This is a genomic window from Paraburkholderia sp., from assembly GCF_036488795.1.
Taxonomy (GTDB): domain Bacteria; phylum Pseudomonadota; class Gammaproteobacteria; order Burkholderiales; family Burkholderiaceae; genus Paraburkholderia.
Genome location: NZ_DASXHA010000129.1, coordinates 1 through 57,671, shown reverse-complemented (window position 1 = coordinate 57,671; position 57,671 = coordinate 1). Strand labels below are relative to the sequence as shown.

The window sequence follows — 57,671 nt, the reverse complement described above, 5'->3', positions numbered from 1 at the left end:
CGTGCCGCACCCAGCCGGGCAGATGCACCGACAACGGCACGCGCGTCGCCGCGCTGGCCCGCGCCGCGGCCCGCAGCGATTTCTCTTCGTTGGCCGTGAAGGCCGCAGATACACCAATCTCGCCGATCAATCCCGCCATGACATCGGGCTTTTGATCCGCGCCACCCACTTCGTAAATCAGCTGCTCGGCCAGATCGTCGATGGACCGTTCGCTGACATAGCGCGGATGGGTCGGCTCCAGATAGAAGCCCGTCGACATCACGATGTTCAGGCCGGTGCGCCTGGCGATGACCTGCAGTGCGGCAGGATCGCGGCCAATGCCGAGATTGGTTGGGTCCACCACGGTCTCACCGCCCAGCTCGCGAAACCGCATCAGCTCGTCAATCGCGGTTTCGACATCGAATAACTGGCAGTTGTCGCGGTTCATCAAGGGATTCATTCGCAGCGCGCCGAGAATGCCGATATGCACTTTCTGTTCACCGATAGCACGCTCGCCGCAGCATGAGGGCGGCACCCATTTGCCGGAGGCATCGAGCAGGATGTGCTCGTGCATCAGGGTCACGCCCATTTTCTCGACGGGCAGGGGACCGAGCACGGTCATCACATGGCCGCTGTCTATGCCGATGGGCAGCGGCGAATCATGACGGAAGATCGACGTCATCGCTTAAGCCTTTTTGCCGCGTCGCTGTGAAAAGATCCGCGTGTTCATCCAGATGGCGAGCAGCATGATCGCGCCTTGAATGATCTGCGTGTAGAACGGCGATACGTGGATCAGGATCAGCCCATTGCCGAGCACGGCAATCGTCAGCGCGCCAAGCAGCGTACCGAGAATCGTGCCGCGTCCGCCGAACAGATTCGTGCTGCCGAGCACGACGGCGGCGATTACCGCGAGTTCGAAGCCGACGCCCTGATTCGACGAACCACTGCCGAGCCGCGCAGTCGTAATGAGACCCGCGAGGGCCGCGGCCGCACCGCTCAGAATGTAGACCTTCAACGTCACGATGCGCACGTTGACGCCCGCGCGGCGCACGCCTTCCGCGTTCGTGCCGATCCCGACCACGTAACGCCCGAAGCGCATATGGCGCAGCGTGAACCAGCCGGCGAACAGAACCACGACGGAGATGATGGCGGGCATCGGCACGCCGAGAATGTGACCGCGTCCGAGTTGCACGAACCAGCCGTCGTTTTCGATCGGCACCGAATAGCCTTGCGTGATCAGCAGTGCAAGACCGCGCACGACCGACAAGGTGCCGAGCGTCACGATAAACGCGGGCATGCCGGCCCACGCGATGAAATAGCCGTTGATTGCGCCAATCAGCGCGCCGAGCAGGAGGCCGCCGATCAGCACGACGCTGTCCGGCACACCCGCATGCAGTGCTATGGCGGCGAGCGCGCCCACCAGCGCAAGCGTCGAGCCGATCGAAAGATCGATGCCGGCGGTGGTGATCACGAGCGTCATGGCGGTTGCGACAATCAGGAGCGGTGCGCTCTGGCGCAACACGTTCAGCAGGTTGCCGGCGGTGAGGAAGGTATCGGTGGCGAAGCTGAAAGCGAGCGCGCAGCAGACGAAGAACACCGCAATGCTGGCTACGCCGGCATTGCCGCCCAACAGATGCTGCAACGAGCGGCGCGGCGCCTTCTGGTCCTTTTCCTTGTGCATGGCGATTTCCACGATCAGTCCTCCGAGAGCGCGCGCGCCGAGCGCGCCTTGAATTTACGTCCGACGATCAGATCGACGACCTCTTCCAGATTCGTTTCGCCAATCTTGCGATCGGCCACGTTTTGTCCTTCGTACATCACGCTGATCCGGTCGCAGACGAGGAACAGGTCCTGCAACCGGTGGCTGATCAGAATGACGCTGACGCCGCGCTGGCTGATGGTCTGAACCAGCTCGAGCACGGCTTCGACTTCGGCCACCGCGAGCGCCGCGGTCGGTTCGTCCATGATCAGCACCTTCGGATCGAACGAGACCGCGCGTGAGATCGCAATCGCCTGGCGCTGGCCGCCGGACAGATTTTCGACGTCCAGATGGGTGTTCGGAATACGGATGCCGAGGCCATCCAGCATCTCACGGGCGTCGTGATGCATCTTTGCGTGGTCGAGCATGGGAATGCCGAGCACGCGGCGCAACGGTTCGCGGCCGAAGAACAGGTTGCCGGCCACATCCACCGTATCGCACAGCGACAGGTCTTGATAGACCATTTCGATGTGATGCGCACGGGCGTCGCCCGGGTCGGTGAAGTGCACGGGCTTGCCGTCGATTTCGATGCGCCCGCCGTCGGGAATCACCGCCCCCGCCAGCACCTTCGACACTGTGGATTTGCCCGCGCCGTTATCGCCGACGAGGCCCAGCACTTCGCCGGGCGCCACTTCCAGGTTCACGCCGCGCAACGATTGCACCGCGCCGTAACTCTTGATGATGTTCTCCATGCGTACGCGTGGAGGGATGGCAACGCTATTCATCTGCATGTCCTCGTCCGGCGAAGCTGCTGCTCGATTGAACCCGCTTGCACTTACTTGAAGATACCCCGGTATTTGTCCACGTTCGCCTTCGTCACGATGGTAACCGGCACCGAGATATTCTTTTCGACCGGCTGTCTGGCGATCAGTTTGAGCGCCGCGCCAACCGCTGCCTTGCCTTCACCTTCGGGGTCCTGTTGCACGACGGCGGTGACGAAGCCGGCGTCGATGCCCTTGATGGCCTGCGCGCTCAGATCCCAGCCGACAATCTTCAGGTGATCCGTCGTGCCCTGCGACAAAGCCGCTGCAACGAGACCGATCAGCGCAGGCTCGCCGGTCGCATAGACGATCTGCAGATTCGGGTTGCCCGAGATCAGGTTTTCGGCTGCAGTCTGCGCCTGATCCTGCACGTTCTGGCCATCGACTGTAGAGACGATTTTCGCGCCCGGCGCCGTTGCGACACCTTCCTTGAAGCCGTCCAGCCGCACGTTCTGGATAAACGAATTCAGCGCGCCCACCACGCCGATCTGCGCCTTGCCGCCCAGATTCCTGTTGATATAGTTCGCCGTGTACTTGCCGATATCCACGCCGACCTTCTTGTTGTCCACGCCCACCTGTACCGCGTTGTCACCGTTCACGATGGCGTCGATGGTAACGACCGGAATACCGGCTTTCTTCGCTTCGCTAATGGCGGGCTTGATGCCGTTGACGTCGATTGCGACCACGAGAATCGCATCCACCTTCTGCTGGATATATGTCTCGATGGCGTTGTTCTGCGCATTCGGATCGTTGTTCGAGTTATAGATCTCAAGGTTGACGCCGGCTGCTTTCGCGGCAGCCTGCGCGCCCTGGTCCATCTGGGTGAAGAAGAGCGCTTCCTGGTTGATCTGCACCAGTGCGATTTTCTTGTCCGCGGCGAACGCGCTGCCCGTGGCGCCGAGCAGCGACAGCGCGAAGAGGGTGACGGCGAGCCGGCGCAAAGGATGTGGTGCGTTCATCGAAATCCCTTTTCTGAGTGAGCGGAGCGGCGCGTGGAATGGCACCGTCCCGGGAGTGGAAAAGACTTTCAAAGGACGCAACCGACATTGCGCCCGCCTTCTTGTAAACCGGTTTATTAAAGTTAAGTGGCGAGTATTGAGATGTCAACCGTTTCAATAAAGACCAGGGAAAATACGGAAAGGGTTCAACTCTTGCGCGGCGGCGCAACCGAGGCGCGTTCGATCAGCCGCACCGGCAGGCGATGCACCGGTTTACCGGGTGCCGCGCCAGGCGCGAGGGCGGCCGCTGTGCCCGGGGACTCGTCGTGATCGGCGGCGAGCATGGCGAGCAGAATCGCCACGCCCGCGCGGCCAAGTTCGCGCGCGGATTGCCGGAGCGTGGTGATGGGTGGCATCAGCAAGCTGGCGAATTCCATGTCGTCGAAGCCGACGATCGACATATCGCGCGGCACGTCGAGTCCGCGGTCACGCAGCGTTTCCAGCATGCCGACCGCAAGGTAGTCGCTACCGGCGAAGACGGCGGTGGGCGCGGGTTTGCGCGCGATCAGTTCGGCGGCGGCCAACTGGCCGAAACGGCGGTCGTAGGCGCCGAATAGCACGAGCGACGCGTCGAACGGCAGGCCGGCTTCGTCGAGGGCACGCCGGTAGCCTGCCAGACGTTCACGCACGGTGAAGAGCGTTTCCGGCCCGGTGACGTGCGCAATCCGTGTGTGCCCGGCGTCAATCAGATGTTGGGTGGCCAGATAGCCGCCTTCCGCGTTATCGACGAACACCTTTGGTACATCGACGCCCGGCACGTCCTCGTCGATCAGCACGATATTGCTGCGCTCGCCAATCAGCTTCTGCAGCGAGCCGTCGTCGGGTCGATTGGTGGCGAAGATCAGGCCGTCCAGATGCTGGGTGTCGAGCCAGCTCAGGTAGAGCGCTTCGCGCTCGAGCTGGTTGCGCGTGATGCACAGCGACAGTCCGAAGCCGCCTTCGGAGGCGGCTTCCTCGACCGCGTCGGCGAGTTCGGCGAAGAACGGGTTCGCAACGTCCGGCATCGCGAGGCCGATGGTTTCGCTGCTGCCGATGCTCAGTCGCCGGGCAAGACTGTTCTGCCGATAGTTGAGGGCGATCACGGCGTCGTCGACGCGCTTCCTGGTTTCCGCCGGCAGCGTCAATGTACCGTTGAGATAGCGCGAGACCGTCGCCTTGGACACGTTGGCCAATTCGGCGACATCGCGGATCGTGGAGACTTTTGCCAAGTGAGGTTCCCGGAATTTTCGCGGCTAGTGTAACGTGCGGCGAAAATAAATGGCCTCGCTGAAAAGCGCAGGCCTGCTGACGGAATTGCTGTGTTCGGTATGTTTGGGGCGTGGGCCGTGCACGCGCCTGCGTCCGGCCCCCCGTTTAGGGTGCCGGCGCCGCTCCGTCCGCCGCGTCGGGTTCCTCTTTACGAAAGCGTCCCTGTACCGCAGCGAGCTGATCGTCCGAAGTGGCGACCAGCCACAGGCGGGCGCGTTCCACCATCAAGCGGTTATGGTCCTTCAGCGAACCCATCGAGGTCGCGGCCTGCCACGCCACGGGAGCGACCCGACTGGTGCGTCCCGAAGGCGTGCCGACCAGCAGGCTGTACGGTCCAAGCGGCAACGAGACGAGCGGCAAAGCGGGCTTGATGCGCACGCGCCAGTCGACAAACGGCATGTCGCCGAACAGCAACGGCGCAGGCAAGCCGTGCAGCACCGTAAAGTCGTACAGCGCGAGGTGTTCACGCATGGCGGCATACACCCGCCGGATATCCGCAACGACGGCCGCGCGAATTTCATCGTCGAACATGGCCTCTTGCGAATAGCGGTCGATCGCGTCCCGCGCGTCCTGCTGATAGGCGCTGAACACGGCCAGCTCCATGCAGTCCTGCACGGCGCGCTGCATGTCGGCCGGCGCACCGGCTTCCTCCGGTTTGCCCAACTGGGCCGCGCGCAGAAAGCGTGCGAGCGCGGCTTCCTGGATGGGGGGGCCGGGCACGTCGGGAGCGTCGACAGCGTCTTTGCCGAGCGGCACATAGATGTATTTTTCCGCGGCGAAGCGTGATTTTTTGCCGTCGTCGAACCTGATTTCGCCGTCGGTGCAGTCGAGATAGCGCGTGCCGATATGGCCGTGTTCCCACACGTAATTCTTCAGGAAGGGGCGCAACGGATGCAGCGTCTCGCGGTCGGTCATGGGCAACTCCGGTGCGTCAGTGGGGAGGTGTCATAGTCTCACATTGGTCGCTCGAGTCGACCTTGCTGTGACCTGCGGCGTCCCGCGGATACTGCCTGCCTCAACGCACGACCTTTGCTGCGAGCAGGTCGCCCATGCCGATCCGCTTCGCGAATTCGATGCGAACGCGTTCCGAGACATCGAGCACTTCGCGCGCACCATCGCCGACAAAGTCGATTACCGAACGCATCGGCCGCGTGCCGGCGGGCAAGCCGACGATCCGCACGATTTCATCAGCGACGGCTTGCGGATCGGCGTCAGCGGGCGTGAGCGACGTCAGGCGCGCGCCGATCTGATCCATCACGCCGTCATAGCGGCGGTACGCTGCGGCGGTGGCGGCATCAGCGGGTTTGCCGGCGCTCGGGAAATGCGCGGTGCCTTGCGTGAATGCGCCCGGCACGACAATCGATGTCTCAATACCGAAGCGGGCAATCTCGTACGCGAGCGTCACCGCGAGCGAATCCATGGCCGCCTTCGCTGCGCCGTACGGACCCATGAACGGCGGGAAGCCACCCTTGGTCGTGGTGCTGCTGATCCACAGCATCAGCCCGGCTTCCTGCTGGCGCAGCCAGGGCAACACCGCCCGGTTGACGCGCTGCGCGCCGAACAGGTTGGTGTCGAACACCTTCATCATCTCTTCCGGCGTGAAGGCTTCAGACGGCCCGACCACCAGATGCCCGGCGTTTTGCATCACCACATCAAGACGCCCCTGTTCGCGCACGATGGTGGCCGCCGCGGCATCCGCCGACGCTTGCGAGAGGACGTCCAGTTCGAGCGGATACAAGGCGAGATCCCTCGCCGCGGCGAGCGCCCGCAACTCGTCGGCGCGCGGCTGATTGCGACCGGCGAGATCACGCATCGTCGCGTAGACGATGTGTCCCGCTTCGGCCAGCGCCTGCGCCGTCAGTTTGCCGATGCCGGTGCCGGCGCCCGTGACCAGGATGACGTTTTTCATGATTTTTCTCCGTGCTATGGGTTCGTTTTCAGGCGGTTTTCACCTTGTGCAGTGAGGACGCTCAGGCGATCCCGCCGTTGGCGCGCAGGATCTGGCCGTTGACCCAGGCTGCGTCGGGACCGGCGAGGAACGCCACGACCGAGGCGATGTCGTCCGGCTGGCCGAGGCGTTGCAGCGGCGGCATCTTCGCGAAGGTCTGGATCTGTTCTTCGGTCTTGCCGTCGAGGAACAGCGAGGTTGCAATCGGGCCAGGCGCCACGGCATTGACGGTGATGTTGCGGCCGCGCAGTTCCTTCGCAAACACGTGGGTGAAGGCTTCGACGGCCGCTTTGGTGCCGTTGTAGATCGCGTAGCCGGGCATGTTCAGCGCAAGCGTCGTGCTGGAGAAGTTGACGATGCGGCCGCCATCGTTCAGGCGCGCCGCCGCTTCGCGTAGCGTGTTGAAGGTACCGCGCACGTTGATATCGAAAGTCTGGTCGTAGAGCGCGTCGCTGGTGTCGGCGAGCGGCACCGTCTTCAGCACGCCCGCGTTGTTCACCAGCACGTCGACCTTGCCGAGCTGCGCTTCGGTGGCTTCGAACATCTGCCGCACCTGGTCGGCTTTTGCAATGTCCGCTTGCACGGCAATCGCCCGGCCGCCGGCTGCGTTGAGTTCGGCGACGAGTGCGTCGGCTTCCCGCGCGCTCGACGCGTAGTTGACGGCGACTGCGAAACCGTCGCGGGCGAGACGTCGGGCGATCGCGGCGCCGATGCCGCGCGACGCGCCGGTGACGATGGCAACCTGGTGGGTGTGGACGTGGTTCATGATCCGTTTCCTCAGAAGATGTGATGGGCTGGTTCAATTGACGTGCTGCTGGGATGAATCATGGATCATTCCAACCGATAGATCATCGCGCGCAACTTGGTATCATCGTTCCATTTGCTTTAACAATTGGCGGGAGTACAGCAGTCATGGATCGCTTTGAGGAAATGCGGGTGTTCGTGCGGATCGCGGAACGGCAAAGCTTCACCCAGGCGTCCGACGACCTGCAGATTCCGCGCGCCACCGTCACCAATCTGCTCAAACGCATGGAGCAACGGCTGGGCACGCGGCTGCTCGAGCGCACCACGCGCACGGTGCGTCTGACCCATGACGGCGAGGCGCACTACCGCCGCTGCGTGCGGCTGATCGCGGATCTGGAGGAAGCCGAGGAGTCGTTCCGGAATACCGCGCCTAAGGGCTTGTTGCGGGTCAATCTGCAAGGCACGCTGGCGCGCCATTTCGTCGTGCCGGTGCTGCCCGATTTTCTGGCGCAGTTTCCGCAGATCGAATTGCAGCTTGGCGAGGACGACCGGCTGGTCGATCTGGTCCGCGAAGGCGTCGACTGCGTGCTGCGGGCCGGCAGCTTGCAGGATTCGTCGATGGTCGGGCGGCGTGTCGCGCAGCTCGAACAGGTGACGGTCGCGAGCCCGGCGTATCTGGCGAAATACGGAGAGCCGGCGGATCTGGCGGCGCTGTCGACGCATCGCGCGGTGAACTTTGTGTCGAGCGCGACGGGCAAGGCGGTGCCGCTCGAATTCATGCTCGCCGGGCGGGTGAACGAGCTGTTGCTGGACGCGGTGGTTTCCGTGTCGGGCGCGGACCTTTACACCGGCGCGGCGGTGGCGGGACTGGGCATCGTGCAGGTGCCGCGCTACCGGATCGCGGAGGAACTGAAGGCCGGGCGTCTGAAGATCCTCCTGGCAGATTTTCCGCCGCCGTCCATGCCGGTCTCCGTGCTCTATCCGCAGAACCGCCAGCTGTCGTCGCGCGTGCGAGTGTTCGCGCACTGGCTGCGGGGCATATTCGAGGCGACCTCGAACGCCAGCGGCAGTCGCTGAGCACAGACGACGCGCGAAGCCATGACCCCATGGCCATGGTCGCTGCCGACGGCGGCGGCTTGCTGTAAATTGACACGAGCCTTGTCTTCGTTTCGCGCCCGGCGCGGCGACGCTTGAGCGCGGCTACTGATGCACTGACACTGACCCAAGGAGCGAGCATGGATCTGCAACTGAAAGGCAAGCTGGCGCTGGTGAGCGGCAGCACGGCGGGCATTGGCCTCGCTATCGCGACGGCGCTGGCGCAAGAGGGCGCGCGCGTGATCGTCAATGGACGCTCGCAAGAGTCCGTGGATAAAACGGTGGCGCAACTAGGCGCGGACAGCGGCGCCGAAGTGTTGGGCTTCGCCGGCGATCTCAGCAAGGCGGACGCGGCGAATCAACTGGCGCAGCGTTATCCGGATGTGGAGATTCTGGTCAACAACCTCGGCATCTTCGAACCCAAGCCGTTTGAAGAGATTCCGGATGAGGACTGGATGCGCTTTTTCGACGTCAACGTGCTAAGCGGCGTGCGGCTGGCGCGTCTCTTTCTGCCGTCGATGAAGCGCGCCAACTGGGGGCGCATCATCTTCATTTCCAGTGAAAGCGGATTGCAGATTCCCGCGGAAATGATCCATTACGGTACGACGAAAACCGCCCAGATTGCCGTGGCGCGCGGTATTGCCGAGTCCGTCGCGGGCACTGGCATTACCGTCAATAGCGTGCTGCCGGGGCCGACCCGCTCGCGCGGCGTGGGCGATTTCGTCGCCAGCCTCGCCAGGGCCGACGGCAAAACCGCCGAGCAGGTCGAGAAGGACTTCTTCGAGCATGTGCGGCCCACGTCGTTGATCAAACGCTTTGCCACGACCGAAGAGGTGGCATCACTGGTTGCCTACGTGGCGAGCCCGCTGGCGTCGGCAACGACTGGCGCAGCCCTGCGAGTGGACGGCGGCGTGACCAAGAGCGCGTTTTAAGGCATCGCTCCGCGCCGCGCGTGGGATCATACGGCTCGCGCGAGGTCACCACACCTCGCGCGCCGGCGTGGCCCAAAGTGAACAGGAGCGAAACGATGATCGATGGACTGGTAGGTGGGCGGCTGTATGGCGAGGCGCAGATCCGCACTGGACAGAATGGCCGGCGTTTTGTGACCTGCAAGGTCCGTGCGGCCACGAATGACGGCGATACGCTATTCGTCAACGTCATCGCCTTCGATGACGACGTGCAGACCGGTTTGCTCGCCTTGAGCGACGCGGACAGCGTGGCCCTGAGCGGTGCGCTCACGCCGAAGGTCTGGACCGACAAGAATGGCCTGGTGAAGCCCGCGCTGGATATGGTCGCGCATGGGTTGCTGACCGCTTATCAGGTACGCACGAAGCGCGCCCAGCTGGGCGGCGAAGAGGCCGGCGCGCCGGGCGACGAGGACCTGCTTTGAGTCAATAAGGGCGCTGGACTGCGGCTTGCTGCCCATCACGGGCACCCGAACCGCCGATGGAAAACTGTATAAATATACAGTATAGTGTCCCATTCAAATCCGCCCTGCGGCGTTTGATCCGTATGGTCGGGTGCAGTCAATCTGCACGGTCGCGACGCGGCCGTTAAGATGGGCCAACTCATTCGGACGGTCGGTTAAATTGTCATCTACAGGAAAAATCCGCATTCGCGGAGCGCGTCAGCATAACCTCAAGAACCTCGATCTCGACCTGCATACCGGCGAGATGACGGTCGTGACCGGCCCGTCCGGCTCGGGCAAGTCCAGTCTGGTGTTCGACACGCTGTACGCGGAAGGGCAGCGGCGCTACGTCGAAACCTTCAGCGCCTACGCGCGGCAGTTCCTCGACCGCATGGACCGGCCGCAAGTGGACCGGGTCGACGGCGTGCCGCCCGCCATCGCCATCGACCAGACCAATCCGGTGCGCAGTTCGCGCTCCACGGTCGGTACGATGACCGAACTCAACGACCACCTGAAGCTGCTCTACGCGCGCGCGGCCGAACTGTTCGACCGCAAGACGGCGCAGGCCGTGCGGCACGACTCGCCGGAAACCATTTACGCGGAGTTGATGGAACGCACGGCAGCGAACGACCCGCGCGTGGTGGTCACGTTTCCGGTCGAATTGCCTGAATCCGCTACGGAAGAAGAAGTCCAGCAGTGGCTGTCCGCAAGCGGCTACACGCGGGTGCAGGCGCAGCGCGAGGTGGAGTCGCCCACCGGGCCGCGCAAGTTGCTGGACGTGGTGGCAGACCGCTTCCGCCTGCGCCAGGTGGACAAGGCGCGCGTGGTGGAAGCCATCGAAGCGTCGCTGAAACGTGGCGCCGGGCGCGTGAACGTCTATGTGCTGCCGCAGGCGCCGGAAGAATCCGCGGAACCGCAAATCTGGCGCTTCTCGACCGGCTTGCACAATCCGGATAGCGACCTGCGCTACGCCGACCCGCAGCCCGCGCTGTTCTCGTTCAACTCGGCGTACGGCGCGTGCGAAACCTGCCGTGGCTTTGGCCGCGTGATCGGCGTCGACCTCGGCCTCGTGATCCCCGACGAGCGCAAGACCTTGCGTGGCGGCGCCATCAAGCCCATGCAGACGCCGGCGTGGAAGGAATGCCAGGACGACCTGATGCGCTACGCCGCGAAAGCGGGCATTCCGCGCGACACGGCCTGGTCGCAATTGACTCAGGCGCAGCGCGACTGGGTGATCAACGGTTCGCCGGACTGGAATGGCAAGTGGCAGAGCCACTGGTATGGGGTGAAGCGCTTCTTCGAATATCTCGAGTCGAAGGCGTACAAGATGCACATTCGCGTGCTGCTGTCGAAGTATCGCAGCTACACGCCGTGCGAAACCTGCGGCGGCGCGCGTCTGAAGACGGAATCGCTGTTGTGGCGTCTGGGCACCCGGGAGAATGCGGACGCCGTGCTGGAACCGGCCAGACGCTTCATGCCGCGCGGGGTCGACTGGAACCGCGCGCAGCTCGAAGCGCTGGCGGGTTTGACCGTGCACGATCTGATGCTGTTGCCCATCGAGCGCATTCGCCGTTTCTTCGACACGCTCAGCTTGCCCACCGCCTTGCTCGACGACGCGCTCAAGCTGCTGCTGGCGGAAGTGCGCACGCGCCTCAAATATCTGTGCGACGTCGGCCTCGGCTATCTGACGCTGGATCGCCAAAGCCGCACGCTGTCGGGCGGCGAAGTGCAGCGGATCAACCTGACCACGGCGCTCGGCACGTCGCTGACGAAGACGTTGTTCGTGCTGGATGAGCCGAGCATCGGCCTGCATCCGCGCGACCTGAATCGTATCGTCGAAGCCATGCATCGCTTGCGCGACGCGGGCAATACGCTGGTGGTGGTCGAGCATGACCCCTCGGTGATGCTGGCGGCGGACCGTTTGATCGACATGGGCCCCGGTCCGGGTGAGCGCGGCGGCACGATCATTTACGACGGCGTGCCGGATGAGATCCGTTCGTCGGGCACGCTTACCGGCGAATATCTCGGCGGCCATCGGCACGTGGCCGACGTGTCGCACTGGTCGGGCCGGCCGGTGACGAAGGAGACGCCGCGCATCGTGCTGGAAGGCGCGAGCGAACACAATCTGCAAGACGTGACCGTCGAGATTCCGCTGCAACGCCTCGTCTGCGTGACGGGCGTGTCGGGCTCCGGTAAATCCACCTTGATCCAGGACGTGTTGTATCCAGCACTCGCGCGGCAGTTGGGGGTCGCCACGGAATCGCCGGGTGCGTACCGGCGCCTCGCCGGCGCGGAGCAGGTCGACGAAGTGGTGTTCGTCGACCAGTCGCCCATCGGCAAGACCGCGCGCTCGAATCCGGCCAGCTACGTGGGCGCTTTCGACGAGATCCGCAAACTGTTTGCCAAAGTGCCGCTCGCGCAACAGCGCGGTTATGGGCCGGGCATGTTCAGCTTCAACTCCGGCGACGGGCGCTGCCCGACCTGCGGCGGCTCGGGTTTCGAGCACATCGAAATGCAGTTCCTGAGCGATGTCTATCTACGCTGCCCGGATTGCGACGGCCGCCGCTATCGCGCCGAGCTGCTCGAAGTGAAGATCGAGCGGGGTAATCCGGCGCGCGCCTTGAGCATTGCCGACGTGCTCGAACTGACGGTCAGCGAAGCCACCGCTTTCTTTGCCACGGACGCCGAAGTACTGCGCGTGCTGAAGCCGATCGTCGACGTGGGCCTTGAATATGTGAAGCTGGGTCAGCCGGTGCCCACCTTGTCGGGCGGCGAGGCACAGCGTCTCAAACTGGCGGGCTTTCTTGCGGAAACAGCTCAGGCCACTACCAGCCGCGCCAAGGCCGCTCGCGAGACCACGAAGCGCAGCGCCGCGCGACTTTTCATGTTCGACGAGCCGACCACGGGCCTGCATTTCGACGACATCGCCAAGCTGATGCAGGCGTTCGGCAAGCTGCTGGCGGGCGGCCATTCGCTGATCGTGATCGAGCACAATCTCGACGTGATCCGGGCGGCCGACTGGCTGATCGATCTGGGTCCCGAAGGGGGCGACGGCGGCGGCCGCGTGCTGTGCGCGGGTACGCCCGCGGACGTCAAGTCCTGCGCCGGCTCGCACACGGGCCAGGCGCTCCTGCAATACGACGCGGCCATGGGCGCGGCAGCCGCGCCGGCAGCCTCGCAAGGCATGCCGTTGCAAACGGCCCTGTCGGCAGCGCGCGCGCGGCGCGCGGTGGAAGGCGAAGACGTGGTCCGAATCGTCAATGCACGTGAGCACAATCTGAAGTCGCTCGACGTGGATATTCCGCACGGCAAATTCAACGTGATCACCGGCGTGTCCGGTTCGGGCAAGTCGACGCTCGCGTTCGACATCCTGTTCCACGAAGGGCAGCGGCGCTACCTCGAATCGCTGAATGCCTACGCGCGCTCCATCGTGCAGCCAGCCGGGCGACCGGAGGTCGACGCGGTCTACGGCATTCCGCCGACCGTCGCAATCGAGCAGCGGCTGTCGCGCGGCGGCCGCAAGAGCACCGTCGCGACCACTTCGGAGGTCTGGCATTTCCTGCGCTTGCTGTATGTGAAGCTCGGGCTGCAGCACTGCATCCATGACGGTACGCCGGTTACGGCGCAAAGCGTCGAATCCATCGCCGCGCAGTTGCTGCGCGATCACAAGGGCGAGCACGTCGGTTTTCTGGCGCCGCTGGTGGTCAACCGCAAGGGGGTCTATACGGATCTCGCCAAGTGGGCGAAGGCGCGTGGCAATACGCATCTGCGCGTGGACGGCGAATTCCTGCCGGTCGACCCCTGGCCCAAGCTCGACCGGTTCCGCGAACACACCATCGAATTGCCGGTGGCGGACCTCGTCGTCTCCGCGGACAACGAGACGGAGTTGCGGCGCCTGCTGGACGAAACGCTCGAGCTCGGCAAGGGCGTGATGCATCTGCTCGCGCCGCTCGACGGTCTGCAGGACGCCATCAAGGCCGGCCGTTCCACCACGCAGTCCGGCAAGGTCAAGGTGCTGTCCACGAGGCGCGCGTGTCCGGTCTGCGGCACGAGCTACCCGGAACTCGACCCGCGCATGTTCTCGTACAACAGCAAGCACGGTTGGTGCACCACCTGCGTGGGCACCGGCCTTGCATTGACGCGCGAACAGCGGGCGGCATACGACGACACGGTAATCGCCGAAGACGGACGAGGGCGCGAGCAAAGCTTGCCGTCGGAGGAGCAGGAGCCGGAAGGCGTCGTCGACGAGCCGTGTCCGGACTGCCATGGGACGCGTCTGAATCCGATCGCGAGCGCGGTCACCTTCGAAGGACAGCCCATTGTGGATGTCGCGCGCTGGACCGTCTCCGATACGCGCCGCTGGATCGACGCGCTGCAACTGGACGGCCGCGACGCGGAGATTGCGCGTGACGTGGTGAGCGAAATCGGCAGCCGCCTGCAGTTTCTCGAAGAAGTGGGGCTTGGCTATCTGAGTCTCGACCGCGCGGCGCCGAGCCTCTCGGGCGGCGAGGCGCAACGCATCCGGCTGGCGGCGCAACTGGGCAGCAACCTGCAAGGGGTCTGCTATGTGCTGGACGAACCCACCATCGGCCTGCACCCGCGCGACAACCAGATTCTGCTGAGCGCGCTGCGCAAGCTGGGCGAGAAGGGCAATACGCTGGTGGTCGTCGAGCATGACGAGGACACGATTCGCCGCGCCGACCACATCATCGATATCGGCCCAGGTGCCGGCAAACGCGGTGGCGCACTGGTCGCGCAGGGCAGTGTGGCCGACCTGTCGGCACAAGCCGATTCGCTGACCGGGCAGTTCCTCGCCAATCCGATCGTGCATCCGCTGCAACCGCGCCGCGCAGTCAAGCCGAAGTCCCGCAATGCCGCCGCGGTGCCCGAGCAATGGCTGACCGTGCACGGCGGCAAGCTGCACAACCTGCGCAATGTGACCGTCGCTCTGCCCCTGGCGCGGCTCGTGGCGGTGACGGGCGTGAGCGGGTCAGGCAAGTCCACGCTTGCGCGCGACGTGCTGATGGCCAATCTGCTCGACGCGGTGGGGCGTTCGGTGTTGTCTTCGCCGGCCACGCGGCGGGCCCGCAAAGCGGCGGCGCAAGAGGAGCCGGCCGCCAACCGCCGTTCGAGCGTGTTGGCGCGCAGCGCGCCGCGCGCACAGCTCAACGTCACCCATGCCTGGCAAGGCTGCGATGCGATCACCGGCTGGGAGAGCATCGACCGTGTGCTCGAGGTCGATCAGACGCCGATCGGCAAGACACCGCGCTCCTGTCCGGCTACCTATATCGGCGTGTGGGATGCGATTCGCAAACTGTTCGCCGGCACGCTTGAAGCGCGCGCCCGCGGCTATACGGCGTCGCGCTTCTCGTTCAATACCGGCGAGGGACGCTGTCCGGCCTGCGAAGGGCAAGGCGTGCGCACGATCGGCATGAGCTTCCTGCCGGATGTGAAGGTGCCGTGCGATGTCTGCCATGGCCAGCGCTTCAACCCGGAGACCCTGGCGGTGACGTGGCGAGGCAAGAATATCGGCGACGTGTTGACCATGGAGATCGACGAAGCCGTGGAGTTCTTCGCGCCCATCACGAACATCGCGCATCCGCTGCAACTCATGAAGGACGTCGGCCTCGGCTATCTGACGCTCGGGCAGCCCTCGCCGACGCTGTCGGGCGGCGAAGCGCAGCGCATCAAGCTGGTCACTGAATTGAGCAAGGTGCGCGACGACATCACGCGCCGCGGGCAAAAGCCGCCGCATACGCTGTACGTGCTCGACGAACCGACCGTCGGTTTGCATATGGCCGACGTCGCGAAGCTGATCCGTGTGCTGCATCGGCTGGCGGATGGGGGGCACAGCGTCGTCGTCATCGAACACGATCTCGACGTGATTGCCGAGGCGGACTGGATCATCGACCTTGGCCCGGAAGGCGGTGTCGGGGGTGGTTCGATTGTTGCCGCGACCGATCCGGAAGGGCTCGTACAGATCAGCGAAAGCCATACCGGCGCCGCGCTTGGACCTGTGCTCGCACGGGCTGCCAATCTGCCAGTCGTGCCGCTGCACGCAACGACTCAAGCAGCGGGTTAGGCAATGCGTAAGCAGCAAAGCTGAGCATTGCATCGGCGAGAAGGGGAGCCACGGATAAGGTCTGTGCGCTCCCCTTTGTCGCAATTTTGCGACGAGGGTTTTCCCTGCTTGCTGCGTAATCTGGTGTTCGTCCCGAAGCCGCTATTCCCCCGCTTCAGACGCCTAGAGTGCCTTTACTAATTGGAGTGATTGCTCTAAACACTGTCTGTTCCCATCAAAAAAAGTTTGACGGACGTTTTTGTCTTGATATTGTCCGTTCCACCAAGCGTATCAAAGCTTCTAGCGCTGGCCGGTGAGCAAAACTCGCCCGCTTCGTGCACCGCGATGTTCACTCAATTCAAAGATTACGCACTAGAAGGGAATGCATTCGCACTTTCGTTGTGCATTCAATCTTCCAGGAGTGCTGACTCAAATCGCACGTCGCCCTGGTAACCGGCCAACTCCGGTTTTCACCTCGGGCTGACACCAACCCAATTTCTCAACCGACTTTAGGCGCGGTGTCGCGCTTTCGATGAAACTAAATTTGCTTAGATCAAACAAATTTTGACTACTGGATTCTGTCTTGCTATGGTTCCGCCACTTGATAAGAAGGCATCAGCCGCACTCGCAATAGGCAGCAAGATTCGCGCATTACGACAACGGCTAAAGCGCACGCTGGATGAAACAGCAAAGGCGGCTGGTATTTCCAAGCCGTTCCTGTCGCAAGTGGAACGAGGGCAGGCAACGCCGTCGATCACGTCGCTAGTCGGTATAGCGCAGGCACTGGGAGTCACGGTGCAGTATTTCGTCGAGACGCCGACCGAAGCGAAGTCGGTCTGCCGAGGCGATGAATTGAAATATTTTGGGTTCGCCGATTCGGCGAACCTGTTCGGCAGGCTGACGAATCTGTCGGTCGACCGCAAGCTGGAAGCCATTCTGGTCCGGATGCCTGCGGGCCAGAAGCCGTCGGAAGTGACGACGCATGCAGGGGAAGAGTTTTTGTACGTGATGAGCGGGCAAATCGCTCTGACACTTGAGGGTACGACGTTCGTGTTGCAAGCCGGTGACACCGCTCACTACGAGTCAACGGTCCCACATGCATGGACGAACACAGCAGGCGAGGAGACCGTACTCGTCTGGGTGGGTACACCAAGATTGTTTTAGCTGCCGTACTTCGTGTTCGACATGAAGGGCTCTAAAGAGATCAATAAGCAGTACTACAGGTTAACCCGAAGTCTGGTGCGCAATATGAGTTGCATGGCGAGTGGCGCAGTAATAGGTGTCTACTTATTCAGCAACTGAAATGAAGTTGAAAGAATATCGTAGTGATTTGTAATGTTTTAGTAGTGCGAAATTAAATAAAGCTTGAGTGCCCCGTCTATCCGGCTGCGATTTTTCCAGACGCTGTTCGGCTTGTGGAGTTGTAAAAGTTTCGGGGCAACTTTAGTCAATCGCGGCGCAACGACGCTGCAAATCAAGTAGAGGGGTTCACAGAACCTCTCTTCGCACAACAGGTGTGGCCTTACTGACGAGTGAGAAGGGGAAAAATGAAACAAAGGGCATTGGCGATAGCCATCAGACGGATAGTCTGGGCCGAACTGGCGTTGTCGACTGTGATCGCCGCTCCGGCGTTCGCGCAAGCGCAACCGGGCGCAGCACCAGGTACCAGCACATCGGCTGCTGCGCCGGCAGCCGCTTCCGGCGCCGCCGCGGCAGCGCCGGGTGCGAGCGGGACAGCTGACGGAAACGTCAAGCAGATCAAGCGCTTCGAGGTGACGGGTTCTCTGATCCGGAGTTCCGACAAGGTCGGTTACAACCAGGTTCAGACGGTTACGGCGAAACAGATTCAGGACAGCGGCCAGACGACAGTCGCCGACTTCCTGCGTTCGACCTCGGCCAACTCGGCCAACAGCTGGAGTGAAGGCCAGGCCTCGAGCTTTGCCGCAGGCGCCTCGGGTATCGCCCTGCGCGGCCTCAGCGAGAAATACACGCTGGTGCTGGTCGACGGTCAGCGCGTCGCGCCCTATGCATTTTTCTCGAACAGCGTCGATTCGTTCTTCGACCTGAACACGCTTCCGCTGAACGACATCGACCGGATCGAAATCGTCAAGACCGGTGCCGTTTCCCAATACGGTTCGGACGCGGTCGGCGGTGTGGTCAACGTCATCACGAAGCACGACTATCAAGGCCTGCAGCTTGACGGCAGCCTGGGCAGCTCGGTGACCAACGGTGCCGGTAACGGTACGGCGAAGTTTGGCGTGCTCGGCGGTTTCGGCGATCTGAACTCGGATCGCTTCAACGTCACAGTGGCGGCAAGCTATTACAAGGACAACGGTTCCACGCTCGCGGATCGCGATTCGACGCGCAGCCAGGACTTCACCAATCAGCCGGGCGGATTCTCGCTGCTCGCGCCGTCGGCCTGGAACATGCCCGATGGCAGCTTCCAGGCATTGAACGGCTGCCCGTACGGTGGTTCGGTGCATCCGGCGGCCACCAATTCGCTGACTGGAGGCGCGCCGGGTACGGTTTGCTCGTTCAACACGGCAAACAGCACGTCCATCGCACCGCTGACGGAGCGACTGAACGCGAAGATCCACGCTGACTTCAAGATCAACGACACGACGACGGCGTACGCGGACCTCCTCGAGAGCAACAACACGTCCACCCAAAGCAACGGTGTCAATGTTGTCGGCAATCCGCAGACACCCACGCTGGTGTATAACCCGCAAACGAAACTGTTCACGCCGTTCAACACGACTGTGCCGGCGAGCAACCCGTTCAATCCGTTTGGCGTGGGCACTCCGCTCACGTATGCATTCCCGGAAACGGTAGCGGAAAAGACGTACGCCAACTATTACCGTGCGTCGACAGGTGTGAAGGGTTCGTTCAGCTTGCCGTACGGTGACTGGGATTGGTCGACTTCGGTAAGCCATTCGCAAAGCACGGTCTCGAACACGTTCACCAACCAGCTGAACGTGAATCAGCTGACCAACATCTACCAGAACGGCGCGCTTAATTTTGCGAATCCGGGTGCTACGCCGGGCGGCTTGAACGGCCTGTTCCAGGACGCGAACAACATGGGTATCTCGAAGCTCGACACGGTCGACGCGACGATTTCGACGCCCAATCTGTTCCACCTGCCGGCGGGTGATGTAGGTATCGGTTTCGGTGCACAGTTCACGCACCAGAGCGAAGACCTTGAGCCGGGTGGCGAGTACGCAGCAGGCACGGTGGTCAATCCGAATCTGCAAACGGTGAATGGCCAGCGCAACGTGGCGGCCGTGTACTACCAGATCGACATTCCAATCGTGCGCAACCTGACGTTCAGCCAGTCGGGTCGTTACGACCACTACAGCGATGTCGGCGGTGCGTTCTCGCCGCGTTTCGCCTTGCGCTACCAGCCGGTGCAGGCGTTGACGATGTACACGTCGTATAGCCGCGGCTTCCGTGCACCGACCTTCGTTGAGAACAGCGATTCTCAAACGCTGGGTATCCAGGTGAGCAGCAAGGGCAACTTTACGTCGATCACGCAAGGCAACCCGAATCTCGCGCCTGAGCATACGAAGAACCTGAACATCGGCTTCGAACTGTCGCCGACGCGTACGACCGACGTTGGCCTCGACTGGTACAAGATCCGCATCGACAACGTGATCGGTCAAGGCGCGCCTTCGAACACCTCGATCGATCCGGCAACGGGTCAGATCCTGTTCGAAGATATCCCTTACCAGAACCTGGGCTACCTCGACACGAACGGTTTCGAAGGCACGCTGCGTCAGGCATTGCCGACCAAGGCCGGTACCTTCACCTTGTCGGCTGACTGGGCTTACGTGAACAGCTTCAAGCTCGGTTCGCCGGGTGAAGCGCCGGTCAACGGCGCGGGCAACAACTTCACGATCACGCAGCCGTTCGGTGGCAGCTTCCCGCGCTGGAAGGGCAACACCACGCTGGACTGGGCGTACCACAAGTGGGACGCAGCGTTGACGTGGCAGTTCACGGGTCCGTACGCGCAGAATCTGTTGTCGGAGCCGACGCGCGTTGGGTCGTACAGCCAGTTCAACCTGATGGTGACGTACACGGGCTTCAAGCACTGGACGATTTACGGCGGCGTCGACAATATTTTCAACCGCACGCCTCCGTATGATCCGATCTTTGCGAACGGCACGCTGGATCAGACGGGTTACGACACCTCGGTGTACAACTATCTGGGCGCTTTTGCGCAGATCGGCGCAACGTATAAGTTCTAAAAAAAGCAGTAGAGCATGTTGACGATTGGTCGCTCCGGCATTCTTTGTGCCCGTCGGAGCGACTTTTTTTCGTAAGTAGCACACTGTGGTCTTCTCCGTACGTCGCCGCGGCCGTCATGCCTTACCGCCGGACCCGGTCAGCGCGAGAGCAGCAGTCTGATTTCCGTAGGCGGCACGGTCTTGAGGTTCATGACCGGGCCGAGATGACAACCCTTAACCCAAGGCGGCATGCGACGCCTTAAGTGACCTGAGTGATGGCGTGTTGCATCCTCCCGTCGATCCGACGAATCGCGCGTCGGCCGCAAGCCAGCGCGTGTCTTTACGCATACTGATGATGAGACTTGTGAAGTTTCGGTTGCCACGCGCCACGTGGATGATCCCTGGCGCATCGGCGACGCGGCGAGCCACCCTGCGCGCCGTGCCGGCGCTGGCTGCCGCGCTGTTTGGTGTACTTGGCCTCGCGGTGAGCCCGGCTGAGGCGAGCCCTTCGATCGCGCAGTACGACCAGCCCAAATACCCCGCCAATTTCACGCATTTCGACTACGCGGATCCGGATGCTTCGAACACGGGCGATCTGAACTTCGAGAATTACAGCGAACTTCAGAGTTACGACTCGCTCAATCCGTTTCTGGTCCGCGGTGCGCCTGCTCCGGACATCCAGAACCTGATGTTCGACACGCTGATGCAGCGCAGCTGGGACGAACTCGCCTCCGAATACGCCTTGATCGCGAACGATGTCGAAGTGGCGCCGGACCTGAGCTCCGCGACGTTTCACATCAATCCTGCCGCGCGCTTTTCGAATGGCGACCCGATTACGGCCGCCGACGTGAAATATTCACTGGATACGCTGCAAAGCCCGCAGGCGTCGCCGCTGTTCAACGCACAGTTCTCGGTGATCAAGAAGGCGACGGTCATCGACAGGTTGACGATCCGCTTCGATTTCATCCGTCCCGAACGCGACGCGCCGCTGATTGCCGGCGACATTCCGGTGTTCTCGCCGAAATGGGGTATGACGTCCGACGGCAAACGGCCGGCGTTCGATCAGATCGCCAACGTGCCGCCGATCGCGAGCGGGGCGTACCTGATCGAACAGCGCAAGAACGACAAACAGATTGTCTACGTTCGTAATCCGAACTATTGGGCTGCCAATCTGCCTTCACGGCGTGGCATGTTCCGATTTGCGCGCATCACGTTCCGCCTGTACCTCGACCAGTACACCGCGCTGGAGGCCTTCAAGGCCGGCAATGTCGACGCACGCATGGAGTACAGCTCGACGCAGTGGGCGCGCAAATATATCGGTAAGAACTTCGACAACGGCCTGCTGAAGAAGGGCGAGTTCCCTGACGGTCCTGCGCAGATGCAGGGCCTGATCATGAACATGCGCAAGCCGATGTTCCAGGACCCGCGAGTACGTCATGCCATGGCGCTGGCATTCGACTACGACTGGATGAACCGCATGATGTTCTACGGTCAATACCGGCGCACCAACAGCTTCTTCGATGCGAGCCCGTTTGCCGCCACCGGTATGCCGAGCCAGAAGGAGTTGGCGCTGCTCGAACCGTACCGCGCGAGTCTGCCTCCCGAAGTGTTCGGCCCGATGGTGAAGCAGCCCACCACCGTCGCGCCCAATTCCCTGCGCGGCAACCTGCGCATCGCGCGCGACCTGCTTGCGCAGGCCGGCTGGCACTATCGCGACGGCGCATTGCGCGACGCCAACGGCAACCCGATGACGATCGAGATCATCGACGACCAGCCGGGCATGGACCGCCTGTTGCTGCCGTACATGCAGGCGCTCGGCACGCTAGGCATTCAGGCGCATATGCGCGAAATCGACAGTGCGTTGTACGAGAAGCGACTCGATAACTTCGAGTACGACATGACGACCTACATCTACAACCCGGTGACGATTCCGGGCGCGGAACTGGAGCGCCGTTTCGGCAGCGCTGCGGCCTCGCAGGTGGGCTCGGAGAATTTCACGGGCCTGAAGTCGAAGGCCGTCGACGCGCTCGTTCGCGCGGCATTGAGCGCGAATACGCTGGACGATCTGGAAACGGCCACCCGTGCGCTCGACCGCGTGCTGATCAATACCTATCTGCTGGTCCCGGAGTATTACCTGCCTAACGCCCGCATCGGCTACAAGACGGCGCTCGGCTTTCCGAAGGTCGTGCCGACGACCTATCAGTACGAGGACTGGATCATCGACTACTGGTACAAGAAACAGCAGGCCGCACTTAGCGCCGCCACACCCGCTTCCTCGCCGTCCGCAGCAAACTGAGGTTCACCATGCTTGCTTATATTCTTAGACGTCTGTTGTTAATGGTGCCGACCCTGATCGGCGTGGTGACCCTTACCTTTGTCGTCACGCAGTTCGTGCCGGGTGGGCCGGTCGAACAGGTGATGATGCAACTCCGCCACGGCGCCAGCCGTGGCGGAGAGGCGGGGGCGGGCGGCGGCGGCTATCACGGCAGCCAGGGCGTCGACCCGCAGCAGCTCGAACAGATCAAGAAGCAGTTCGGCTTCGACAAGCCGCCGCTCACGCGCTACTTCCTGATGATGAAGAACTACGCGACCTTCAACCTCGGGCAATCCTACTATCAGCACGAAAGCGTCTGGGAAGTCATCAAGTCCAAGCTGCCGGTATCCATCACCCTCGGCTTATGGACGGTGATGCTCACCTACCTGATATCGGTGCCGCTGGGCATTGCGAAAGCAGTGCGCAACGGCTCCCGCTTCGACACGGTCACCAGCGTGCTGGTGCTGTCGGGTTACGCGATTCCGGGCTTCGTGCTGGGCGTGTTGCTGCTGATGCTGTTCGGCGGCGGCACCTTCTGGCAGGTCTTCCCGATGCGCGGCCTCACCTCGGATAACTTCCAGGACCTGAGCGCGTTCGGCAAGGTGCTCGATTACCTGTGGCACATCGTGTTGCCGGTGACGGCTTCGGTGGTGGGCAACTTTGCCATCGTGACCATCCTGACCAAGAACACCTTCCTCGAGGAGATTGGCCGGCAATATGTGCTGACCGCAAGAGCCAAAGGGGCGCCGGAGCGCGACGTGCTGTGGAAGCACGTGTTGCGCAATGCCGCGATTCCGCTGCTGACAGGTCTGCCCGCCGCCTTCGTGGGCGCATTCCTGAACGGCAACCTGCTGATCGAAACCCTGTTCTCGCTCGACGGTATGGGCCAGCTTTCGTACGACTCCGTGATCCGCCGCGATTACCCGGTCGTACTCGGTTCGCTCTTCCTGTTCACGCTGATCGGTCTTATCACCAAACTTATTGCTGACGTCTGCTATGTCCTCGTCGACCCCCGCATCCAATTCAACCGCCTGGGCCGCTGATCCCGCGGCGGTCACGCTTGTCGCGTCGGTGTCGCCGTGGCGCCGCACGTGGCTGCGTTTCAAGAGCCAGCGTCTAGGTTACTGGAGCCTGCTGATTTTCGCCGGGCTGTTCGTGATCAGCCTGTTCGGTGAAGTGCTGGCCAACGACCGCCCGCTCGTCGTGCGCTATGACGGCCACTATTACTTTCCGATCGTGAAGGACTATCCGGAGACGCTGTTCGGCGGCGACTTCCCGGCCAAGACCAACTACCTCGATCCGTATATCCGTTCGCGGCTGGAGGAGAACGGCAATTTCGCGGTGTATCCGCCGAATCACTACCACTACGACACGATCGACTACTTCGCGGCGCACCCGTATCCGGCGCCGCCGTCGTCGAGCAACTGGCTCGGCACTGATCAGTTCGGCCGCGATGTGCTGTCGCGTCTGCTGTACGGCTTCCGTCTGTCGGTGCTGATGGCGTTCGCGCTGACCATCTCGGGCGTGGCGATCGGCGTGCTGACGGGCGCCGTGCAGGGCTTCTTCGGCGGGCGCACCGACCTGATCGGGCAACGCCTGATCGAAATCTGGAGCTCGATGCCGGACCTCTATCTGCTGATCATCTTCGCGTCGATCTTCGAGCCGACGCTGTGGCTGCTCTTCATCCTGCTCTCGATGTTCGGCTGGCTGGTGCTGTCGGACTACGTGCGCGCCGAATTCCTGCGCAATCGCTCGCTCGATTACGTGAAGGCCGCGCGCACGATGGGCCTCTCGAGCTGGCAGATCATGTGGCGTCACGTGCTGCCGAACAGCCTCACGCCGGTGATCACGTTCCTGCCGTTCCGCATGAGCGCGGCGATTCTGTCGCTGACCAGTCTGGACTTCCTTGGCCTCGGCGTTCCGCCGCCGACGCCGAGCCTTGGCGAGCTGCTCGCCGAAGGCAAAAACAACCTCGATGCATGGTGGATTTCGATCTCGGCGTTCTCGGCGCTGGTGATCACACTGCTGTTGCTGACCTTCATGGGCGACGCATTGCGCAACGCGCTCGACACGCGCTCGCGCGGTTCCGCATTCGGAGGTGGCAAGTAATGAACAAGCCCGTGGAAAAACCTTTGCTGGAAATTGACCGCTTCTCGGTGCGCTTCGGCGAGAAGGTGGCGGTGCAGGAATTGAGCCTCTCCATTGCGCGCGGCGAGCGTGTCGCGCTGGTGGGCGAATCGGGTTCGGGCAAGAGCGTGACCGCCTTGTCGATCCTGCGCCTCGTGGATCAGGCGCAACTGAGCGGGCGCATGCTGCTGGACGGCGAAGACCTGCTGCAAAAGACCGAGCAGCAGATGCGCGGAATTCGCGGCGCGGACGTCGCAATGGTGTTCCAGGAGCCGATGACCGCGCTCAATCCGCTCTATACGGTCGGCAAGCAGATCGCCGAAAGCCTGCGTCTGCACGAAGGCATGCGTGCCAACGCGGCGCGCGAGCGCGGCATCGAACTGTTGCGACGCACGGGGATTCCCGAGCCGGAGCGTCGCATCGACAGCTTTCCGCACCAGTTGTCCGGCGGCCAGCGGCAGCGCGCGATGATCGCCATGGCGCTCGCCTGCCGCCCGCGTCTGTTGCTCGCCGACGAACCGACCACCGCGCTCGACGTCACGGTGCGCCAGCAGATCGTCGATCTGCTGATCGAATTGCAGGAACAGGAAGCCGCCGAGCGCGGCATGGCCGTGCTGTTGATCACCCACGACCTGAATCTGGTGAAGCGATTCGCGCAGCGCGTCGCCGTGATGGAAAAAGGCGTGCTGGTCGAAACCAACACGACCGAAGCGCTGTTTTCGAATCCGCAGCACCCGTACACCCAGCGCCTGCTCGACAGCGAACCGCAGCGCATGGTCGACGAGGTCGAAGAGGGCGCGCGCCGCATTCTCGAAGTGCAGGGTCTCGCGGTCGACTATCACACGGCGGGCAAGGGCTGGAAGTCGCTGTTCGGCAAGTCGACCTTCCGCGCCGTGCAAGACGTGGACCTGAGCTTGCGGCGCGGCGAGACGCTCGGGATTGTCGGCGAATCCGGCTCGGGCAAGTCGACGCTGGCCTCGACCGTGCTCGGCTTGCAAAGTCCGGCGGCGGGCCACATCCATATCGACGGCCTGCCGTTGTCGTCGCTGAAGACGGCACGTTCGAAGCGGGCGCTGTATTCGCGCATGCAGGTGGTGTTTCAGGACCCGTTCGGCTCGCTGTCGCCGCGCATGACGGTCGAGCAGATCATCGGCGAGGGTCTGGCCGTGCACCGTCCGGAAATCGATGCGAAGGCGCGTCGTGACCGCGTGGGCGCGCTGCTCGAAGAGGTGGGCATGCCGGTCGAGTCGATGCTGCGCTATCCGCACGAATTCTCCGGCGGCCAGCGTCAGCGGATTGCGATTGCCCGCGCGCTGGCGGTCGAGCCGGAACTGCTGGTGCTCGACGAGCCGACCAGTGCGCTCGACGTGTCGATCCAGAAACAGGTGCTGAACCTGCTGACGAATCTGCAGAAGAAGTACAAACTAAGCTACCTGTTCATCACTCACGATCTGGCGGTGATGAAGGCCATGGCGCACCGCGTGATCGTCATGAAGTCGGGTCGTATCGTCGAAGCGGGCGATACGCTCGACGTGCTGCACGCGCCGTCGCACCCTTATACGCAGTCGCTGCTGGCGTCGTCGATGATGACACCGGAGTCGGACATCCAAGAGAACCTCGCATGATTGACGAACGGTGGGCGCAGGCTGCCGGCACGCTGAAGAGCCGTGCGGATTTCTGGTCGTTGCGCATCGTCGACGAAACGATCGACGATCACGAAGTGCGTAACGACGTGGCACAGCCGCTGCGCACCGTCCGCGACCGCGGCGCCATGCTGATTGCATGGGTGGGCGCCGGCGCCGGCTATGCGGCCACCGCCAATCTGTCCGCAGCGGGCCTGCAGGCCGCGCTGGATATCGCCACCGCTCGCGCGCAGGCAAGCGGCGCACTGTCGCTGGTCGACCATCGCGAGCTGGCACGCCCGGCTGTGAGCGGCACGTATGTCTCGCCGAACGCAGCCCATGCGTTGCCCACGCGGCGCGAATGGCTCGAACGCCTCGCGCTCGAATGCGCGGCCGCCAGAATCGACCCGCGCATCGTGGAACGCTCGGCGAGCGTGCAGATCACGCACACCGATCAGCTTTACATTACCGGCGACGGCGTGCGGATCGACCAGCAGTTTCGCTTCCTGATGCCGCAACTGAGCGTCGCCGCGCACGCTGACGGCGATACGCAAATGCGTACGCTTGGCGGCAATTACGGCACCCTCGGGCAAGGCGGCATCGAAGTGCTGGCGCGCTACGGTTTCGACGGTGCGGGGGCGCGCGTCGCGCATGAAGCGCTGCAACTGCTGACCGCGCCGAATTGCCCGTCGGGCAAGCGCGATCTGCTGCTGATGCCGGACCAGATGATGTTGCAGATCCATGAGTCGATCGGGCATCCGCTGGAACTGGACCGCATACTCGGCGACGAACGCAATTTCGCGGGCTGGAGCTTCGTGAAACCGGAGATGTTCGGCACCTACCGCTACGGCTCGGAGCTGCTGAACGTCACGTTCGATCCGGAGTTGCGCGAAGAGGCCGCAGCCTACGCCTTCGACGATGACGGCACGGCTGCCACCCGCCATTATCTGATTCGTGACGGCGTGCTGGAGCGGCCGCTGGGCGGCGCGCTGTCGCAGCAGCGCGCGCAGTTGCCGGGCGTGGCGAATTCGCGCGCATCGAACTGGAACCGGCCGCCGATCGACCGGATGGCGAATCTGAATATCGAACCGGGCACGCATTCGCTCGATGAGATGATCGCCAATATCGAACACGGCATTCTGATGCGCACCAATACGTCGTGGTCCATCGACGACCACCGCAACAAGTTCCAGTTCGGTTGCGAGTTCGGTCAGCTGATCGAAAACGGCAAGCTCACCCAGGTCGTCAAGCAGCCGAACTATCGCGGCATCTCGGCGAACTTCTGGCGCAGCCTGTCGGCCGTCGGCGACGCCAGCACCCGCCAGGTGTTCGGCACGCCGATGTGCGGCAAGGGCGAACCGGCGCAGGTGATCCGCGTCGGCCATGCGTCGCCGGCGTGCGTGTTCAGCAACATCGACGTATTCGGAGGCGCATGATGAGCGATGCCATCCTGTTGCAAGGCGCTGCATCGATCGACTGGAACCGTCACTTCCTGTTGCTCGCTAATGCCGTGGATGCTTCGCTGCGCGGCGCGGAAGTCGCGCTGACGTCGTTTTCCGCCGAAGCGTCCGATTTCATCCGCTTCAACGCCGGCAAGGTGCGGCAGATCGGTCACGTGTCGCAAGGCAAGCTGACCCTGCGCCTGATCGACGGCGCGCGCCAGGCCTATTCGACCTTGACGGTCTGCGGCGAAGCGGAGCTCGATCTGCACGACGTGACGAGCGCGCTCGCCACGCTGCGCGACGGTCTGCGCGATTCACCGGACGACCCGCATCTGCTGTTCGAAACCTCGCAATGGGAACGTTCGACGCGCCGCGCCGGCAAGGTACCGCAGCCGCAGGCGCTGGTGCGCACCGTCGCCGAATGCGCAAAAGGTCTGGATTTCGTGGGGTTTTATGCGGGCGGCACGATCGTGCGCGGCTTTGCCTCGTCCCGCGGCAGCCGCGGCTGGTATGAAGTCAGCAATTTCAACTTCAGCTGGTCGCTGTACGACCCGAGCGGCCGCGCGATCAAGACGAGCTACGCGGGCGACCACTGGAGCGATGCCACGTTTGCACGCAAGGTCGAGCAGGCTGCGGCGCGTTTGCCGGTTTTAGGGCTGACGCCGCGCGCGCTGTCGCCGGGCCGCTACCGCTCGTATCTTGCGCCGGCCGCGCTCGAAGAACTGCTGGGCGTGATGGGCTGGAGCGGCTTTTCGGCGCGCGCGCAGGCCACCTCGCGCAGCGAACTGTTCAAGCTGCACACGGGTGAAGTCGCACTGGATTCCCGTGTCACGTTGACCGAAGACCTGAGCCTCGGCATCACGCCCGGTTTCAATGACGACGGCTATCTGCGTGCCAGCGTGCCGCTGATCCAGGGTGGGCGCAGCGTGGAGCGTCTGACCAATGCGCGCAGCGCGCGCGAGTATGGGCTCGAGCCGAACGGCGCACTGGAAAACGAAGCACCGGTGGCGCTGTCAATGGAGGGTGGCGAGCTGGCGGAAGACGACGTACTCGCGCAACTCGATACTGGCCTGTATATCGGCAATCTCTGGTACGTGAATTTTTCGGACCGGATGAATTGCCGCCTGACCGGCATGACGCGTTTTGCAACGTTCTGGGTCGAACACGGCCAGATCGTGGCGCCAATCGAAGCGATGCGTTTTGACGACAGCATGTACCGCCTGCTAGGCGATCAGCTGGAACAACTCGGTGCGCAGCCCGAACTGTTGCTGAGCGATTCCACCTGGGGTGAGCGGGGGACGGGCGGCATGCATCTGCCTGGCATCCTCGCTCGCTCGTTCGAACTGACGCTCTAGCGGATATCAGTGATACGGCGGCATCACGAAATTGCCACCTGAGGTATTCACGCTACGCGCATGGCGCGTAGCCGACGTATGAGATTTGCCATGTCCCGAGGTGGAATTGGCGGCGTGTGTCGGCGATATACTGGTCGACTTCTGCGGCTAATCGCCGGACAGGCAGCGCCGCGCGCTGCCCGCCGCGCAGACGGTTTCGAAGTGGCGGCGCTGCAACGCGACACCGCGTTGCGAGACGGAGTACTGATCGATTGCTATCTGATGGCACGGTTACGTGAGCCGGGGCCATTCGCAACGGACCAAAATAATGAATACGAACAGTCAAAGGTTTGAGAGAGACACAGTCATTACAGGGTGCAGCGTCGTGTTGAGAGACGGCGTGCTGGCCGGTGTCGTGCATATGGCGCGTCGCGAGGGCGCGCCGTCCTTCGTGCAGCACTGACAGGAAACCTGCGTGCCCTCATTTTTTATCGACCGCCCGGTCTTCGCCTGGATTGTCGCGCTTGCCATCATCGTGGCGGGCGCGTTAGCCATTCCGCAGTTGCCGGTTGCGCAATATCCGCGACTCGCGCCGCCGCGCATCGTGATCGTCGCGACCTATCCGGGCGCCGCCACCGAGGTGGTGGACGGCGACGTGGGCAGCATCATCGAGGAAAGCCTCGATGGCGCCGACGGCATGCTCTACTACGAGACCAGCAGCGACGGCCAGGGCAACCTCGAAATCGACGTCACGTTCTCGCCGGCCACCAATCCCGACATCGCCATGGTCGACGTCGAGAACCGCCTGAAGCAGGTCGAGCCGCGTCTGCCGCAACAGGTCGTGCAGAACGGCATCAGCGTGTTCAAGGCGGCGAATACCTTCCTGATGCTGGTGGCGCTGACCTCCACCGACGGCTCGCGCGATTCGTCCGAGCTCGGCAACTACATGAACCGCTACATCATCCGCGAGTTGAAACGCGCGCCGGGTGTCGGTTCCGCGCAATTGTGGGACTCCGATCAGGCGCTGCGCATCTGGCTGGATCCGATGAAGCTGCGCGAATATGGCCTCGCCGCCGGCGACGTCAATGCGGCGATCGCGGCACAGAATGCCTCGGTCACCGCCGGCACCCTGGGCAATGCGCCCTTCGTGCCGGGGCAGGAGTTGACCGCCTCGGTGACCGTCAAAGGGCAACTGGTTTCGCCGGAGGAGTTCGGGCAGATCGTGCTGAAGGCGAAGCCTGACGGTTCCGCGGTGCGTCTGCGCGACGTGGCGCGCGTCGAACTGGGCCGCGACGACTACTCGTTCTGGTCGCGTCTGAACGGACGTTCGGCGGCAACCGTCGGGATTCAGCTTGGACCGCGCGGCAATGCGCTCGAAACGTCGAATGCGATTCGCGCGCGCCTCGCGGAGCTGTCGAAGAGTTTGCCGCCCGGCGTGGCGATCGAAATTCCATTCGACAGCGCGCACTTCGTGCAGATCGCGATCCGGGAGGTCGTGATCACGCTGATTGAAGCCGTGGTGCTGGTGTTCTTCGTGATGTGGCTGTTCTTGCGCGATCTGCGCTACACGCTGGTGCCGACGGTGGTGATTCCGGTCACGCTGATGGGCGCGTTTCTGACGATGTGGGCGTTCGATCTGTCGATCAACGTGTTCACGATGTTCGGCCTCGTGCTGGCCATCGGCATTCTGGTCGACGATGCGATCGTGGTGGTGGAGAGCGTGCACCGCGTGATGGAAGAAGAGGGCTTGCCGCCGCGCGAAGCGACGCGCAAGGCGATGTCGCAGATCGGCAGCGCGATTGTCGGCGTGACCGCGGTGCTGACGGCCGTGTTCGTGCCGATGGCGTTCTTCCCGGGCAGCGTCGGCGGTATCTACCGGCAGTTTTCGGTGGCGATGATCGCGTCGATGCTGGTGTCGTCTTTCATGGCGCTTTCGTTGACGCCGGCACTGTGCGCGAATCTGCTGAAGCCGACCGGTACCACGCCGCAACAGCGCGAGGCGCGCCGCGGCCTGCGTGGCCTCGCGGCGCGCGGCGCAACGAAGTTCGCGGACGGCTTCACGGGCGCCTCGAACGGCTACCGCTGGCTCACTACGCGCACGGTGCGGCGAGTCGGGCGCACGCTGGCCGTGTACGCCGTGCTGGTTGGGCTGTGCGGGCTGCTCTACTGGCAGATGCCCGGCGGATTTCTTCCGACCGAGGATCAGGGACAGTTGCAGGTGATGATCCAGATGCCCGCCGGTTCGACGCAGGCGCGCACGGTGGCGGTCATCAAGCGCGCCGAGGCGATCCTGAAGCGTCATCCGGAAGTTGCGCACGTGACGAGCGTGATCGGCTGGAGCTTTCAGGGTTCGGGCCAGAACGTCGGCATGGCGTTCGTGGAACTGAAGGACTGGGACAAACGCAAGGTCGACGCGCTTGTGCTGCAGGACAAGCTCAACGAAGAGTTCAAGACGATTCTGGACGGCTCCGTGGATGCGCAATTGCCGCCGTCGGTGCCGGGCGTGGGCCACGCGGATGGCTTCGTGTTCCGTCTGGAGGATCGCGGCGGGGTGGGGCTCGACGCGCTGAAAGCGGCGCGCCAGGCACTCTTCGCGAAGGCTCAGGCCGACCCGCTGCTGACCGACGTGCACTCCGAAGACCTGCCGGACGCGCCGCGCGTCGAACTGACCATCGATCGCGCCAAGGCTTATGCATTGGGGGTGTCGTTCGACAAGATTTCCGACCTGCTGGGCAGCACGTTCGGTTCCACCTACGTGGACGATTTTCCGGCGGGTGGCCAGATGCGCCGCGTGGTGGTCGCGGGGGATGCGTCATCGCGCATGACCGACGACGATCTGATGGCGCTGGCGGTGGAGAACACCTCGGGGACCATGGTGCCGCTGTCGGCGATCGCCTCCAGCAAGTGGACCGTCGGTCCGGTGATGCTCACGCGTTACAACGGCTACCCGTCGCTCGACGTGAGCGGCCGGGCCGCGCGCAATGTCAGTTCGGGTGCGGCGATGGACGAGATGGAGCGGCTGGCGTCGACGCTGCCGGTGGGCGTCGCCTACGACTGGGTGGACGCCGCCCGCGAGGAGACCGTGGCCGCGAAGCAGACGCCGCTCCTGATCGGATTGTCGCTGCTGGCCGTGTTCATGGCGCTTGCCGCGCTATACGAAAGCTGGACGATTCCGTTTGCCGTGCTGATGGTGGTGCCGCTCGGGGTGATCGGCGCGGTGGCGGCGGTGTTGATGCGCGGCATGCCGAACGACGTGTACTTCAAGGTTGGGATGATCACGGTGATCGGCCTGTCGTCGAAAAACGCCATCCTGATCGTGCAGTTTGCGCGCGATCTGCACGCGCGTGGCGTGCCGCTCACGCGCGCGGTAATCGACGCTGCGGGCACGCGCTTCAGGCCGATCGTGATGACCTCGGCGGCATTCTTGCTGGGTGTGGCGCCGCTCGTGATCTCGAGCGGTGCGGGCGCCGAGAGCCGTCGTTCGATCGGCACGGGCGTGTTCGGCGGCGTGCTGGCGGCGACCCTGCTGGGGCTGGTGTTCGCGCCGGTGGCGTTTCACGCGGTGGCGTCGCTGACGCAACGGGGTCGGCGTGCTGACGCGCTGGAGCGCAAGCGCGACGTGAAGCAGCCAGAGGGGGCAGGGCCGGCGCTGTCGGATCGGGAGATGGAGTCGCAGTGAGGGTGGGGCGGTCAGGATCGCAGGAGAATGACCGCGCATCGAAGCGTGCGTGCGCGTCATACGTTACCGCACGCAGGGCTGGCGAGACGGCACTGCGAGAAGAACCGCGACAAGAGGTGCTAGAAGCGTTGCTGCCAGAAAAATCCAGAACGAGGCGGCGAACGCCGCCTCGCAAAGCCAACCATGCTACGGATTACTTCGAAGCCACCAGGATCCACAGGCGTGCAAGGTCGGCCGAACCATCGTCGCCCTTGACGGCCTTGAATGTCTGGATCGCCTTGGCCTTCTGGCCGGCAATCAGATATGCCTCGCCCAGATGCAGTTGCGCCTGGTCCGGATGATCGAGACCACCCTTCGCAATCGCCGCTTCCATCATCTCGAGACCTTGCTTTGCCTGACCTGCGAACACGAGGTTGTAGCCGGCGTCGATCGGCGGGATCGGCACGCCGTTGCTGTCGACCGTACTCTGGGCGCGCTTGGCGGCCAGCGCTTGCAGGCGCTTTTCGCGGTCCGCGCCGGCGTCGTGACCCAGCACGCCGGACGAGAAGCCCTGATCGATCACCTGCTTGCCTTCTGCCGTGCTGCCCGCAACGATGGCCAGCTGCGTCATCTGCATGTAGTCGTCAGCCGTCGTCAGCGAACCGGTAGCACGGCGCAGACGATAGGTGTCGATGTCCAGGCTCGACGAATAGCCGGGCTTGCTGCGGATGGATGCGAACAGGTCATCCCAGTACGACTGCTTCGGGTGATACGCCACCAGCTTTTCCAGCGCGCCGCGATAGGTTGCCCCATCGTTCGAGCGTTGTGCACAGGTGCCCAGCAATTGCAGGTTGGACTCATCCGGGGCATGGCCGGCGCGCGCCTGCGCGTCGACGACCGGCTTGAGCTGATTCACCACGTTCGAGCAATCGTTCGACAGGTAGTACGACTGGACCAGCAAGGTCCGCATGTCGGGATCGGTACCGCCAGCCTTCAGATAGCGCTGCGCCACCTTGATGGCTTGCGGGTAATTCTTCGACTGGAAGTAAATCCCGGCGAGAGCAGCCGTGGTGCGCTGCTCGTCCGCACCCGTCAGCCGGCCGGAGGCCAGCAGCGTTTCGTAGGCCTGAGCCGCGACCGCGGAGTCGCCCGCGGCTGCAGCCGCGGCGCCGCGCATTTCCTCGACCATATAGCTTTCATATGGCGTCTTGTTCGGCACTGCGGCAGCCTGAGCGATCTTCGCCAGCGCGTCCTGGTACTTGTGAGCCCGGTACGAGTCCTGTGCCTGGTTGAGCGGCTTGGCCACTTCCGGGCGCAGCGTATCGGCAGCGAAGGACACAGCCGGCAATACGGCGAGGGCAGAGAGGCCGCCGAAAGCGGCCGCGATTACGGCGCGCTTGAACCGTTGTTGGATCATTAGCACTGTCACTTCCTTATTGCATGTACTGCTCGTTACCGATCAGTCCGATCTTGGTCGCGCCAATGCGCTGAGCCGAAGCCAGCACCTCAGCGACGTCCTTGTACGGCACCAGCTTGTTCGGCAGCAGATGAATCTCGGCCTGGTCCGGCTCGGCAGCCACCTGAGCCAGCTTGGATTCGAGCGTGGCGCGGTCGGGGATGACCTGACCGTTCCACATCATTGTGCCGTCGAAGTCGATGTCGATCTGCACCACTTCCGGCTGAACAGCCGGAGGAGGGGGGTTACCCACCGGCAAGTTCATCTTGATGGCGTGCGTCTGAATCGGAATTGTGATGATCAGCATGATGAGCAACACCAGCATCACGTCGATCAGCGGCGTGGTGTTGATGTCGACCATCACATCCGGTTCGCCGCCACTGCCTGAAGATACGTTCATTCCCATATTCGACTCCTGTCGATCGGACTTGGCGCTTTAGCGCTTAGTCCGATCCCATGCAACGCGGTCGATCGGACCTGGCGCTTTAGCGCTTAGTCCGATCCCATGCAACGCGGTCGATCGGACCTGGCGCTGAAGCACTTCGCCCGATCTCATGCAAGGCTAGCCTCCGCGCGGCGGCGGCTCAGTGATAAATGACACCTTGGCGATACCCGCGCGCTCGCACGCGGTGATCACACGGCCGATAAACTCGTAACGCGTGTTCTGGTCGCCGCGCACGTTGACTTCCGGTTGCGGCTGCATCACCGATACGGTCTTCAACTGCGTGAGCAGCGTCGCTGCATCCACGTGCTTCTCGTTCCAGAAGAAATCGCCATCGCGGTTGACCGCGATCACGATACTTTTGGGCGTGGTCTGCAGCGGCTGGACTGCCTCATTCGGCAACTTCACCGGCACCGTGTGCGTAACAACCGGAATCGTGATCAGGAAGATGATCAGCAAAACCAGCATCACATCGACTAGCGGCGTGGTGTTGATGGCGGAGATGACTTCGTCTTCATCTCCATCTTGTCCAACGCTCATAGCCATGGCTTAGCCCGCCTGTTCTGCCAACGCAGCCTTTTGACCAGCAACCGGACGCTTCGCACGCTTGCCGCCGGCCAGCAGGACCGTGTGCAGTTGCGCGCCGAACGAACGGACACGTTCCATCACCGACTTGTTACGGCGGACCAGGAAGTTGTAGCCCAGCACGGCCGGAACGGCTACTGCCAGACCGATTGCCGTCATGATCAGCGCTTCACCCACCGGGCCCGCGACCTTGTCGATCGATGCCTGGCCGGCGATGCCGATTGCCGTCAGTGCGTGATAGATACCCCACACCGTACCGAACAGACCGACGAACGGTGCCGTCGAGCCAACCGTACCGAGGAAGGCGAGGCCGTCTTGCAGGCGGTTCGACACGTTGGTGATGGCGCGGTCGACGGACACGTCGATCCAGGTATTGCGGTCCACGGCTTCGAGGAGCGCCTCGTCGTGGTGTTCGCCGGCTTCGATCGCGGTCTCGGCGATGAAGCGGAAAGGCGATGCCTCATCCAGCATCTTCGCGCCTTCGGTGAGCGACGGAGCGGTCCACAGCTGTTCGTCGGCGCTCTTGTAGCGGCGGTTTGCGCGGTATTGCTCGAAGAACTTCGTGATCATGATGTACCAGCTGCCCATCGACATGATCACCAGCAGGATCAGCACGAAGCGGGCAACGAAGTCACCGTTTTTCCAGAGGGCGCCGAGGCCGTACGGGTTGCTCACCGTTTCCGAAGTGGCCGGTGCCGGCGGCGGCACTGCCTGATCGGCGGGCGCCGCTGCGGGTGCCGCCGTCGGTGCGGTAGCGGCCGAGGCGGCTGTTGCGTCGCTAGCTTGCGCGTGGGCAATTTGCGGTGCGACGAAAGTCGTCGCCGTGGCTACGGCGAACACCATGCTTGCCGCCACTGCGGCGAGAGAACGCTTCTTCATGTCTGCTCCAGTTCATGCGTTGAACTTGTACAACTTGACTAATAAATCGCTACCGGTACCGCTCTGTTCGTGTGGTCAGTTCAGGCTAAACGAGAACGGAACCTGGACACGGACGGGTTGGCCTTGGGAAACGCAACTAAACTGCTTCACCGCGTTGAACGCCGCACGATCCAGTGAAGAATCTTCGGACGACTTCGCGACATGCTCATTCGTAATATGGCCCTGCGGATCGACTACGAATTCAATGACCACATCACCCGTGACGTTGTTTTCCTGAGCTTCTCTCGGATACTTCACTGAAGAGCGGATCGAATCCGAATTCGGGCAAACCACGCCCACTTCGGTGCTCGGTGCCTTGGTCGGGGCGGGTGGTGCAGGCGGTGCCGGCGGCGGAGCAGGTTGTGCCACAACCGGCGCAGCCTGGTGCGTAATGGTCGGCGTTTGCGGCGGGGTCGGCGTCTGCACTTCCGGCGGCGGCACGAACGGCGGCGGTGGCGGCGTGAACTTCGGCGGCGGCAGCTGGACGGTCGGCATCGGCGGAGGCGGCGGCGGTTTCACCGGCTCGATGATCTTGGTTTCAATGGGATGCTGGATGACTTGCACCACCTTGGTGGCGAGGCCATTGAGCAGTGCATAAATCAGCACCACGTGCAGGAGAAGAACGACGGCAATACCGCCAAAGCGGCGCACGGGATTTTGCTGCTTTTTCCCGAACTCGCGCGGGCGCCCGGTTCTTTCAACCGGGCTCGAGCCCGTCGGAAACTGCCCTTCAACTTTCATAACCACCTTCGATCCTCCCGGCGTGAACCGCCCAATTCCGTGACTACAGCGCGCTTGCTACGTCAAAACATTATTCACTTCAGCCCAACAGAGGGGCGCGAAACGTTCTTTTGGACTCCAGATGGGGTGTCACCGTACCCGTTCGATTCAAGCCTCGCAGGTTTTACGCCTGACATGGGCTCGCCGGGTGCGACGGCTTCAGGCCGTCGCGCGCAAGGCGTATGCCCGCTTGACAGATACTGATCGGTCCGCGGGGATGAGCGAAATCGGCCAGTGGTCTATCTGCGTAGAAGTACTAATAGACGGTATTTGATGCATCCCCTTCGGTTTGGCACAGGCTGCGACGAACGAAACCCTGCTCGAGCGTCACACGTATTTCACAGGCCAGCGCTAAGTTCCCGGCTGTGTTTCCTGCGACGGAACGATATCAGTTCAAAATCGCGCGTCAAACTTTTTTTGATGGGGGCATACTGTGTTTAGAGGGCGCGCTCTAATCGTATTGAGCGTACTCAGCCAGTTTGCTTACAACATCGAATCTTTCCGGCGAAAAAGCCGTTTGTCTTCAACGCTATGCAGAATGAATTTGTAAGCTATTGAAGGCTGCCTTTAATCCAGTTCTTTTGGGCGAAGTCAAAGTCGCCTTTAGATGCCCCTGCAGCAGCGCGAGATTCTAAAGCAGGTCGCGGGGTGCATGCACTGGAAAAAGAATCCTTAAGTCGATTTGTCGCTCAGGTGGGGAGGCGAGGAGGGTGTTTTGCCGGGCGGCTGGGCGCTTTGAGGCTTTGAATGCTGCCGGCGGCGGCACTGAGGGACATGCTGCAGCGCTTTAAGGCGCTTCGTAAAGCGGACTTAAGGGACGCAGGCAAGGACGTGCTCGAAAGACCCACATGAGGGGCGCAAATAAAACACGCACGCAAAGGGCGCACAAGGCGCACAAGGGAAGGGCCGCTAAAAATCTGCTGAAGGCGCTCAAAGGCCCATAAAGAGCCGTTTAAACCACCTGCTCATTTTTTGTGCGCATATGAAGCGCAGAGGCGGGCGTGTGCCCGCCTGGCGCTTTAGTCTAGCTTGCCGGATTCGGCGTAGTCATTGCGGCAGGCGTAGAGGTGTCGTTGAGACCCTGCGCGTTCTTCATGGTCGCGGCCGGCAGGCAGTCGGCGCGATAATCCGCCTGCAGCTTTTTCTGTGCCGCTTCGATGTCGGCGGGGTACAGGTTGTTGTCGTCGGCGGGCTGGTAGCCTTCGGCCTCCAGTTCACCCAGTTCGCGCATCAACTGCTTGTGCGTCACTTCGCCCTTGAGGGGCTTGAACGGGTAATCGTTGCATTGCTGCGGTGTAAGCATCGGGCCGGCCATTGCGGAAGCGCTGCCGGCGAGCAGCATGGCCATCAACAGGGTTTTCATGGCGAGTTTCATGGTGTCATCCAGGTAGTTGTCAATTGACCAGAGGCAGCCCGCACGGGCCGTCTGGATGAGAACAAGGCTAGTGGACGCACCGTGCAAGAACGCCCTCGTGCGCGTGAAACATTTTTCACGCTGGAGCGTCGTCACGGTGCACCGTGCAACGGCACGATTCGTTCGCCGCCGCGCTGCGCGGACGCGCGCGGCGAAAAACTAAATTTTGTTTAATGAAACAGATGTGCGACGGTTATCCCCTCGCGCGTAGTCTGGCTAGCGCTGTACTGGTCCGCCGCGACGCCCGTCGTGCCGCCGGTCGCGAACTCAACCCGCTAGCCGAATATGGCATCATGTACCTCTACTGATAACCAGCCGCGCACGCCGCCCAAGCTCGCAGAGCTCGCTGCGGCGGGTGAAATGATCATGTCGCGAGTGCTGACGATCGAAGATGACGAGATCACCGCGAACGAAATCGTCGGTGAGCTGAAAAGTCGCGGATTTACCGTGGACTGGGTCGCGAACGGCCGCGACGGCATGGCGCGCGCCATGAGCGACGAGTACGACGTCATCACGCTGGACCGCATGCTGCCGGGCGTCGACGGTCTGACCATTCTCACCACCATGCGCAGCATCGGCATCCAGACACCGGTCTTGATGCTGAGCGCGCTGGGCGACGTCGACGAACGTGTGCGCGGCCTGCGCGCCGGCGGCGACGACTATCTGACCAAACCCTTCGACCCGGAAGAAATGACCGCGCGTCTCGAAGTGCTGTTGCGCCGCAGTCAAACGCCCGCCACGCAATCCGAAACGACGCTGCGGGTCGGTCCGCTCGAGCTGGATCTGATTTCGCGCAAGGTGCAGCGGGACGGAGAAGAGATCGTGCTGCTGCCCACCGAATATCGCGTGCTCGAATTCATGATGCGTCACGCCGGACAAACCATCACACGCACGATGCTGTTCGAAGCCGTATGGGGCTATCACTTCGATCCGGGCACCAATCTGATCGACGTGCACATGGGGCGCCTGCGCAAGAAGATCGATCCGCCGGGCGCCCGACAGATGATCCAGACCGTGCGGGGCTCGGGCTATATCCTCGCGTGAGCAGACCATCTTGACGGATACTTCTTTCCCGGCGCAATCCGCCCTGGGGCGTCGCTGGCATTCCACGACGTTTCGCCTGATCACCGTGTATGCCGTGATTTTTTCGCTCTCGGTGATGTCGCTGCTCGGCTTCATCGGCAGTGCGGTGACGAGCGACATGGAACATGAAATGGATGTCGTGATGACCTGGCAACTCATCTATTTCGATTCCATCCCAACCAGCGCGCTGGCCGACGCGATCCACCGCCGGCTCGAGCACGAGCGCATGCACACCAATTACTATGGCCTCTTTGCAGCGGACGGCACGCATCTGGCCGGCGACGTGCTCGCCCTTCCGCCCAACCTGTCGGCAAACCGCCAGGGCGTGACGCTCAACCACACGTTGCGCATGATCGGCGACGAGCGGCCGCCGGTGGTGCGTGCCATTGCCGAGCGTCGCGACGACGGCGAGACCCTCGTGCTGGCGCGCGACCTGACGCATATCCTGAGGATTCGCGAGACCATCATCAATGCGCTGATAGGCGGCGGCATGCTCTGTCTGACCGCGGGCGTGCTGGGCGGCCTCGCGCTGAGCGTGCGACAGATGCGTCGGCTCAAGGCGGTTCGCCGTGTGACGCAGCGCATCGCCCAAGGCGATCTCGGCCAGCGCTTGCCGATCGGCGGGCGCGATGAAATCGACATGCTGGCGCATCTGGTCAACCACATGCTCGAAGAAGTCGAACGCCTGATGAACGAAGTGAAGGGCGCGTGCGACGGCATCGCCCACGATCTGCGCACGCCGCTCGCCCATGTGCGGACCCTGCTTACGCACGTCGCAGAACGCGCCGATACGGTCGACGACGCCGCGCTCTCGAGTCTCGTGGAGCGTGCGCGCACCGAAACCGACGCGCTGCTCGACCGCTTTCGCGCGATGCTGCGAATCTCGGAGATCGGCACCCTGCAGCGGCGCGGTGGCTTTGCCGAAGTCGATCTGCAGATGCTGATAGATGAGGTGGGCGATCTGTACGAACCGCTGGCGGAGATCCGTTCGATCCGCGTCGTTGTCGAATCGGCAACGGTCGAACCGATTTATGGCGATCGTGCACTGCTGTTCGAAGCCTTCAGCAACCTGCTCGATAACGCAATCAAGTTCACCCCGGAGGGCGGCATCGTCCACCTGAAGCTCACGCCGACCGCGGCGGGCCCGCAGGTCGACATCATCGACAACGGCCCGGGCATTCCAGCCGATGAGCGCGATGCCGTGCTGCAGCGCTTCTATCGCGGCGAGCGCACCCGGCACCTCGCCGGCTCGGGTCTGGGGCTGAGCATCGTCTCCGCGGTGATGCGGGTGCACGACTTTTCGATGCGCATCAGCAACGGCGAGCCGGGTGCGCGCATTACCGTCGAATGCTGGTCGAAGACGCTCGCATGATCTATCCTGCTCTTTTCTCCGTTCGCTGCGAGCGCTAGATGCGAGTCCTGTTCGTCGCCACGCCTCATCCTGAATCCGCGTGGCTGTATAAGGCACTGCAGGAAAGTGCCCATAGTCTGCAACGCGCCGACGACTTGCGGGACGGTGCGTTTCTGGCCACTCAGGAGCCGTTCGACGCGATCGTCCTGACGTCGTTCGAGCCGTCGTCGTATTCCGCGTTGCAGGCGGCGTTGCCCCAGTTTGTCGAAGCAGGCGGGGGCGCCGCGCTGATCGTGGTGCTCGGGCAGACGAGCGCACAGGAACGCACCCGGGTGCTGCGCGCCGGCGCAGACGCATGCTTCGGTCAACCGTATTCGTTTATCGAACTGCACGAACGTATGCAGGCTTTGCGGCGCACAGTGGTTTTGCGTGCGGTGCAGGACCAGCCTGCGGCGAGTGCCACTGCCGAGGCGGCGCTCACACTCAATCCACTGACACGAGAGTTGACCGACGGCTCCCACAGATTGGTGGTCACACGCCGCGAGTATCTGTTGCTAGAGTGCCTGGTGCGCCAGGTCAACGCGCCGGTGCCGCGCGATCAGCTGATTCGCTATGCGTGGCCGGAGAAGGACGACGTCGATCCGTCGAGCGTCAATCTGGTGGTTTCGCGCCTGCGCCGCAAGCTTGCGGAGTACTTGCCCGACGTGCACATCGAGACCGTGAGCCGTTACGGTTATCAGATCACCACGAAGCCGCACTAGCGGCTTTCATTGGGGATGCGCCTGCGCACACTGCGCACAGGCAGCGCCGCAAGTATTTGAGCGCGCCGGCCGATCGGGCCAGCGCGCTCTTTGCATCCGGCCGTGCGTTCACGAACCGAAATACATCTGACAGAAGCCAGGCGGCCCGACACATCCGTTAGCGGCATCCGGGCCGGGCGTCGCGCAGCCGGACAACAGCAGTCCCGCTGTGACGGCGGCTACAGCATAGACAATGGAACGCCGGAGTGCCGTGCGGGCCTTCATGAGAGTCCTCACGGCGGTCGACGCATTGGATTGCGCAAATGCACAAGCGGCAGCCATGCTACCGGTCAGCGCGCTCGCGATTGTCCGTAATTTCATGTTAGTGATCCTCACAATGTTCAGCTGGGTGGATTCAACCCGGCTGACCGAAGCGCGAAGACTTTCGCTGCCTCGTTGATTGAAAGGATAGTCAGCCCGATATAGCGGATTGACGGTGTGAAAGTGAAAAGAAGTTTATTTATGAGGTGAAGAGGCGTGCGGAACACGCGTCACGCGCCGCCCATCCTGTCACTTCACTTCACTTCACTTCACTTCACTTCGCATCCGCCAACTGACTCTCGACCGCCGGCCTGGCAGGCACTGGCGCATGCGCCGTCGGCTGGCCGGAATCCCAGCCGCCGCCCAATGCCTCGATTAAACCTACCGACGCCAGCAGGCGCCGCGTATTGACGTCCAATGCCTGGATTTGCGTATTCAGTTCAGTCGTTTGCGCGGTCACCACATCCAGATAGCTCACCACACCGTCGCGATAGCGCGACATCGACAGATCGAGCGTGCGTTGTGCGTCGGTCAGAGCTTCGTCTTCCTGAGTGGCTTCGTCACCCAGGTGATGCAGTTGCGCGAGATTGTCTTCCACTTGCTGGAACGCGAGCAGCACCGCCGCCTTGTATTTCGCACCGTTTTCCGCCAGCTTCGCGCGCGCCTGTTGCGTGATGGCTTCGCGGCGGCCGCCATCGAACAAGGTCATCACGATGCTCGGACCCACCGACCAGATTTCGTTCGGCGCCATGATCCACGGTGACAATTCGGTGCTCTGGAAGCCGCCGTCGAGTCCTAGCGAAACGTCCGGAAAAAACGCCGCCCTGGCGACGCCGATCTGCGCGTTGGCTTCGGCCACGCGCCGTTCGGCGGCCGCGATGTCGGGGCGCCGTTGCAGCAGCGCAGCGGGCACGCCAGTGGGGATCGACGGCAGATACGTCTCGCCGGTCGACGGCGCCAGCGAGAACTGCGAGGCCGGCACGCCGGTCAGCGAGGCAATGGCGTGCTCGAATAATGCGCGCCGTGCCCTGACGTCCTCGGCCGCGGCACGCGCCGAGGCGAGTTGAGTCTGTGCGCGCGATACATCCAGGTCCGACGCAATCCCGCCTGCGTGACGGCTCATGGTGAGCTTCAGCGCGCGTTCGTAGGTGCTGATCGTATCGGCGAGAATCTGCTGCTGTTCATCCAGTCCACGCAGATTGAAATAGGCATCGGCGAGACTGGCCTGCAGGCTCAACTGCACCGACGCGAGATCCGCGGCGCTCGCCTGCATCGCCGCACGGCCCGAACTCACTTCATTGCGGACCTTGCCCCACAGATCGAGGTCATAGCTGATACCGACGTCGACCGTATTCGCGCCGTACACGGACGGCTCATTGGCCCCGCGCAGCGGCCGCTTGTCGGATTGCCGGTTGGTGGACACCTCGGCCGCGGCGCCAATGGTCGGAAACAGGCCGGCGCGCGCTTGCGCGAGGAACGCGGTCGCCTCGTCGTGACGCGCCACCGCGGCTGCGACGTCAGGATTGGCCGCGGCGACTTGCACCTCAAGCTGGTCAAGCACCGGGTCGTGATAGACGGACCACCATGCGGCGCGCGGGATCTGATCGGCGGGCCTTGCAAGTTGCCAGTTGCCGCTTTCCTTGAAGGCGGTTGGAATCGCGGTGGGCGGCACCTGATAGGTGGGTGCGAACGAGCAGGCGCTGAACAGGGCGGTTACCGCAAGCGCGCAGCACAGGCTGCGCTTGAGCCTGAACTCACCCATGGGCGCGCCCCGCATCGGCGTGATCGGTCAGCGTGGCCGCCGTCGACGCGGATTCCTGCGTGCTTGCGAGGCGGATTGCGTCGCCGCTGGCGAGCGAATCGGGCGGGTTGTCGATCACGCGGTCGTCAGCTTCGAGACCCGAGCCAATCTCAACCTGCGTGCCGAGATCGGTTGCGATGGTGACGGGCTTGAGAATCGCATGATTGTCCTTGCCGACCACCGCCACCTGCAAGCCGCTCTGGCGGAAGATCAACGAGCTGGCCGGAATCATCAGCGCGTGCGGATTAGTTGGCAAAGCGAAATGAACTTCGGTGTATTCACCCGGAATCAGCATGCCGCTCTGGTTGTCGACCACGAGCTGGACCAGCAGGGTGCCGGACGACTGCGTGATCGAATCGTCGGTATCGAGCAGTTTCGCGTCGAACTTCATGCCAGGTCGTTCGGGTACGGTCAACGTTGCCGTCATGCCCGGTTTGATCGCCGCGGCTTCACTCTGCGGCACGCTGACGTACACGCGCAGCTGACGCGCATCGGAGACCGTGAAGAGCTCATGACCGTCGCCGCCTCCCGCATCGATCAACGCGCCGATGTCGGTCTTGCGCGCCGTCACGACGCCGTCGAACGGGGCAACGATGCGCTTGAACGACTCAAGCGCTTCGAGGCGGTTCACGTTGGCCTGCGCCGCTGCCACGGTCGCCAGCTTCGCGGTCAGATCACTGGTCTTTTCGTCGGTGTCCTGTTGCGAGACCGAATCCTGCTTCAGCATCTCCGTCCAGCGTTTGGCCGTGGAGGCGGCGAGCTTTTCATTAGCTTGCGCGTTGTCGAGATCGGCCTTGGCTTGCAGCAATTGTTGGTCGAGATCGGGCGTGTCGATCAGACCGAGCAATTGTCCTGTCTTCACGTGCGTGCCGATATCCGCGTACCACGCATGCAGATAGCCGGGCACACGTGCGTAGATCGGCGCATTGACGAAGGCGGACAGATGGCCGGGCAGGATCAGGGATTGTGTCGCGCCCTGCCGGTTGGGTGCATACGCAACGACCGTGGGCACGGCCTGCGCAGCGGACCAGCTGGTCATCTCCTGCGTGGCGTGCACGCGGCTAAGAATGCCGCTCGCGACGATCCCCGCTGCGGCGAGCAGCACGACGATGCCCACCAGCTTAAGATGGCGCAGCCGCTTCGGCGAATTGATCTCGATCTCACTGGACATGAAGGACTCCGGATTCGGAAGTGGAATGTTCCTGCAATGGCGGATGTTTTGCCGCATCGCGGCGGTGCACCAGACTGAAGACGACGGGCACGAACAGCAGCGTTGCGAAGGTCGCGCACAGCAAACCGCCGATCACCGCACGGCCGAGCGGGGCGTTCTGCTCACCGCCGTCGCCGAGACCGAGTGCCATCGGCGCCATGCCGATGATCATCGCCAGCGCGGTCATCAACACCGGGCGGAATCGCGTGAAGCCTGCTTCCATCGCCGCGACGAGCGCGTTACCGGTCACAGCGAGCCGTTCACGTGCGAAGCTCACCACCAGAATGCTGTTCGCGGTTGCCACGCCCATGCAGAGGATGGCGCCGGTGAGTGCCGGCACCGAGAGCGGTGTATGCGTCGCAAACAGCATCCAGACAATCCCGGCGAGTGCCGCAGGCAGCGCGGTGACAATCACGAATGCGTCCGCCCACGAATGGAAGTTGACGACGATCAGCAGATAAATCAGCAGAATGGCGCCCACGAGGCCAAGCGACAGACCGAGGAATGCGCTGTTCATGGTTTGCACCTGGCCGCGCAGCGTGACGACGGTGCCCTTGGGCACATCCTTTGCCGTTTCGTGCACGATCTTCTGGAGGTCCGAGGCCACCGCGCCGAGATCGCGGCCCTGGGTTGTCGCAAACACGTCGTAGAGCGGCTCGATGTTGTAGTGAGACACCACGGAATCGCCGACGCCACGCTCGATCGTCGCGATGCCGCCCAGAATCTGCGACTGTCCGCTCCTGCCGGTCACGGGCAGATTTTCGAGCGCCGACAAAGACGTCATCCGGTATTGAGGCGTTTGCGCGACGATCGGATACGACACGCCGTTATGCGGATTGAGCCAGAAGGTCGGTGCCACCTGGCTCGTGCCCGAGAGGCTTGCCACGACGGAGTTCGTCACGTCCTGCTCGGTGATGCCCAACTCGTCCGCGCGCGAACGGTCCACCGCAACCGTGAATTGCGGATACGTCGAGGCTTGCTGGATACGGGTATCGGCAATGCCCGGAATCAGGCGGATGCGACGCAGCACTTCGTTCGCGTAGCGGTGGTTGCCGTCCTGATCCGGACCGGCAACCTGCAAGTCGATTGGTGCGGGCGCACCGAAGTTCAGAATCTGACTGACGATATCAGCAGGCAGGAATGCAAAACTGGTACCCGGGTAGGTGCGCGCCAATATGTCTCGCAAGGTCTTTACATAGTCAGCGGTAGGACGGTGATTCTCATTGAGTGCGATCAGGATGTCGCCGTCCTGCGGGCCGTTCGTGCCGCTATTGTTATACGTCAGGTTGATACCGCTGTTGGGCAGACCGATGTTGTCGATCACGCTGCGCAACTGGTCCGGAGGAATGACACCGCGTATGGTGTTTTCAATGTGATCGAACTCGTTTGCGGTTTCCTCGACGCGCGTACCGATCGGTGCGCGTACGTGGATCGCGATTTCGCCCGAATCGATGTTCGGAAAGAAGTTGCGTCCGAGCCATGGTATGAGCAGGAATGATGCGGCCACAACCATCAGAAAGCCGGTGATAAAGCGCCTGCGGTTGGTGAGCGCCATACCGAGCAAGATGCGGTAGACGCCGCGCAGCTTTTCGAAGCGGCGTTCGAAGCCGCGTTGAAAACGCACCAGCGGATTGCGTGACAGCGGCGCATGCAGGTGGCCGCCATGCGGATCCATGACGGCGGCCATTTCACCGGAAGCGTGACCGCCGGAAGCATGCGGGCGCAGCAGATACTGTGCAAGCATTGGCACGAACGTGCGCGACAGCACGAACGACGAGACCATCGCGAAGATCACCGCCTCGGCCATCGGCACGAACAGGAAACGCGCGATGCCGTTCAGCAGCAGCATCGGCACGAACACGATGCAGATACACATCAGCGAAACCAGGGCGGGTCCGACGATCTGCGCGGCGCCGTCCATGATCGCGCTGCGCACGTCCTTACCTTGCTCCAGGTGCCAGTTGATGTTTTCGATCGTCACCGTCGCATCGTCGACGAGAATCCCGACTGCAAGCGCAAGCCCGCCAAGCGTCATGACGTTCAGCGTCTCTCCCATGGCCGAGAGACCGGCAATGGCCGCCAGCACGGCAAGCGGGATCGACGCGGCGATGATCAGCGTGGAGCGCCAGCTGCCTAGAAACAGCAGGATCATCAGCGAGGTGAGCGCCGCCGCAATCACGCCTTCGCGAGCCACGCCGCTCACCGCGCCTTTGACGAAGGTCGACTGGTCGCCCATGGTGACGAGCTTGAGGCCAGGCGGCAGCGTCTCTTCGATACGCGGCAGTTGTGCCTTGACGCCCGCAATGATGTCGAGCGTCGACGCCGAACCGTTCTTGAGGATACTCATCAGCACCGCACGATGACCATCCACACGCACGATATTGACTTGCGGCGGATAGCCGTCGCGCACGTGAGCCACGTCGCGTATATAGATGGTTGCGCCGTTCACCGTTTTGATCGGCAGGTTGTTGAGTTCCTGCAGCGCAAGCGGACTGTTGTTCAGCTTGATGTTGTATTCGAAGCTGCCGATCTTCTCCGTGCCCGCCGGAATGATCTGGTTCTGCTGCGCCAGGGCGTTGGCCACGTCCTGGGCGGAAAGCTGCTTCGCCTGCAACGCTTGCGGGTTCAGGTCGATCTGCACCTCACGGGTCTTGCCGCCGTACGGCGTCGGAATCGCCACGCCCGGCACGCTTAGCAATTGCGGGCGAATGAAGTTGGTGGCGTAGTCGGCGAGCTTCTGTTCGTCGAGTGTGTTGCTGGTGAGCGCGATCTGCAGAACAGGCACGGTCGACGCGTTGTAGTTCAGGATCTGCGGCGGCGTGGTGCCCGGCGGCATCTGCTTGAGCACGGTTTGCGAAACCGAGGTGACTTGCGCCGTGGCGGTGCGGATGTCGACGTTCGGCTGAAAGAAGATCTTGACGATGCCGTAGCCGCGAAACGATTGTGATTCGATATGTTCTACGTCGTTGACGGTGGTGCCGAGGGTACGTTCGTAGTAAGTAACGATGCGCCCGGACATGTCGTCGGGCTGCAGGCCTGCGTAGTTCCACACCACGCTGATCACGGGAATGCGGATGTCGGGGAAGATATCGGTCGGCGTACGCAGTGCGGATAGCGGGCCAATCAACAGGATTAGCATCGCAAGCACGATGAACGTGTAAGGCCGCATTAAAGCGAGCCGGACAATCTTTAGCATCGAAAGCTGCTCCGTTCAGGGGCGTGTGGCCGGTCAGCGCGCGGAAGGCGAGTTGGGCAGGCACGTGCGGTGAATTGCCGCATGCCGGTATTCTGGGGAGAGGGTACTAACAGGCGGTGCCTAAAAAAATGAAAGAACTTTTAGGTCGGTGCGCTGGCGCGTAATTGAAGGTTTGCAACGGCGCGTATGGTTGCAACGAGGCCGACGCCGCGTGCTGCAACCAGCACGGGCGTTCGTTTGGGAGGAAGAGGGAGGGGTGACTGGCGCGGGGCGCGTCAGCCGAACAGATAGCCGGAGCCGCGAATGGTGCGGATCAGCGGGCGCTCGCCCGGCACGTCGACTTTTTTGCGCAGGCGGCCCACATGCACGTCGATCAGGTTGGTGCCCGGGTCGAAGCGGCAGCCCCACACGGCTTCGAAAATCATCGTGCGCGTGAGGACCTGGCCTGCGTGACGCATCATGAATTCGAGCACGCGGAATTCGGTCGGCTGTAATTCGAGCTCGCGCTCGCGGTGTGTGACACGGCGTCGTACCAGGTCGAGTTCGAGCGCACCGGTGCGCAACATGGTCTCGGCTTTGGCATTGCGCGGGCGGCGGCGCAGCAGCACTTCGACACGCGCGAACATTTCGTCGGGCGAGAAGGGCTTGATCAGATAATCGTCGCCGCCGGCACGCAAGCCCTGAATGCGATGATCGACATCGGACATCGCGCTCATCACCAGGACGGGCGTTTCCATGCCCACGCCGCGCATGGTGGCGACGATCGTGAGGCCGTCGAGATCGGGCAGCATGCGATCGAGCGTGACCACGTCGTATTCGCCCGCCATGACTTTGGCCATGCCTTCGCGGCCCGTGCGCGCCACGTCGACAGAGAAACCGCTAGTCGTCAGCGTGCGCACGATGTCTTGCGCGATCAGTTCGTCATCTTCGATCGTGAGTATCTTCGGCATAATTCGCGTTGCTCTTCTGGTCCGTCAAGCCACGACCCGCAACGCCACTTGCTTGTCGGGTGCACGGTACTGGCTTACCGCAAAGTCGATAAAGCTGCGTACTTTCATCGAAAGATAGTTGCGGCCGGAATACAGGATCGACACATGGCGCGGGCCGCCGTTGATCTCGTACTGTTTGAGCACGGGGACGAGGGTGCCGTGCGCGATGTCGTCGGTGACGAACGGTAATGGCAGCAATGCGATGCCCATATGGTTGAGCGCGGCAACGCGCACCATCGCACTGCTGGTAGCGGTCAACGCGCTGCCGGTATTGACGCGATAAACGCCGTTTGCATCCGTAAACTCCCACGTGCGCGACGTGCCGTCCGATACTGTCAGCAAGCCGTGCCGGTTCAGTTCGGCCGGATCGCGCGGCGTGCCGTTGCGAGCCAGATACGCGGGCGAAGCGACGGTGACCTCATTCACACTGGTGAGCGTGCGGCTTACCAGGGTGGAACTGGCGAGGCGCCGGTCATCGGAGAAGCACACGTCATAGCCGCCTTCAACCATGTCGATATGCGTGTCGAAAGTCGTCACATCGAAGTCGACGCGCGGATGCAGCGTGCGATACGCCGCCAGCAGCGCGCCGAGACCCGCAGTCGCGAAGGTCATCGGTGTGGCAATGCGCAGCGTGCCCCGCGGATCGCGCGTGGTCTGCACGAGATTCGACTCCATTTCGTCGAGCTTCTCGATGATCGTGCGGCAACCGTCGAGATACTCCTTACCCACTTCAGTGAGCGACAGGCTGCGCGTCGTGCGATTGAGCAGGCGCATGTTCAGATGAGCCTCGAGCATGCTGACGCTGCGGGTGACGGCAGCCGCCGACATGCCCAGTTGTCTCGCGGCGAGATTGAAGCTGGCGAGATCGACTACGCGTGTAAAGACACGCATCGCTTGTAGCTGGTTCATGTTGTGACACAAGGTGAGTTCGGTGCATGCATGATGGGCGCATGCAGATAAAACGCGACTGCCACCTTGATTAAGTCTTTTTTAATTTTGAGCAATGTTCGTAAACATCGTCGACAGGTGGGGCGATTTTTGCGGTGGCAACGACGCGCGGGACCGCGTCAGCGACGGACAAAAAAAGAGCGCGGCCTAAGCCGCGCTTCTAAGGAGATCTTGAAAAGACCGCAGTGATGCGGACGAGAAAGTATAGGACGATGCGTGCCGCCAGTGGGCGTGAACTCTGAAAAACAATCCTGCACGAAGCGCAACAAAACGGCGTGGATGAAACGAATGCGCACGTGCAAAAGCAGATGCCGCGCATCGTACGCATGAAGCGTGCAATTGGCGCGGCATCAAGGGACAGCCTGGCACACGCAAAAGCGCGTGGACTCCGTCAGCGCGTTCAGTTCATCAACGCGTGCGTTTCTTCCAGCGCTTCAAGATGCTGGTTCAACGCTTTACTCAGCGTGGAGAGACTATGGGTAGGCAGCGCAAAGCCGGCCCAGCCGAGTCCCGAGTGGCGCAGGAACAGCACGGCCCCTTCATAGAGCGGATGTTTTTCAGTGTGCCAGCACGGGTCCATTTCGATCACGTACTGATGGGTGCGCGACGGTTCTTTGGGAATTTCCGGCCGCATCGCTGCACGGAGCAAACTCAGACGTTCGATGACGGCGTCGAGCTCCGGGGCTTCCAGCAAGACAGAGTGCTCTTCGATCGCAACGCGGACGGCTTGCGCGCCGTACTCGTTGATCATTTCGATGCTCATCGTCATGTCCCAACTCCTCATGCCTGTCGCGGTGAGGAAATTATGAATCTTTTGAACACGCCAAAGGTTGAAAGAGGGCAATCGTTTGATGAAATTTTCTTTAACGAGCGTCGACGCCTTACGTCGCGCATACATGGCGGGCAGGGGCGATGCGATGGCGCCGCACGCCTGACCCTTTCTTTCTGATTTCGACGCGGAAGGTGTAGCGTTGACCGGTAACTGATCCGACTAAAAGGAGCGAAGGAAACATGCATAAGACCCATCACATCCATAAGGCGGTCTTTCCAGTCGGCGGCCTGGGAACGCGTTTCCTGCCTGCCACCAAGGCGAGCCCCAAGGAGATGCTGCCGGTCGTGGACAAGCCCTTGATTCAATACGCGGTGGAGGAGGCGATTGCCGCCGGCATGACGGAAATGGTCTTTGTCACCGGGCGCGGCAAGCGCGCGATCGAAGACCACTTCGACAAGTCCTATGAAATCGAAGCGGAACTGATGGCGCGCGGCAAACAGGACCTGCTCGATCTCGTGCGCAGCATCAAACCGAGTCACGTGGATTGCTTCTACGTGCGCCAGGCCGAACCGCGCGGGTTGGGCCATGCGGTGTTATGCGCGGAAAAGCTGATCGACAACCAGCCGTTTGCCGTGATGCTTGCAGACGATCTGATTGATGGCCAGCCGCCGGTGCTCGCACAGATGATCGGCGTCTTCGATCATTACCACTGCTCGGTGCTCGGCGTCGAGGAGATCGAGCGGCAGGAGACCCGCTCGTATGGCGTGATTGCAGGCAAGGCCTGGGACGACCGGGTGTTCCGCATGTCAGGGGTAGTCGAAAAACCGGAACCGTCGCGCGCGCCGTCCAACCTGGGCGTGGTGGGGCGTTACGTACTGACGCCAGGTATTTTCGATCATCTTCGCAAGACGCGGCCGGGCGCGGGCGGCGAAATCCAGCTTACCGATGCAATCCAGTCGCTGCTAGCAGATGAACAGGTGCTGGCTTATCGTTACCGCGGCAAGCGCTTTGATTGCGGCAGCAAGCTCGGCTACCTCAAGGCAACCGTGGAGTTCGCATTACGGCATCCCGAGGTGAAGGGCAGTTTCGAGGCTTACCTGAATGAAAAACTCGGTGTAGAGCGCGCGGAGTTCGCGCTTTGCGATCCATCAGCCTGATTGAAGCAGGCGCCGCGCATTGCGTTGAGCAAGGGCGGCGCTACACGTGGGTGCCTTGCACCGCCTAGCGGAAATACGCCTTGGTGTTTTCATGCACCTCGGCGCAGGCGAGCAGGTCGGAAGGGGCCATCCATACGTAATCGCTATGCTGCTCGAGGCGTTCGACCGGCATCGCGTCGCGCACCATCAGCATATAGCCGAGCACGATGTAATGCGTCGAGATATCCGCGGCGCCGGCGAAGTTGTCGTCATAGTGATGTTCGAACACGCCGCGAAAGCAGGCCGTATTCTGCGCGACATTTTCAAGGCCGATTTCTTCACGCACGATGCGGCTGAACGCGCAGTTCAACGACTCATCCTTATGGATGCGCCCGCCCGGCACAAACCATGTACCGCGCGCCGGGCGATTCACGCGGCGGCCCAGCAGCACGCGGCCACGATCGTCGACAACAATCAGATCAATTGAAATCAGCGGCGTGAGGCGGACAACATCCAGGAATTCTGGTCTCGCGAGCATAGGTCATTCTTCACGTTCGACGTGGGTAATTCGGGCCGACACCCCCCACAGCAGCCAGAACAGACCGCCCATCACCAGTAGCAGCATGACGGCCGAACCCATCATTCCGCCAAGCAAGAGCCAGTACCATGGCAATTCATGCATGACGTCTCCGCAAGCAGGGTAGGACGGGACTGCAATCAGAAGTAAAGGTGCCGGCGAGGGCGAGCGAAAATCCAATAGTCGAACCGGCTGGTTCGCCAAAGTGGTTTCAGTCTAGCGTTTTGCGTCGCCGTGCCGCGATTCGCACCCCTGCCAAATGCGCCGAACTCTCTGCACCTGAGGACAAACTTACTGTGCAACGTATCCGGCGGGTGTGGTCACATTGGCTTTGGCCACTGCGGCATTAGCGGAGATGACATAGATCGGCGCTTCGGTAAGCGTCAGCGCCGCGATACCGTTGCTATAGGCGAGCGTGGTGGGATTGCCCATCATGTCGAAGACCGTGACCTGGCCGGACGTGCCGGGTGCATCGACATGCAGGTTGTACGGCACCTGATACGTCATACTAAAGCCTTTGCCCGCGTCCCAGACCGCGTTGTTGTGCGTCCATAACGCGGTAATCACGGGGCCGCCGTTCAATTGCTGGAATGCATACGCATAGACGCCCCTGGGCACACCGTTGACGGGCCCGAGTGTATTGGTGCCGTCGATGATGCGCGTCATCGCGGCCGTGGCCATGGCTGCCGGCTTGGGACTGATCAAGGCGGGACCATAGCCGCCTTGCGGGTCCACCAGATCGAAAAATAGTCCGTAGCCGATCTGCCCCGGAAAGTCCGTCGCATAGAACAGGTACGTGACGTCGGCGCCCTCGCCCAGCAGAATCAGGTGGGTGCGCGCGACCAGCGCGCCTTGCGCGTACAGCACGTCAGGCGTCGGATAGTTCGCGCCGTATTTGGAGCCGATGTCGTAGCTGATGCCGGTTTCGGTCACGAACAGACGCGCGCCGGGCTTGAGCATCGTACTGATCTGATGACGCAGTGCGCGCATGGTAGCGGGCAGCGATTGCGCCGCTTTCTTCGGATCGCTGTCGCCGTCGAGGCGTTCGGGCGGGTGCGAGGGCGACGTGCCCACGTCGTAATAGCCGTGAATGGATACGCCGTCGAGATACTTCGCGATCCCGAGCGGCGCGAGACGCTGCAGCCACTCCGTGTTGGTCGCGACCGATGCATTGGTGGTGCCCATGATGACCGCATCCGGGTCGCTCGAGTGAATGGCCTGCCAGGTGGCCTGATAGAGCGCAAGCAGATTGGCATCCGTATCGCGCCACGGTAAACCGCTGTTGTAATCCGGCTCCCAGGTCACCTGATAGTAGTTGCGCGACTGATTAGGAAAGCGCTGCGTGCGCACCTGATTCGACTCCTGGCCTACCCGCGTCATGAAGTTCTGGTACGCAGGCAGCGAAACCGGCAGATAGCTATGCGTCTCCTGATGAGTCGGGCTGGCCCACGCCGGTATGCCGTCGAGCTGAATGAGCCGCATCAGGTCGCCGGGCCTGAAGAATGGCGCGAGCGGGAAGTCGGCGGCGTTGAAGGTGTTGGGCCCCTTCGGCTCCAGCATGTACCAGTTGCGATTGTCGTTGACCCAGCGCAGTCCGAGGTTCGGATAGAGCGGCCGATAGCCGTCGCCCGAGCAGCAACTCTGGCCGGGCGTGACATAGGCGGCGCCTTGTCCGCCGAAACGGTGCAGATCTTCGCGCGCATAGCTGGGCTGCGGCAGCACGCTCGCCACATTGGGCAACACGCCGAACGTGGCGATGCCAGCTGGACGCGTGCCGCGCATCGGCAAACTCGCACCGGCAGAACTGAGGGAGGCGGAGACCGCAAAATAGCCCGCGAGCGTGGAGATGCAGCTGATCGAGACGGTTTGCGGGCCGCTTGCGACATCGAACTGGCCCGCTGCGCGCACGTTGCTCCATGCATCGACGATCTGCCAGGCAAGCGTGTCATGCGAAGCCGCGCGGGTCGTCAGGGTGAGGACGAAGGGGCGGCCGCCCGCAAACATGCGTGTGCCGTCGCCGCCCGGCGTGTCCGCCTCGATCGCGGGTCCGTTCGGCGACGCGTTAGCGGGGTCGGACGGTGCGCTGCAGGTGAGCGCGCTGCCTTTAGAGGTTGCCATGATCGACGGCGGGGTAGGCGCCGGCGGCGGCAGGTCGCTGTCATACCAGCATTGCTTCACCTCCCCGGGCGCCGGATCGCCGAACACGCCGTTGTTGCACGGGGTGCCGCCAGTGACATTGAGAATCACGTACCGCGTATCGCTGCCGTACTTGACGTCGTGCGTACCTGAAAACGAGCAGATGCCGCGTTCGCTGGCGCAGGCTGTCCATGTGATGGCCGCGCGATTCGTCGTAGTTTCGCCCGCGGCGCTACGCGCGGCATGATTGCTGGCAGCGGCGCTTACCGTATGCACGATCCAGCAGCTTTTTTGCGCGCCTGGCGCGGGATCGCCGAACACGCCGTTGTCGCAGGGCTTGCCGCCGGTCAGGGTGAGCACCACGTAGTGCTCAGCGGTACCGTATTTGATCTGTTCAGTGCCGGTGAAGTGGCAAAAGCCATTTTCCTCGGCACATAGGGCGAAGGTGGTTGCGCCCGAAGCCGGATCGGAGGGCGCGTGGACAGGTTGCGTTGCGACTTGCCGTACGCTGTCCGTAGCCGCACTTGCCGCGTCGTTACGCGGGCTGCAGGCAGTGATTGCCAACGCAACCATCAGACGAAGCACCGCTCCTGCCAGCGTGCGTCCGTTGCGCCCCAGGCGAGGCACAGGTGCCACTTCGTCTTGCTGCGCGGCCGCAGAATGTTTCATCATGTCTGGATGAATGACTGAAGGCAGGTAACAGGGGATGCGACCCCAGCATAGTGGATGCATGCCTGATATGACACGACAAACATCAGGCTCCGTGAGCAATCAGGTCGCGTGCGATCCAAGGCCGTGTATGCGCGTCGCAATCCATCCAATGCCAGAGGTGTTCAGATTTTGGTAAGGTAATAGCTTCGCATGAATACCGTGCAAATGGTATGAAGTACGAAAGATTTACCTGCATACATCGGCAATTCCCTGTTTTCCTAAAGCACCGACTGGCGGTATGGCAGCGTGGGGAGGCGTTGTCTGATGGATGCGCAAGCCGTCTGAAATGTAATCCTGGCAATAACTCAGATGTATTCGATTTTCCGGCCGTTTCAGAACTGAAACATTCTCGGCTGTTTAATTTCGATAATCGCTCTGTATCGTTTTGAAACAAATTTCTCGCAAGGTTATGAATAGGGTATTCCAGGCCAATCCGGAAATTCCCGATTCGTCTTTTTCATTCATGCGGTTGGTCTGACCGGCTCGGGCGGCGCGTTCGAATTTCACCTTTGAAACGTTTTTGGTCTTCCGGACGGACCTTGAGGCGCATCGATCGCCGCAACCCCGCATCAGATAAAGATTGGTACGGTGCATGCTTGTTGCGATGCATCATATAAGCAAGAACAGGCCATCGTACGAGGATTCCCCTGTGGACTCCTGCTCCATGCATCGCAACTTCGCCGCGCGGCCGGCGACTTCGCGCCACGTACTGTCCTGCGTTCCGTCCAGTTGACCGGTGACTTGTCCGGTACTGATACGCCGCGTTTGAAGGTCTGGCGAATCGGGTATCAGACGGGTCAAGACGCGAGTACGCACGCTGTTGTACGTTCGCATCAAATTTTCAATTTGCGAATTTATTTATAGCGACGCAATCCGCCAACATCGCGCGCATTTCGGTCACTGCCATCATTGGCGATTTTCGGCGTGGATATGATGCAGTGCAATGAATTAAAAAAGTCAGAAAATCAAAGACTCGGCCCAACAACGCATGACATGGTAGGGGAAGATCATGCCGCAAATGTCTGTTGATACAGCGAGGATTACCTGGCTGCACACGCCTAACGTGAACGTACGATGTGCAGCACGACGTGTCGGGATTGTTCTATTCGATCGCTTTGGCCTGCTAGGCGCAGGTATCGTGGCCGAGATGTTCCATACGGCCAATGAAATCGCCACCGCGCACGGCGGTGATGACCCTCCCTACGAAGTGCAATTTCTGTCGATGGATGGCGGCAGCGTGGCGAGTTCCTCGTCTGCGCGCATGTGGACGGATGGCGTCGATGCGCGTTACAGCATTGGCTTCGACTTGCTATTCGTGGCAGGCGGCTACGGTGCCAACGTGGCAGCACGCGATGAGCGTCTGCTCGGCTGGTTGCGTTCAGTGCGCGCACGCACCCGCACCATCGAGCCGATCGCGGAAGGACGTCTGGTGCTTGCAGCGGCTGGCCTCGCTGAACAGGACGATGTGCGTCATACGAATCCCTACCTGACTCACGTGGCGGCTGAAAGCGCCCTCAACGAAGCCAACGATCGTCACGACTCGAGCAAAAGCGCGCTGATGTTCATCAAACGCGATCTGGGTCTCGATGTGGCGCGCAGCGTCGCCGATCGCGTGATGCCTGGGATGGGTGCGTCGCTAATGCCGCGGCTTGCCGAAGGCGGCACCATGAGCGTCGGCGAAAAGATCCGCGCCGCCGCCCGCTGGATGGAGGCCAACTGCGACCGCCCGGTTTCGGTAGCCGATGCAGCGCATGTGGCGGCCATGAGCGAGCGCAATTTTTTGCGCCGCTTCAAGCACGAAATGCACGTCACGCCGTCGGACTATCTGCTGCAGGTCCGCTTGCGCATTGCGTGCAACTTCCTCACGGAAACGGAATTGCCCGTGGACAAGATCGCGCGGCGCAGCGGCACCGGCAACGGCGATCGTCTTGCGAAGATTTTTCGCAAGCGCATGGCGCTTTCTCCGACCGAATATCGCGCCCGCAGCCGCAGCGCGACTCAGGAATGAGCTAGGCGAAAGGTTGGCGCGCAACCCGCTGGAGGTTGCCGCTGGCCGTCTGGGGGACGCGCGGACGTGAGCCCGCGCCGTCTGGGCCGTACGCCTGAGCGAATGGCGTAACGACTCATCAGAAAAAGAACGTCCTATTTAGTAATAGGAGTACTAAAAATGGTTAATGCGTACCGGGAAGGCGTCGACCGTGACGATAGCACCGGCGGCGGCGCCAACCAGCAGGCACCCGGTGTGCCGCTGGTGAGTTGTCTGAGCATTGCCCCTGTTATCCTGGCCGGCGGCTCGGGTACGCGGCTTTGGCCGCTCTCACGCGAACACTATCCGAAGCAACTGATCGATGTGATCGGGACCCGTTCGCTGCTGCAGGACACCG

The 57,671-nt window shown here is 62.3% G+C and carries 42 protein-coding genes (1 of these 42 running past the window's edge); 19 read left to right on the top strand and 23 right to left on the bottom strand.

Features of this window, described 5'->3' with window-relative positions; genetic code table 11:
• The 8 genes from VGH41_RS18950 to VGH41_RS18915 form a co-directional block, all read right to left on the bottom strand.
• Nucleotides 1–661, bottom strand: partial view of a phosphotriesterase-related protein gene (locus tag VGH41_RS18950; RefSeq protein ID WP_331599062.1) — the 5' portion only. It extends 422 nt beyond the left edge of the window; 661 of the gene's 1,083 nt are visible here — the first part of the coding sequence; it begins with the start codon at nt 659–661; its stop codon lies off the left edge, out of view.
• A gap of 3 nt (nt 662–664) precedes the next feature.
• Entirely contained in the window at nt 665–1,672 is a 1,008-nt protein-coding gene (locus tag VGH41_RS18945; RefSeq protein WP_331599061.1) for an ABC transporter permease, read from the bottom strand.
• 2 nt (nt 1,673–1,674) lie between these two features.
• On the bottom strand, nt 1,675–2,463 hold the full coding sequence (locus VGH41_RS18940; protein ID WP_331599060.1) for an ATP-binding cassette domain-containing protein: 789 nt from the start codon (nt 2,461–2,463) through the stop codon (nt 1,675–1,677).
• 50 nt (nt 2,464–2,513) lie between these two features.
• Complete coding sequence (locus VGH41_RS18935; protein ID WP_331599059.1) at nt 2,514–3,458, bottom strand: substrate-binding domain-containing protein; 945 nt, start codon at nt 3,456–3,458, stop codon at nt 2,514–2,516.
• Nucleotides 3,459–3,643: 185 nt separating this feature from the next.
• Entirely contained in the window at nt 3,644–4,705 is a 1,062-nt protein-coding gene (locus VGH41_RS18930; RefSeq protein WP_331599058.1) for a LacI family DNA-binding transcriptional regulator, read from the bottom strand.
• A 145-nt stretch (nt 4,706–4,850) separates the two neighbouring features.
• Nucleotides 4,851–5,660, bottom strand: a complete 810-nt coding sequence (locus tag VGH41_RS18925; RefSeq protein WP_331599057.1) for a hypothetical protein — start codon at nt 5,658–5,660, stop codon at nt 4,851–4,853.
• 100 nt (nt 5,661–5,760) lie between these two features.
• Nucleotides 5,761–6,654 carry an SDR family NAD(P)-dependent oxidoreductase gene (locus tag VGH41_RS18920; RefSeq protein ID WP_331599056.1) on the bottom strand — a complete coding sequence of 298 codons (894 nt, stop codon included), beginning with the start codon at nt 6,652–6,654 and terminating at the stop codon, nt 5,761–5,763.
• 61 nt (nt 6,655–6,715) lie between these two features.
• Entirely contained in the window at nt 6,716–7,459 is a 744-nt protein-coding gene (locus VGH41_RS18915) for an SDR family oxidoreductase (RefSeq protein ID WP_331599055.1), read from the bottom strand.
• A 146-nt stretch (nt 7,460–7,605) separates the two neighbouring features.
• Here VGH41_RS18915 and VGH41_RS18910 point away from each other — a divergent pair, with 146 nt between their 5' ends.
• The 13 genes from VGH41_RS18910 (at nt 7,606) to VGH41_RS18850 (ending at nt 32,742) form a co-directional block, all read left to right on the top strand.
• A complete protein-coding gene (locus VGH41_RS18910) occupies nt 7,606–8,514 on the top strand; it encodes a LysR family transcriptional regulator (protein WP_331599054.1) in 909 nt (302 codons plus the stop codon).
• 158 nt (nt 8,515–8,672) lie between these two features.
• Nucleotides 8,673–9,464, top strand: a complete 792-nt coding sequence (locus VGH41_RS18905; protein ID WP_331599053.1) for an SDR family NAD(P)-dependent oxidoreductase — start codon at nt 8,673–8,675, stop codon at nt 9,462–9,464.
• A 95-nt stretch (nt 9,465–9,559) separates the two neighbouring features.
• Nucleotides 9,560–9,922, top strand: a complete 363-nt coding sequence (locus VGH41_RS18900) for a single-stranded DNA-binding protein (protein ID WP_331599052.1) — start codon at nt 9,560–9,562, stop codon at nt 9,920–9,922.
• Nucleotides 9,923–10,121: 199 nt separating this feature from the next.
• The gene (gene uvrA, locus VGH41_RS18895; protein ID WP_331599051.1) at nt 10,122–16,022 is read left to right on the top strand and encodes an excinuclease ABC subunit UvrA; all 5,901 of its coding nucleotides are present in this window, start codon (nt 10,122–10,124) and stop codon (nt 16,020–16,022) included.
• A gap of 567 nt (nt 16,023–16,589) precedes the next feature.
• On the top strand, nt 16,590–17,165 hold the full coding sequence (locus VGH41_RS18890) for a helix-turn-helix domain-containing protein (RefSeq protein ID WP_331599050.1): 576 nt from the start codon (nt 16,590–16,592) through the stop codon (nt 17,163–17,165).
• A gap of 383 nt (nt 17,166–17,548) precedes the next feature.
• Nucleotides 17,549–20,245 (top strand): TonB-dependent receptor, encoded by a 2,697-nt coding sequence (locus tag VGH41_RS18885; protein WP_331599049.1) that lies wholly within the window; start codon nt 17,549–17,551, stop codon nt 20,243–20,245.
• Nucleotides 20,246–20,579: 334 nt separating this feature from the next.
• A complete protein-coding gene (locus tag VGH41_RS18880; protein ID WP_331599081.1) occupies nt 20,580–22,520 on the top strand; it encodes an extracellular solute-binding protein in 1,941 nt (646 codons plus the stop codon).
• 8 nt (nt 22,521–22,528) lie between these two features.
• Entirely contained in the window at nt 22,529–23,581 is a 1,053-nt protein-coding gene (locus VGH41_RS18875; RefSeq protein ID WP_331599048.1) for a microcin C ABC transporter permease YejB, read from the top strand.
• Nucleotides 23,535–24,647, top strand: coding sequence for an ABC transporter permease (locus tag VGH41_RS18870; RefSeq protein WP_331599047.1), 1,113 nt, complete (start codon nt 23,535–23,537; stop codon nt 24,645–24,647). Before VGH41_RS18875 ends, VGH41_RS18870 begins: the two co-directional genes overlap by 47 nt.
• The gene (locus VGH41_RS18865) at nt 24,647–26,290 is read left to right on the top strand and encodes a dipeptide ABC transporter ATP-binding protein (RefSeq protein WP_331599046.1); all 1,644 of its coding nucleotides are present in this window, start codon (nt 24,647–24,649) and stop codon (nt 26,288–26,290) included. The genes VGH41_RS18870 and VGH41_RS18865 overlap by 1 nt, the downstream gene beginning before the upstream one ends.
• Nucleotides 26,287–27,723: a TldD/PmbA family protein gene (locus tag VGH41_RS18860; protein WP_331599044.1), complete on the top strand. Its 1,437-nt coding sequence runs from the start codon at nt 26,287–26,289 to the stop codon at nt 27,721–27,723. Before VGH41_RS18865 ends, VGH41_RS18860 begins: the two co-directional genes overlap by 4 nt.
• Nucleotides 27,723–29,084: a TldD/PmbA family protein gene (locus VGH41_RS18855; RefSeq protein WP_331599043.1), complete on the top strand. Its 1,362-nt coding sequence runs from the start codon at nt 27,723–27,725 to the stop codon at nt 29,082–29,084. The genes VGH41_RS18860 and VGH41_RS18855 overlap by 1 nt, the downstream gene beginning before the upstream one ends.
• Nucleotides 29,085–29,538: 454 nt before the next feature.
• On the top strand, nt 29,539–32,742 hold the full coding sequence (locus tag VGH41_RS18850; RefSeq protein ID WP_331599042.1) for a multidrug efflux RND transporter permease subunit: 3,204 nt from the start codon (nt 29,539–29,541) through the stop codon (nt 32,740–32,742).
• Nucleotides 32,743–32,935: 193 nt separating this feature from the next.
• Here the strand turns inward: VGH41_RS18850 and VGH41_RS18845 are convergent, their stop codons facing one another.
• The 6 genes from VGH41_RS18845 to VGH41_RS18820 form a co-directional block, all read right to left on the bottom strand.
• The gene (locus tag VGH41_RS18845; RefSeq protein ID WP_331599080.1) at nt 32,936–34,138 is read right to left on the bottom strand and encodes a tetratricopeptide repeat protein; all 1,203 of its coding nucleotides are present in this window, start codon (nt 34,136–34,138) and stop codon (nt 32,936–32,938) included.
• A gap of 16 nt (nt 34,139–34,154) precedes the next feature.
• A complete protein-coding gene (locus VGH41_RS18840; protein ID WP_331599041.1) occupies nt 34,155–34,583 on the bottom strand; it encodes a biopolymer transporter ExbD in 429 nt (142 codons plus the stop codon).
• 156 nt (nt 34,584–34,739) lie between these two features.
• Complete coding sequence (locus VGH41_RS18835; protein ID WP_144154323.1) at nt 34,740–35,165, bottom strand: ExbD/TolR family protein; 426 nt, start codon at nt 35,163–35,165, stop codon at nt 34,740–34,742.
• 3 nt (nt 35,166–35,168) lie between these two features.
• Nucleotides 35,169–36,083, bottom strand: a complete 915-nt coding sequence (locus VGH41_RS18830; protein WP_331599040.1) for a MotA/TolQ/ExbB proton channel family protein — start codon at nt 36,081–36,083, stop codon at nt 35,169–35,171.
• A 75-nt stretch (nt 36,084–36,158) separates the two neighbouring features.
• The gene (locus tag VGH41_RS18825) at nt 36,159–36,863 is read right to left on the bottom strand and encodes an energy transducer TonB (protein WP_331599038.1); all 705 of its coding nucleotides are present in this window, start codon (nt 36,861–36,863) and stop codon (nt 36,159–36,161) included.
• A 1,063-nt stretch (nt 36,864–37,926) separates the two neighbouring features.
• Nucleotides 37,927–38,277, bottom strand: coding sequence for a DUF4148 domain-containing protein (locus VGH41_RS18820; RefSeq protein ID WP_331599036.1), 351 nt, complete (start codon nt 38,275–38,277; stop codon nt 37,927–37,929).
• A 405-nt stretch (nt 38,278–38,682) separates the two neighbouring features.
• On the opposite strand from VGH41_RS18820, the gene VGH41_RS18815 reads away from it, so the two are divergent.
• The 3 genes from VGH41_RS18815 to VGH41_RS18805 all read left to right on the top strand — a co-directional run bounded on the left by VGH41_RS18815 (nt 38,683) and on the right by VGH41_RS18805 (nt 41,511).
• On the top strand, nt 38,683–39,360 hold the full coding sequence (locus VGH41_RS18815; RefSeq protein WP_331599079.1) for a response regulator transcription factor: 678 nt from the start codon (nt 38,683–38,685) through the stop codon (nt 39,358–39,360).
• A gap of 115 nt (nt 39,361–39,475) precedes the next feature.
• A complete protein-coding gene (locus VGH41_RS18810) occupies nt 39,476–40,771 on the top strand; it encodes a HAMP domain-containing sensor histidine kinase (RefSeq protein WP_331599078.1) in 1,296 nt (431 codons plus the stop codon).
• Between the two features lie 38 nt (nt 40,772–40,809).
• The gene (locus VGH41_RS18805) at nt 40,810–41,511 is read left to right on the top strand and encodes a response regulator transcription factor (RefSeq protein ID WP_331599035.1); all 702 of its coding nucleotides are present in this window, start codon (nt 40,810–40,812) and stop codon (nt 41,509–41,511) included.
• Between the two features lie 574 nt (nt 41,512–42,085).
• Here VGH41_RS18805 and VGH41_RS18800 read toward each other — a convergent pair.
• The 6 genes from VGH41_RS18800 to VGH41_RS18775 all read right to left on the bottom strand — a co-directional run bounded on the left by VGH41_RS18800 (nt 42,086) and on the right by VGH41_RS18775 (nt 50,718).
• Nucleotides 42,086–43,573 carry an efflux transporter outer membrane subunit gene (locus VGH41_RS18800; protein ID WP_331599034.1) on the bottom strand — a complete coding sequence of 496 codons (1,488 nt, stop codon included), beginning with the start codon at nt 43,571–43,573 and terminating at the stop codon, nt 42,086–42,088.
• Nucleotides 43,566–44,783, bottom strand: a complete 1,218-nt coding sequence (locus VGH41_RS18795; protein ID WP_331599033.1) for an efflux RND transporter periplasmic adaptor subunit — start codon at nt 44,781–44,783, stop codon at nt 43,566–43,568. The genes VGH41_RS18800 and VGH41_RS18795 overlap by 8 nt, the downstream gene beginning before the upstream one ends.
• On the bottom strand, nt 44,773–48,018 hold the full coding sequence (locus VGH41_RS18790) for an efflux RND transporter permease subunit (RefSeq protein ID WP_331599032.1): 3,246 nt from the start codon (nt 48,016–48,018) through the stop codon (nt 44,773–44,775). Before VGH41_RS18790 ends, VGH41_RS18795 begins: the two co-directional genes overlap by 11 nt.
• 275 nt (nt 48,019–48,293) lie before the next feature.
• Nucleotides 48,294–48,968, bottom strand: a complete 675-nt coding sequence (locus VGH41_RS18785; protein ID WP_331599031.1) for a response regulator transcription factor — start codon at nt 48,966–48,968, stop codon at nt 48,294–48,296.
• Between the two features lie 24 nt (nt 48,969–48,992).
• The gene (locus tag VGH41_RS18780) at nt 48,993–49,916 is read right to left on the bottom strand and encodes a LysR family transcriptional regulator (RefSeq protein WP_331599029.1); all 924 of its coding nucleotides are present in this window, start codon (nt 49,914–49,916) and stop codon (nt 48,993–48,995) included.
• Nucleotides 49,917–50,355: 439 nt separating this feature from the next.
• Complete coding sequence (locus VGH41_RS18775; RefSeq protein WP_414696683.1) at nt 50,356–50,718, bottom strand: hypothetical protein; 363 nt, start codon at nt 50,716–50,718, stop codon at nt 50,356–50,358.
• 248 nt (nt 50,719–50,966) lie between these two features.
• On the opposite strand from VGH41_RS18775, the gene galU reads away from it, so the two are divergent.
• Entirely contained in the window at nt 50,967–51,884 is a 918-nt protein-coding gene (gene galU, locus VGH41_RS18770; protein WP_331599027.1) for a UTP--glucose-1-phosphate uridylyltransferase GalU, read from the top strand.
• 64 nt (nt 51,885–51,948) lie between these two features.
• Here galU and VGH41_RS18765 read toward each other — a convergent pair whose 3' ends face one another.
• The 3 genes from VGH41_RS18765 to VGH41_RS18755 form a co-directional block, all read right to left on the bottom strand.
• A complete protein-coding gene (locus tag VGH41_RS18765; RefSeq protein ID WP_331599026.1) occupies nt 51,949–52,401 on the bottom strand; it encodes a GDP-mannose mannosyl hydrolase in 453 nt (150 codons plus the stop codon).
• 3 nt (nt 52,402–52,404) lie between these two features.
• Entirely contained in the window at nt 52,405–52,545 is a 141-nt protein-coding gene (locus tag VGH41_RS18760; protein WP_331599025.1) for a hypothetical protein, read from the bottom strand.
• A gap of 186 nt (nt 52,546–52,731) precedes the next feature.
• Complete coding sequence (locus VGH41_RS18755) at nt 52,732–55,248, bottom strand: hypothetical protein (protein WP_331599024.1); 2,517 nt, start codon at nt 55,246–55,248, stop codon at nt 52,732–52,734.
• Nucleotides 55,249–56,296: 1,048 nt separating this feature from the next.
• Here VGH41_RS18755 and VGH41_RS18750 point away from each other — a divergent pair.
• The gene (locus VGH41_RS18750; RefSeq protein WP_331599023.1) at nt 56,297–57,295 is read left to right on the top strand and encodes a GlxA family transcriptional regulator; all 999 of its coding nucleotides are present in this window, start codon (nt 56,297–56,299) and stop codon (nt 57,293–57,295) included.
• A gap of 159 nt (nt 57,296–57,454) precedes the next feature.
• Nucleotides 57,455–57,671: sugar phosphate nucleotidyltransferase (locus VGH41_RS18745; protein ID WP_331599022.1), on the top strand; the 217-nt coding region annotated here is incomplete at its 3' end.

Coding starts and splice junctions, on each gene's coding strand:
- VGH41_RS18900 (WP_331599052.1), top strand. CDS start 9,560: ATGATCGATGGACTGGTAGGTGGGCGGCTGTATGGCGAGGCGCAGATC.
- VGH41_RS18920 (WP_331599056.1), bottom strand. CDS start 6,654: ATGAAAAACGTCATCCTGGTCACGGGCGCCGGCACCGGCATCGGCAAA.
- VGH41_RS18820 (WP_331599036.1), bottom strand. CDS start 38,277: ATGAAACTCGCCATGAAAACCCTGTTGATGGCCATGCTGCTCGCCGGC.
- VGH41_RS18825 (WP_331599038.1), bottom strand. CDS start 36,863: ATGAAAGTTGAAGGGCAGTTTCCGACGGGCTCGAGCCCGGTTGAAAGA.
- VGH41_RS18830 (WP_331599040.1), bottom strand. CDS start 36,083: ATGAAGAAGCGTTCTCTCGCCGCAGTGGCGGCAAGCATGGTGTTCGCC.
- VGH41_RS18875 (WP_331599048.1), top strand. CDS start 22,529: ATGCTTGCTTATATTCTTAGACGTCTGTTGTTAATGGTGCCGACCCTG.
- VGH41_RS18885 (WP_331599049.1), top strand. CDS start 17,549: ATGAAACAAAGGGCATTGGCGATAGCCATCAGACGGATAGTCTGGGCC.
- VGH41_RS18835 (WP_144154323.1), bottom strand. CDS start 35,165: ATGGCTATGAGCGTTGGACAAGATGGAGATGAAGACGAAGTCATCTCC.
- VGH41_RS18755 (WP_331599024.1), bottom strand. CDS start 55,248: ATGATGAAACATTCTGCGGCCGCGCAGCAAGACGAAGTGGCACCTGTG.
- VGH41_RS18870 (WP_331599047.1), top strand. CDS start 23,535: ATGTCCTCGTCGACCCCCGCATCCAATTCAACCGCCTGGGCCGCTGAT.
- VGH41_RS18795 (WP_331599033.1), bottom strand. CDS start 44,783: ATGTCCAGTGAGATCGAGATCAATTCGCCGAAGCGGCTGCGCCATCTT.
- VGH41_RS18775 (WP_414696683.1), bottom strand. CDS start 50,718: ATGAGCATCGAAATGATCAACGAGTACGGCGCGCAAGCCGTCCGCGTT.
- VGH41_RS18800 (WP_331599034.1), bottom strand. CDS start 43,573: ATGGGTGAGTTCAGGCTCAAGCGCAGCCTGTGCTGCGCGCTTGCGGTA.
- VGH41_RS18860 (WP_331599044.1), top strand. CDS start 26,287: ATGATTGACGAACGGTGGGCGCAGGCTGCCGGCACGCTGAAGAGCCGT.
- VGH41_RS18760 (WP_331599025.1), bottom strand. CDS start 52,545: ATGCATGAATTGCCATGGTACTGGCTCTTGCTTGGCGGAATGATGGGT.
- VGH41_RS18750 (WP_331599023.1), top strand. CDS start 56,297: ATGCCGCAAATGTCTGTTGATACAGCGAGGATTACCTGGCTGCACACG.
- VGH41_RS18805 (WP_331599035.1), top strand. CDS start 40,810: ATGCGAGTCCTGTTCGTCGCCACGCCTCATCCTGAATCCGCGTGGCTG.
- VGH41_RS18840 (WP_331599041.1), bottom strand. CDS start 34,583: ATGGGAATGAACGTATCTTCAGGCAGTGGCGGCGAACCGGATGTGATG.
- VGH41_RS18815 (WP_331599079.1), top strand. CDS start 38,683: ATGTCGCGAGTGCTGACGATCGAAGATGACGAGATCACCGCGAACGAA.
- VGH41_RS18790 (WP_331599032.1), bottom strand. CDS start 48,018: ATGCTAAAGATTGTCCGGCTCGCTTTAATGCGGCCTTACACGTTCATC.
- VGH41_RS18905 (WP_331599053.1), top strand. CDS start 8,673: ATGGATCTGCAACTGAAAGGCAAGCTGGCGCTGGTGAGCGGCAGCACG.
- VGH41_RS18940 (WP_331599060.1), bottom strand. CDS start 2,463: ATGAATAGCGTTGCCATCCCTCCACGCGTACGCATGGAGAACATCATC.
- VGH41_RS18925 (WP_331599057.1), bottom strand. CDS start 5,660: ATGACCGACCGCGAGACGCTGCATCCGTTGCGCCCCTTCCTGAAGAAT.
- VGH41_RS18915 (WP_331599055.1), bottom strand. CDS start 7,459: ATGAACCACGTCCACACCCACCAGGTTGCCATCGTCACCGGCGCGTCG.
- VGH41_RS18910 (WP_331599054.1), top strand. CDS start 7,606: ATGGATCGCTTTGAGGAAATGCGGGTGTTCGTGCGGATCGCGGAACGG.
- galU (WP_331599027.1), top strand. CDS start 50,967: ATGCATAAGACCCATCACATCCATAAGGCGGTCTTTCCAGTCGGCGGC.
- VGH41_RS18865 (WP_331599046.1), top strand. CDS start 24,647: ATGAACAAGCCCGTGGAAAAACCTTTGCTGGAAATTGACCGCTTCTCG.
- VGH41_RS18890 (WP_331599050.1), top strand. CDS start 16,590: ATGGTTCCGCCACTTGATAAGAAGGCATCAGCCGCACTCGCAATAGGC.
- VGH41_RS18855 (WP_331599043.1), top strand. CDS start 27,723: ATGAGCGATGCCATCCTGTTGCAAGGCGCTGCATCGATCGACTGGAAC.
- VGH41_RS18845 (WP_331599080.1), bottom strand. CDS start 34,138: ATGATCCAACAACGGTTCAAGCGCGCCGTAATCGCGGCCGCTTTCGGC.
- VGH41_RS18810 (WP_331599078.1), top strand. CDS start 39,476: ATGTCGCTGCTCGGCTTCATCGGCAGTGCGGTGACGAGCGACATGGAA.
- VGH41_RS18785 (WP_331599031.1), bottom strand. CDS start 48,968: ATGCCGAAGATACTCACGATCGAAGATGACGAACTGATCGCGCAAGAC.
- VGH41_RS18880 (WP_331599081.1), top strand. CDS start 20,580: ATGAGACTTGTGAAGTTTCGGTTGCCACGCGCCACGTGGATGATCCCT.
- VGH41_RS18765 (WP_331599026.1), bottom strand. CDS start 52,401: ATGCTCGCGAGACCAGAATTCCTGGATGTTGTCCGCCTCACGCCGCTG.
- VGH41_RS18935 (WP_331599059.1), bottom strand. CDS start 3,458: ATGAACGCACCACATCCTTTGCGCCGGCTCGCCGTCACCCTCTTCGCG.
- VGH41_RS18780 (WP_331599029.1), bottom strand. CDS start 49,916: ATGAACCAGCTACAAGCGATGCGTGTCTTTACACGCGTAGTCGATCTC.